Source organism: Scleromatobacter humisilvae (genome assembly GCF_023231945.1).
Lineage (GTDB): Bacteria > Pseudomonadota > Gammaproteobacteria > Burkholderiales > Burkholderiaceae_C > Scleromatobacter > Scleromatobacter humisilvae.
This window is the reverse complement of record NZ_JAJLJH010000003.1, coordinates 446167-501345: the sequence shown is the minus strand read 5'-3', so window position 1 is coordinate 501345 and position 55179 is coordinate 446167. Positions and strand designations below refer to the sequence as shown.

The 55179-nt window shown below is 70.0% G+C and carries 56 protein-coding genes and 1 pseudogene (2 of these 57 cut by a window edge); 36 read left to right on the top strand and 21 right to left on the bottom strand.

The window, feature by feature from the left end:
- Positions 1-226 carry the 5' end (the start) of an outer membrane protein OmpA gene (ompA, locus tag LPC04_RS15410; RefSeq protein ID WP_275683135.1) on the bottom strand. It extends 461 nt beyond the left edge of the window, so 226 of the gene's 687 nt are visible here — the first part of the coding sequence; its start codon is at positions 224-226; its stop codon lies beyond the left edge, outside the window.
- Between the two features lie 267 nt (positions 227-493).
- Between ompA and gyrA the strand changes: the two genes are divergently transcribed.
- Genes gyrA through pheA form a run of 3 tightly spaced genes read left to right on the top strand, consistent with a single transcriptional unit; the run spans position 494 to position 5349 of the window.
- Positions 494-3148, top strand: a complete 2655-nt coding sequence (gene gyrA / locus LPC04_RS15405; protein ID WP_275683134.1) for a DNA gyrase subunit A — start codon at positions 494-496, stop codon at positions 3146-3148.
- Positions 3149-3152: 4 nt separating this feature from the next.
- A complete protein-coding gene (gene serC / locus LPC04_RS15400; protein ID WP_275683133.1) occupies positions 3153-4253 on the top strand; it encodes a 3-phosphoserine/phosphohydroxythreonine transaminase in 1101 nt (366 codons plus the stop codon).
- A complete protein-coding gene (gene pheA / locus LPC04_RS15395; RefSeq protein WP_275683132.1) occupies positions 4246-5349 on the top strand; it encodes a prephenate dehydratase in 1104 nt (367 codons plus the stop codon). The genes serC and pheA overlap by 8 nt, the downstream gene beginning before the upstream one ends.
- Positions 5350-5409: 60 nt before the next feature.
- Here the strand turns inward: pheA and LPC04_RS15390 are convergent, their stop codons facing one another.
- Both LPC04_RS15390 and LPC04_RS15385 read right to left on the bottom strand, forming a co-directional pair.
- Positions 5410-5982: a hypothetical protein gene (locus tag LPC04_RS15390; protein WP_275683131.1), complete on the bottom strand. Its 573-nt coding sequence runs from the start codon at positions 5980-5982 to the stop codon at positions 5410-5412.
- A 55-nt stretch (positions 5983-6037) separates the two neighbouring features.
- Entirely contained in the window at positions 6038-6247 is a 210-nt protein-coding gene (locus tag LPC04_RS15385; protein ID WP_420854726.1) for an H-NS histone family protein, read from the bottom strand.
- A gap of 500 nt (positions 6248-6747) precedes the next feature.
- On the opposite strand from LPC04_RS15385, the gene LPC04_RS15380 reads away from it, so the two are divergent.
- The 4 genes from LPC04_RS15380 to LPC04_RS15365 all read left to right on the top strand — a co-directional run bounded on the left by LPC04_RS15380 (position 6748) and on the right by LPC04_RS15365 (position 12001).
- Positions 6748-7605 (top strand): prephenate dehydrogenase, encoded by an 858-nt coding sequence (locus LPC04_RS15380; RefSeq protein WP_275683130.1) that lies wholly within the window; start codon positions 6748-6750, stop codon positions 7603-7605.
- Positions 7606-7753: 148 nt separating this feature from the next.
- Entirely contained in the window at positions 7754-9781 is a 2028-nt protein-coding gene (locus LPC04_RS15375; protein ID WP_275683129.1) for a bifunctional 3-phosphoshikimate 1-carboxyvinyltransferase/cytidylate kinase, read from the top strand.
- A 195-nt stretch (positions 9782-9976) separates the two neighbouring features.
- Complete coding sequence (gene rpsA, locus LPC04_RS15370) at positions 9977-11692, top strand: 30S ribosomal protein S1 (protein WP_275683128.1); 1716 nt, start codon at positions 9977-9979, stop codon at positions 11690-11692.
- Between the two features lie 6 nt (positions 11693-11698).
- Complete coding sequence (locus LPC04_RS15365; protein ID WP_275683127.1) at positions 11699-12001, top strand: integration host factor subunit beta; 303 nt, start codon at positions 11699-11701, stop codon at positions 11999-12001.
- Positions 12002-12084: 83 nt separating this feature from the next.
- On the opposite strand, the gene LPC04_RS15360 is transcribed toward LPC04_RS15365, so the two are convergent.
- Positions 12085-12657: an alpha/beta hydrolase gene (locus LPC04_RS15360; protein WP_275683126.1), complete on the bottom strand. Its 573-nt coding sequence runs from the start codon at positions 12655-12657 to the stop codon at positions 12085-12087.
- Between the two features lie 124 nt (positions 12658-12781).
- Between LPC04_RS15360 and LPC04_RS15355 the strand changes: the two genes are divergently transcribed.
- The 7 genes from LPC04_RS15355 (at position 12782) to LPC04_RS15325 (ending at position 18298) form a co-directional block, all read left to right on the top strand.
- Complete coding sequence (locus LPC04_RS15355) at positions 12782-13204, top strand: SRPBCC family protein (RefSeq protein WP_275683125.1); 423 nt, start codon at positions 12782-12784, stop codon at positions 13202-13204.
- Entirely contained in the window at positions 13201-13461 is a 261-nt protein-coding gene (locus LPC04_RS15350) for a hypothetical protein (protein ID WP_275683124.1), read from the top strand. Before LPC04_RS15355 ends, LPC04_RS15350 begins: the two co-directional genes overlap by 4 nt.
- A gap of 7 nt (positions 13462-13468) precedes the next feature.
- Positions 13469-14557 (top strand): aromatic ring-hydroxylating oxygenase subunit alpha, encoded by a 1089-nt coding sequence (locus tag LPC04_RS15345; protein ID WP_275683123.1) that lies wholly within the window; start codon positions 13469-13471, stop codon positions 14555-14557.
- Between the two features lie 113 nt (positions 14558-14670).
- A complete protein-coding gene (locus LPC04_RS15340) occupies positions 14671-14976 on the top strand; it encodes a LapA family protein (RefSeq protein ID WP_275683122.1) in 306 nt (101 codons plus the stop codon).
- Positions 14966-16138, top strand: a complete 1173-nt coding sequence (gene lapB, locus LPC04_RS15335) for a lipopolysaccharide assembly protein LapB (protein ID WP_275683121.1) — start codon at positions 14966-14968, stop codon at positions 16136-16138. Before LPC04_RS15340 ends, lapB begins: the two co-directional genes overlap by 11 nt.
- Before the next feature lie 106 nt (positions 16139-16244).
- Positions 16245-17270, top strand: coding sequence for a glycosyltransferase family 9 protein (locus LPC04_RS15330; protein WP_275683120.1), 1026 nt, complete (start codon positions 16245-16247; stop codon positions 17268-17270).
- The gene (locus tag LPC04_RS15325; RefSeq protein ID WP_275683119.1) at positions 17267-18298 is read left to right on the top strand and encodes a glycosyltransferase family 9 protein; all 1032 of its coding nucleotides are present in this window, start codon (positions 17267-17269) and stop codon (positions 18296-18298) included. Before LPC04_RS15330 ends, LPC04_RS15325 begins: the two co-directional genes overlap by 4 nt.
- On the opposite strand, the gene LPC04_RS15320 is transcribed toward LPC04_RS15325, so the two are convergent.
- The 5 genes from LPC04_RS15320 to LPC04_RS15300 are packed head-to-tail and all read right to left on the bottom strand — an operon-like array spanning position 18295 to position 21947.
- Positions 18295-19392, bottom strand: coding sequence for a glycosyltransferase family 4 protein (locus LPC04_RS15320; RefSeq protein ID WP_275683118.1), 1098 nt, complete (start codon positions 19390-19392; stop codon positions 18295-18297). The two genes, LPC04_RS15325 and LPC04_RS15320, sit on opposite strands and share 4 nt — an antisense overlap.
- On the bottom strand, positions 19389-19940 hold the full coding sequence (locus LPC04_RS15315; RefSeq protein ID WP_275683117.1) for a D-glycero-alpha-D-manno-heptose-1,7-bisphosphate 7-phosphatase: 552 nt from the start codon (positions 19938-19940) through the stop codon (positions 19389-19391). The genes LPC04_RS15320 and LPC04_RS15315 overlap by 4 nt, the downstream gene beginning before the upstream one ends.
- Positions 19937-20425: an adenylyltransferase/cytidyltransferase family protein gene (locus tag LPC04_RS15310; RefSeq protein WP_275683206.1), complete on the bottom strand. Its 489-nt coding sequence runs from the start codon at positions 20423-20425 to the stop codon at positions 19937-19939. The genes LPC04_RS15315 and LPC04_RS15310 overlap by 4 nt, the downstream gene beginning before the upstream one ends.
- Positions 20426-20430: 5 nt before the next feature.
- On the bottom strand, positions 20431-21378 hold the full coding sequence (gene rfaE1, locus LPC04_RS15305) for a D-glycero-beta-D-manno-heptose-7-phosphate kinase (protein ID WP_275683116.1): 948 nt from the start codon (positions 21376-21378) through the stop codon (positions 20431-20433).
- A complete protein-coding gene (locus LPC04_RS15300) occupies positions 21375-21947 on the bottom strand; it encodes a D-sedoheptulose-7-phosphate isomerase (RefSeq protein ID WP_275683115.1) in 573 nt (190 codons plus the stop codon). The genes rfaE1 and LPC04_RS15300 overlap by 4 nt, the downstream gene beginning before the upstream one ends.
- A gap of 87 nt (positions 21948-22034) precedes the next feature.
- Between LPC04_RS15300 and LPC04_RS15295 the strand changes: the two genes are divergently transcribed.
- From LPC04_RS15295 to LPC04_RS15280, 4 genes are all read left to right on the top strand, one after another.
- On the top strand, positions 22035-22769 hold the full coding sequence (locus LPC04_RS15295) for a glycosyltransferase (RefSeq protein WP_275683114.1): 735 nt from the start codon (positions 22035-22037) through the stop codon (positions 22767-22769).
- Between the two features lie 157 nt (positions 22770-22926).
- Positions 22927-23847 carry a hypothetical protein gene (locus tag LPC04_RS15290; protein WP_275683113.1) on the top strand — a complete coding sequence of 307 codons (921 nt, stop codon included), beginning with the start codon at positions 22927-22929 and terminating at the stop codon, positions 23845-23847.
- Entirely contained in the window at positions 23844-24884 is a 1041-nt protein-coding gene (locus tag LPC04_RS15285; RefSeq protein ID WP_275683112.1) for a glycosyltransferase family 10 domain-containing protein, read from the top strand. The genes LPC04_RS15290 and LPC04_RS15285 overlap by 4 nt, the downstream gene beginning before the upstream one ends.
- Positions 24885-25038: 154 nt before the next feature.
- Positions 25039-25620 (top strand): ComEA family DNA-binding protein, encoded by a 582-nt coding sequence (locus tag LPC04_RS15280; RefSeq protein WP_275683111.1) that lies wholly within the window; start codon positions 25039-25041, stop codon positions 25618-25620.
- A gap of 349 nt (positions 25621-25969) precedes the next feature.
- On the opposite strand, the gene LPC04_RS15275 is transcribed toward LPC04_RS15280, so the two are convergent.
- The 3 genes from LPC04_RS15275 to dnaE all read right to left on the bottom strand — a co-directional run bounded on the left by LPC04_RS15275 (position 25970) and on the right by dnaE (position 31785).
- Positions 25970-27178 (bottom strand): patatin-like phospholipase family protein, encoded by a 1209-nt coding sequence (locus LPC04_RS15275; RefSeq protein WP_275683110.1) that lies wholly within the window; start codon positions 27176-27178, stop codon positions 25970-25972.
- 241 nt (positions 27179-27419) lie between these two features.
- Positions 27420-28103, bottom strand: coding sequence for a hypothetical protein (locus tag LPC04_RS15270; protein WP_275683109.1), 684 nt, complete (start codon positions 28101-28103; stop codon positions 27420-27422).
- Positions 28104-28236: 133 nt separating this feature from the next.
- Entirely contained in the window at positions 28237-31785 is a 3549-nt protein-coding gene (gene dnaE / locus LPC04_RS15265; protein WP_275683108.1) for a DNA polymerase III subunit alpha, read from the bottom strand.
- A 124-nt stretch (positions 31786-31909) separates the two neighbouring features.
- Here dnaE and LPC04_RS15260 point away from each other — a divergent pair, with 124 nt between their 5' ends.
- The 8 genes and pseudogenes from LPC04_RS15260 (at position 31910) to LPC04_RS15225 (ending at position 37604) form a co-directional block, all read left to right on the top strand.
- On the top strand, positions 31910-32692 hold the full coding sequence (locus LPC04_RS15260; RefSeq protein ID WP_275683107.1) for a sulfurtransferase: 783 nt from the start codon (positions 31910-31912) through the stop codon (positions 32690-32692).
- Positions 32692-33642, top strand: coding sequence for an alpha/beta fold hydrolase (locus LPC04_RS15255; RefSeq protein WP_275683106.1), 951 nt, complete (start codon positions 32692-32694; stop codon positions 33640-33642). Before LPC04_RS15260 ends, LPC04_RS15255 begins: the two co-directional genes overlap by 1 nt.
- A gap of 109 nt (positions 33643-33751) precedes the next feature.
- Entirely contained in the window at positions 33752-34753 is a 1002-nt protein-coding gene (locus tag LPC04_RS15250) for a LysR family transcriptional regulator (protein WP_275683105.1), read from the top strand.
- Positions 34750-35673 (top strand): annotated as a pseudogene (gluQRS, locus tag LPC04_RS15245) (tRNA glutamyl-Q(34) synthetase GluQRS); the annotation flags it as partial. The gene LPC04_RS15250 and the pseudogene gluQRS, both read left to right, overlap by 4 nt.
- 87 nt (positions 35674-35760) lie before the next feature.
- The gene (locus tag LPC04_RS15240; protein ID WP_275683205.1) at positions 35761-36120 is read left to right on the top strand and encodes an FKBP-type peptidyl-prolyl cis-trans isomerase; all 360 of its coding nucleotides are present in this window, start codon (positions 35761-35763) and stop codon (positions 36118-36120) included.
- A 69-nt stretch (positions 36121-36189) separates the two neighbouring features.
- Positions 36190-36576 (top strand): VOC family protein, encoded by a 387-nt coding sequence (locus tag LPC04_RS15235; RefSeq protein WP_275683104.1) that lies wholly within the window; start codon positions 36190-36192, stop codon positions 36574-36576.
- A 122-nt stretch (positions 36577-36698) separates the two neighbouring features.
- Complete coding sequence (locus LPC04_RS15230; protein ID WP_275683103.1) at positions 36699-37058, top strand: hypothetical protein; 360 nt, start codon at positions 36699-36701, stop codon at positions 37056-37058.
- A gap of 75 nt (positions 37059-37133) precedes the next feature.
- The gene (locus LPC04_RS15225; RefSeq protein ID WP_275683102.1) at positions 37134-37604 is read left to right on the top strand and encodes a hypothetical protein; all 471 of its coding nucleotides are present in this window, start codon (positions 37134-37136) and stop codon (positions 37602-37604) included.
- A gap of 289 nt (positions 37605-37893) precedes the next feature.
- Here LPC04_RS15225 and LPC04_RS15220 read toward each other — a convergent pair whose 3' ends face one another.
- Positions 37894-39921 carry a M13 family metallopeptidase gene (locus LPC04_RS15220; protein ID WP_275683101.1) on the bottom strand — a complete coding sequence of 676 codons (2028 nt, stop codon included), beginning with the start codon at positions 39919-39921 and terminating at the stop codon, positions 37894-37896.
- Between the two features lie 275 nt (positions 39922-40196).
- Between LPC04_RS15220 and LPC04_RS15215 the strand changes: the two genes are divergently transcribed.
- From LPC04_RS15215 to LPC04_RS15200, 4 genes are all read left to right on the top strand, one after another.
- Positions 40197-41963, top strand: coding sequence for an alpha/beta hydrolase family protein (locus LPC04_RS15215; protein WP_275683100.1), 1767 nt, complete (start codon positions 40197-40199; stop codon positions 41961-41963).
- A gap of 11 nt (positions 41964-41974) precedes the next feature.
- Complete coding sequence (locus tag LPC04_RS15210; RefSeq protein WP_275683099.1) at positions 41975-42679, top strand: OmpW/AlkL family protein; 705 nt, start codon at positions 41975-41977, stop codon at positions 42677-42679.
- 243 nt (positions 42680-42922) lie between these two features.
- The gene (locus tag LPC04_RS15205; RefSeq protein WP_275683098.1) at positions 42923-43621 is read left to right on the top strand and encodes a DUF2087 domain-containing protein; all 699 of its coding nucleotides are present in this window, start codon (positions 42923-42925) and stop codon (positions 43619-43621) included.
- A 93-nt stretch (positions 43622-43714) separates the two neighbouring features.
- Positions 43715-45088 (top strand): MATE family efflux transporter, encoded by a 1374-nt coding sequence (locus LPC04_RS15200; RefSeq protein ID WP_275683097.1) that lies wholly within the window; start codon positions 43715-43717, stop codon positions 45086-45088.
- Positions 45089-45103: 15 nt separating this feature from the next.
- On the opposite strand, the gene LPC04_RS15195 is transcribed toward LPC04_RS15200, so the two are convergent.
- Entirely contained in the window at positions 45104-45454 is a 351-nt protein-coding gene (locus LPC04_RS15195; RefSeq protein ID WP_275683096.1) for a hypothetical protein, read from the bottom strand.
- A 17-nt stretch (positions 45455-45471) separates the two neighbouring features.
- The gene (gene orn / locus LPC04_RS15190) at positions 45472-46032 is read right to left on the bottom strand and encodes an oligoribonuclease (RefSeq protein WP_275683095.1); all 561 of its coding nucleotides are present in this window, start codon (positions 46030-46032) and stop codon (positions 45472-45474) included.
- Between the two features lie 184 nt (positions 46033-46216).
- On the opposite strand from orn, the gene LPC04_RS15185 reads away from it, so the two are divergent.
- From LPC04_RS15185 to LPC04_RS15175, 3 genes are all read left to right on the top strand, one after another.
- Complete coding sequence (locus LPC04_RS15185) at positions 46217-46492, top strand: hypothetical protein (RefSeq protein WP_275683094.1); 276 nt, start codon at positions 46217-46219, stop codon at positions 46490-46492.
- Positions 46493-46621: 129 nt separating this feature from the next.
- Entirely contained in the window at positions 46622-47056 is a 435-nt protein-coding gene (locus tag LPC04_RS15180) for a hypothetical protein (RefSeq protein WP_275683093.1), read from the top strand.
- Between the two features lie 2 nt (positions 47057-47058).
- On the top strand, positions 47059-47481 hold the full coding sequence (locus tag LPC04_RS15175) for a nuclear transport factor 2 family protein (protein ID WP_275683092.1): 423 nt from the start codon (positions 47059-47061) through the stop codon (positions 47479-47481).
- On the opposite strand, the gene LPC04_RS15170 is transcribed toward LPC04_RS15175, so the two are convergent.
- Together LPC04_RS15170 and LPC04_RS15165 are read right to left on the bottom strand one after the other, a co-directional pair.
- Positions 47463-47822 carry a PRC-barrel domain-containing protein gene (locus LPC04_RS15170; RefSeq protein ID WP_275683091.1) on the bottom strand — a complete coding sequence of 120 codons (360 nt, stop codon included), beginning with the start codon at positions 47820-47822 and terminating at the stop codon, positions 47463-47465. The two genes, LPC04_RS15175 and LPC04_RS15170, sit on opposite strands and share 19 nt — an antisense overlap.
- 111 nt (positions 47823-47933) lie before the next feature.
- The gene (locus LPC04_RS15165) at positions 47934-49169 is read right to left on the bottom strand and encodes a hypothetical protein (protein ID WP_275683090.1); all 1236 of its coding nucleotides are present in this window, start codon (positions 49167-49169) and stop codon (positions 47934-47936) included.
- Between the two features lie 230 nt (positions 49170-49399).
- Here LPC04_RS15165 and LPC04_RS15160 point away from each other — a divergent pair, with 230 nt between their 5' ends.
- From LPC04_RS15160 to LPC04_RS15150, 3 genes are all read left to right on the top strand, one after another.
- Positions 49400-50692, top strand: a complete 1293-nt coding sequence (locus LPC04_RS15160) for a M48 family metallopeptidase (RefSeq protein WP_275683089.1) — start codon at positions 49400-49402, stop codon at positions 50690-50692.
- Positions 50693-50790: 98 nt separating this feature from the next.
- A complete protein-coding gene (gene rsgA / locus LPC04_RS15155) occupies positions 50791-51615 on the top strand; it encodes a ribosome small subunit-dependent GTPase A (protein ID WP_420854730.1) in 825 nt (274 codons plus the stop codon).
- A gap of 17 nt (positions 51616-51632) precedes the next feature.
- Positions 51633-52499: a hypothetical protein gene (locus tag LPC04_RS15150; protein WP_275683087.1), complete on the top strand. Its 867-nt coding sequence runs from the start codon at positions 51633-51635 to the stop codon at positions 52497-52499.
- 10 nt (positions 52500-52509) lie between these two features.
- On the opposite strand, the gene LPC04_RS15145 is transcribed toward LPC04_RS15150, so the two are convergent.
- The 4 genes from LPC04_RS15145 to LPC04_RS15130 form a co-directional block, all read right to left on the bottom strand.
- On the bottom strand, positions 52510-53091 hold the full coding sequence (locus LPC04_RS15145; RefSeq protein ID WP_275683086.1) for a protein-S-isoprenylcysteine O-methyltransferase: 582 nt from the start codon (positions 53089-53091) through the stop codon (positions 52510-52512).
- Between the two features lie 77 nt (positions 53092-53168).
- Positions 53169-54161, bottom strand: a complete 993-nt coding sequence (locus LPC04_RS15140; protein ID WP_275683085.1) for a CobD/CbiB family protein — start codon at positions 54159-54161, stop codon at positions 53169-53171.
- A gap of 52 nt (positions 54162-54213) precedes the next feature.
- Positions 54214-54960 (bottom strand): CoA pyrophosphatase, encoded by a 747-nt coding sequence (locus LPC04_RS15135; protein WP_275683084.1) that lies wholly within the window; start codon positions 54958-54960, stop codon positions 54214-54216.
- A gap of 107 nt (positions 54961-55067) precedes the next feature.
- Positions 55068-55179: the 3' portion of a DUF4166 domain-containing protein gene (locus tag LPC04_RS15130; protein ID WP_275683083.1), read on the bottom strand. It continues 437 nt past the right edge of the window; 112 of the gene's 549 nt are visible here — the last part of the coding sequence; its start codon lies off the right edge, out of view; its stop codon occupies positions 55068-55070.

Sequence of the window (55179 nt, the reverse complement as noted above, 5' to 3'; positions counted from 1 at the left end):
CCGGCTTCAGCGCGCCGTCGCAGTCGGCGATCGCGGTGGCCGGGGTCCAGAAGTTGTCGCGCCAGCAGAGTTCGCGCGTGCCGTTCTTCCAGACGTTGCCGTCCACGTTGCGCCAGTTGTCGATGCGGCCGGGAGCGGTCGTCGCGGGCTGCGCGAACACGCTGGACATCGGGGCAACCAACGCGACGGCGGCGACAAGCATCGCGACCTTGTTCAATTTCTTCATGATTCTCCTCTCGAGGAAAGCCGCAGTTGCCTGCGATACGTCCAAATCGGATCTGAGTAACGTTGGCGCGCACCCACCTGGGGCCAGCACGCACCAACGACAAAAATCATTGTGCCATCGGCGTATGACGCGGGTCGGATTTTGGCCATTGGCCCTCGAATGCGTCCCGCCAGTGTTGTGCGCCAGCGACAGGCGCCAGCCCGTAGAATCCCATATTCCGCCTGCGCCGGGATTCACCCGGGAACGCAGTGCGTCTGTCTGTAGGCCATGACCCAATTTGCCAAGGAAACCCTGCCCATCAGCCTCGAAGAGGAGATGCGGCGCTCGTATCTGGACTACGCGATGAGCGTGATCGTGGGTCGGGCCCTGCCCGACGCACGCGACGGCCTCAAGCCCGTCCACCGTCGCTGCCTGTTCGCGATGCACGAGCAGAACAACGACTGGAACCGCCAGCACAAGAAGTCGGCGCGCATCGTCGGCGACGTGATGGGTAAGTACCACCCGCACGGCGACTCCGCGATCTACGAGACCATCGTGCGCATGGCGCAGCCCTTCTCGCTGCGCCACATGCTGGTCGACGGCCAGGGCAACTTCGGCTCGGTCGACGGCGACAACGCCGCGGCGATGCGGTACACGGAAATCCGCCTCGCCAAGATCGCCCACGAGATGCTCGCCGACATCGACAAGGAGACCGTCGACTTCGGCCCCAACTACGACGGCACCGAGCAGGAGCCGCTGGTGCTGCCGACGCGCCTGCCCAACCTGCTGGTCAACGGCGGCACCGGCATCGCGGTGGGCATGGCCACCAACATCCCGCCGCACAACCTCAACGAGGTCGTCGACGGCTGCCTGCACCTGCTGCGCAATCCGGAGGCGACGATCGAGGAGCTGATGGAGATCATCCCGGCGCCCGACTTCCCCACCGGCGGCATCATCTACGGCGTCAACGGCGTGCGCGAAGGCTATCGCACGGGCCGCGGCAAGGTCGTGATGCGCGCCAAGGTGCACTTCGAGGACATCGACCGCGGCCAGCGCCAGTCGATCATCGTCGACGAGATCCCGTACCAGGTGAACAAGAAGACGCTGCTCGAACGCATCGCCGAACTCGTTCACGAGAAGAAGATCGAGGGCATCAGCCACATCCAGGACGAGTCCGACAAGTCGGGCATGCGCATCGTCATCGACCTGAAGCGCGGCGAAGTGCCCGAGGTCGTGCTGAACAACCTGTACAAGCAGACGCAGCTGCAGGACACGTTCGGCATGAACATGGTGGCGCTGATCGACGGCCAGCCCAAGGTGTGCAACCTGAAGCTGCTGATCGCGATCTTCCTCGAGCACCGCCGCGAAGTGGTGACGCGTCGCACCGTCTACGAGCTGAAGAAGGCGCGCGATCGCGGCCACGTGCTCGAAGGCCAGGCCGTCGCGCTCGCCAACATCGACGAGTTCATCAAGGTCATCAAGGAGTCGCCGACGCCGCCGGTGGCCAAGACCGCGCTGATGCAGCGCAGCTGGGACTCGCCGCTGGTGCGCGAGATGATCTCGCGCGCCGCGGCCGACAGCGCCACCGACAGCAGCGCCTTCCGTCCCGACGGCCTGCCGGACCACTACGGCCTGCAGCCCGACGGCGGCTACCGGCTGTCGGACGTCCAGGCGCAGGAAATCCTGCAGATGCGCCTGCAGCGCCTGACCGGTCTCGAACAGGACAAGGTCTTCGGCGAGTACAAGGACGTGATGACCGAGATCGCCGACCTGCTCGACATCCTCGCGAAGAAGGAACGCGTCACGACCATCATCGGCGACGAGCTGCTCGCGCTGAAGGCCGAGTTCGGCACGACCAAGCTGGCCATGCGCCGCAGCCACGTCGAGCACAACGTGCAGGAGCTCGGCACCGAGGACCTGATCACGCCGACCGACATGGTCGTCACGCTGAGCCACACCGGCTACTTCAAGAGCCAGCCGCTGGCCGAATACCGCGCGCAGCGCCGCGGCGGCCGCGGCAAGCAGGCCACGCAGACGAAGGAAGACGACTGGGTCGACCAGCTGTTCATCGCCAACACGCACGACTGGATCCTGTGCTTCAGCGATCGCGGCCGCGTGTACTGGCTCAAGGTCTGGGAAGTGCCGCAGGGCGGACGCGCGTCGCGCGGCAAGCCCATCGTCAACATGTTCCCGCTGCAGAAGGACGAGAAGATCACCGTCGTGCTGCCGCTGACCGGCCAGTTCCGCACGTTCCCGTCGGACCACTTCATCTTCATGTCGACGGCGCTCGGCACCGTCAAGAAGACCTCGCTCGACGAGTTCTCCAACCCGCGCAAGGCGGGCATCATCGCCGTCGACCTCGACGAGAGCGACTTCCTGATCGGCGCCGCGCTGACCGACGGCAAGCACGACGTGATGCTGTTCTCCGACGGCGGCAAGGCCGTGCGCTTCGACGAGGACGACGTCCGCCCGATGGGCCGCAACGCGCGCGGCGTCAAGGGCATGACGCTCGAGGCCGGCCAGTCGGTCATCGCGATGCTCGTCGCCGAGGACGAGACGCAGAGCGTGCTCACGGCCACCGAGAACGGCTTCGGCAAGCGCACCTCGATCATCGAGTACACGCGCCACGGCCGCGGCACCAAGGGCATGATCGCGATCCAGCAGAGCGAGCGCAACGGCAAGGTCGTCGCGGCCACGCTGGTACGGCCGAACGACGAGATCATGCTGATCACCGACAAGGGCGTGCTCGTGCGCACCCGCGTCAGCGAAGTGCGCGAGCTCGGACGCGCCACGCAGGGCGTCACGCTGATCGCGCTGGACGACGGCTCCAAGCTGTCAGGCCTGCAGCGCATCGTGGAAAACGACGCCAACGTCGAGAACGGCGACAACGGCGCGGATGGCGGCGAAGCGCCGGCCGCCGGCGGCGCCGAACCGCAGGCTTGAAGCGATGACGGATCGGACGCGTCCGTACAACTTCGCGCCCGGCCCCGCGGCGATACCCGATGAGGTATTGCGCGAGGCCGCCGCCGAGATGCTCGACTGGCACGGCTGCGGCGTCGGCGTGATGGAGATGAGCCATCGCGGCAAGGAGTTCATGCAGATCGCGGCCGAGGCCGAGGCCGACCTGCGCGAGCTGCTGGCCGTGCCGGCCGGCTTTCGCATCCTGTTCCTGCAGGGCGGCGGGCTCGGCGAGAACGCCATCGTGCCGATGAACCTGTCGCGCGGCGGGCAGGTCGACTTCGTGCAGACGGGCAGCTGGTCGAAGAAGTCGATCGCCGAGGCGCGCCGCTATGCGGACGTCGCCGTCGTCGCGACGAACTCGGGCAGCGCCGACAGCGCGATCCCCGATCCGTCGACATGGGCGCTGCGCAAGGGCGCGTCCTACCTGCACATCTGCTCCAACGAGACGATCGACGGCGTCGAGTTCCACGCGCTTCCCGACCTCGCCGCGCTCGGCACGGACGCGCCGCTGGTGATCGACTGCTCTTCGCACATCCTGTCGCGCCCGATCGACTGGTCGCGCGTGGGCCTGGCCTTCGCCGGCGCGCAGAAGAACGTCGGCCCCGCCGGCCTGACCATGGTCATCGTGCGCGACGACCTCCTGGGCCACGCGCTGCCGATCACGCCGTCCGCGTTCGACTACAGGATCGTCGCCGACAACGGCTCGATGTTCAACACGCCGCCGACGTGGGCGATCTACGTCGCCGGCCTCACCTTCAAGTGGATCAAGGCCAACGGCGGCGTCGCGGCGATGGATGCGCGCGCGGCCGAGAAGTCGGCGCTGCTGTACGAGGCGCTCGACGCCACCGGCTTCTACGTCAACCGCGTCGCGGCCGCGTCGCGTTCGCGGATGAACGTGCCGTTCTGGCTGCGCGACGAGTCGCTCAACGACGCCTTCCTCGCCGGCGCGAAGGAGCGCGGCCTGCTCGCGCTCAAGGGCCACAAGAGCGTGGGCGGCATGCGCGCCTCGATCTACAACGCGATGCCCGTCGCCGGCGTGCGCGCGCTGGTCGCCTGGCTGCAGGAATTCGAGAAGACCCATGGCTGAGAAAGACGCCCCGAATCCCGAGCTGCTCGCGCTGCGCGTGCAGATCGACGCGCTCGATCGCGAGCTGCTCGCCGCGCTGAACCGCCGCGCCACGCTGGCGCAGACGGTGGGCGAGGTCAAGAAGCGCGAGGGTTCGGTCGCCTTCCGGCCCGAGCGCGAGGCGCAGGTCATCGATGGATTGAAGGCCGAGAACACCGGCCCGCTGATGACCGAGAGCGTGGCGCCGATCTGGCGCGAGATCATGTCCGCGTGCCGCGCGCTGGAGACGCCCACGCGCGTCGCCTACCTCGGCCCGGCCGGCACGTTCAGCGAGGAAGCCGCGCTCGGCTTCTTCGGCTCGTCCATCGTGCGCGTGCCGTGCGCGAGCGTCGACGAGGTCTTCCGCACGACCACCGCCGGCGCAGCCGACTTCGGCGTCGTGCCGGTCGAGAACTCCACCGAAGGCATGGTCGCGCGCTCGCTCGACCAGTTCCTCGTGACGCCGCTGTTCATCATCGGCGAGACCAGCCTGTTCGTGCGCCACAACCTGCTGCGCAAGACGAACTCGCTGGCGGGCATCTCGGCCGTCTGCGCACATCCGCAGGCGCTCGCGCAATGCCACATGTGGCTCAACGACCACCTGCCGCACGCCGAGCGCCGGCCCGTCGCCAGCAACGCCGAAGGCGCGCGCCTCGCGTCGCTGGACCCGACGCTCGCGGCCGTCGCGAGCACGCGCGCGGGCAGCGAATACGGCTTGCACGTGGTCTCGCCCGCGATCCAGGACGACGCCAACAACCGCACGCGCTTCGCGATCATCACGCATCCCGAGCGCCATCCCGCGCCGAAGGCGTCCGGCCACGACTGCACCAGCCTCGTGGTCACCGTATCGAACCGCCCCGGCGCGCTGCACGACATGCTCGTGCCGCTGAAGGCCAACGGCGTGTCGATGACGAAGTTCGAATCGCGCCCCGCGCGGTCGGGCCAGTGGGAGTACTACTTCTACATCGACATCGAGGGCCACCCCGACACCGACAACGTCCGCCACGCCCTCGACAAACTGCGCAAGGCCTGCGGGTTCTTCAAGATCCTGGGCACCTACCCGGTCGACGTGCACTGACGCCGGCCAGGCCAGGACGCCGCCCGTCGCCGGGCGCCATCGTTGCGCCCCTCGGGCGCGTCAGTGCGAACCGGTGATCGAGTGCGACGTGGGGTCGTATCGGCTGAACGACGACGTCGTCACCGGCTGGCCGCCGCGCTTCGGGAAGTCCAGCCGCAGGAGGTAGGTCATCTTGCAGGGTTGGCCGTGGCACACCGCCGGCTTGTACGGCTCGAGCGACAGCGCCGCCGCGATGATGCGGGCCGTCTCCGCGTCCGGCGCGCGGTAGACGGTGACCTCGCCGGCACGCCCCTGCGAGTCGACAACGACGCCGGCGACCAGGGGACCGACCGGACCCGCCGTGTCCGCGTACCGCACCACGGACTTGATCATGTGGCGCAGCCCGTAGAGCGGATAGGGCGGCTCGTCGCCGGCGGGCAGGTTCTCGTAGTCGTCGGCGAGGGCGGCCTTCTGCTGCGGCGTCAGGTCGCCGTAGCGGCCGTCGAAAGGCGTGGCGGAGCGGATGATGTCCTGCGGCACCAGCGAGCCGGTGATGACGTCGCTGATCCGGTACGGCAATTCCTCCGCGCCGGCCGGGGCGCCTGCGAGGAGCGCGAAGGCGGCCAGCGCCAGGACGGCGATGCGATGGTTCATGTCGGACACTCCTTCGCTGCGAGGTTCGGAGAGACGAGCGATGGCGTCGCGGTGCTCAGACCGCGAAGTCTTCCAGCTTGCGGCCCGCGGCCAGCGCCGCGGTGAGCCAGCGCGGCTTGAGGCCGCGGCCCGTCCACTGGTTGCCCTGGTCGTCCTTGTACTTGGCGGCGACCGCCTTGCGCTCGGTGCCATCGAGCTTGGTGCCGGCCTTGCGTCCGCGCGCGGGGGCCGAGATGTCCTCGGACGTCAGACCGTGTTCGGTCATGATCCTGCGAATCTCGTCGATCGCGTCCTGGCGCCCTTTTGAATTCAGTTGAGCGATTTGTCTCTCGAGATCGGCCTTTTGCCGAATCAGCTGCTGCAGGTCTGCCATACCCATCCTTGAGATGTAGGCCGGGTCGAATATGCCCAGTTGCGACGGAGTTTAGCCGCCACGGGAAGTCCCGTGCGCATCGTTCATCCCCCTCGAATGACCTCTCGTCCCGCGTAGATTCGTGCGCGCGTGCCCGACGCCCGGCAGGGTCGAGGCCGGAAGCGTGCGCGGGATGTGCAAAAATTGACTGTTCGACCGTGAATGCGCGGTCATATCACCGCGTTCGTCGACCGCCTCGCCGAATTGGATGTTACTTTTGTAACGTCGTCGGCAACCGCCCCGACCGACGCCATGCCGGCCGTCTTCGGAAATGAAATCCCGCCTCGCGAAATATTCGCGTCGGGTTTGCAGCGGTTCGACATGCTTCGATCTTCAATAGAAAAGATTTCCAGATGTTCAGGCAGCTAGGGCTGATCGGTTGTGGCTTGATGGGCGGCTCGTTCGCCCTGGCGATGAAGCGCGCGGGGCTGGTCAAGCATGTCGTGGGCTATAGCAAGTCGCCTTCGACCGTGATCACCGCGCAGAAGATGGGCGTGATCGACCAGATGGCCGAGTCGGCGCTGATGGCCGTGTCGGGCGCGGACATCGTGCTGATCGCCGTGCCGGTAGCCGCCACCGAGGCGACGCTGCGCGCGATCCGCCACCTCGTGCATCCGAACACGCTGTTCATGGACGTGGGCAGCACCAAGGCCGACGTGGTCGCCGCCGCGCGCCGCGTGCTGCGCGAGCGCCTGCCCAGCTTCGTGCCCGCGCATCCGATCGCCGGCAAGGAAGTGGCCGGCATCACGCACGCCGACGCCACGCTCTACCAGGATTGCCAGGTCGTCCTCACGCCCACCGTCGAGACCGACATGACGCTGATCGAGCGCGCGCGCGCCGCCTGGACAGGCATCGGCGCGCAGGTGCGCGTGATGACGCCCGACGCCCACGACGCCGCGTTCGCCGCCGTCAGCCACCTGCCGCACCTGCTCGCGTTCGCGGCCTTCCTGTCGGTGCAGCACCAGCCCGAGGGCGCGCAGTTCCTCGAACTCGCGGGCCCGGGCTTCCGCGACTTCACGCGCATCGCCGCCGGCGACCCCGCGGTCTGGCGCGACGTGCTGCTCGCCAACAAGGCGCAGGTGCTCGCGCAGGCCGAGCTGTTCAAGACGACGCTCTACAAGTTCGAGTCGGCCATGCGCGACGGCAATGCCGACGTCATCGAGGGCCTGATCAAGCAGGCCGCCACAGGCCGCGCCAACTGGAAAAAGTAGAGATGACGGCCCCCGCGCTCCTCCCGTCGCTGCCCCCCGAGGGGGAGCCCGGATCGGCTCGGATGTGATCCTCGCTTCCCTCGTGCCTGGGCGGGCCTGCGGCCGGCTCACACAGTCAGTCCGACACTGAAACTTTCGCCGCTCCAGCATGTACGCGATCCCCTTCCTCGACATCCCGCCCCTTCGTTCGGCCGCCGGCCGCGTGCGCCTGCCCGGCTCCAAGAGCATCTCCAACCGCGTGCTGCTGCTCGCCGGACTGGCGGCCGGCACGACGGCGGTGCACGACCTGCTGGCCTCCGACGACACCCGCGTCATGCTGGCCGCGCTCGAGGCGCTCGGCTGCGGCCTGCGCCGCGACGGCCCGGTGCTGCACGTCACCGGCATCGGCGGCCAGCTGGCCGCGAAGAAGGCGAAGCTGTTCCTGGGCAACGCCGGCACGGCGATGCGTCCGCTCACCGCGGCGCTGGCGGTGCTCGCGGCGCTGCAAGGCGGCGAGTTCGAGCTGTCGGGCGTGCCGCGCATGCACGAGCGCCCGATCGGCGACCTGGTCGACGCGCTGCGCCAGCTCGGCTGCCCGATCCAGTACCTCGGCAACGCCGGCTATCCGCCGCTGCGCGTGGGCAACGGGCGCCTCGCGAACGTCTCCACGCGCGAGGCCGTGCGCGTGCGCGGCGACGTTTCCAGCCAGTTCCTCACCGCGCTGCTGCTGGCGCTGCCGCTGGCCACGTCGGAGCGCGCGATCACGATCGCCGTCGACGGCGAGCTGATCTCCAAGCCCTACATCGAGATCACGCTGAACCTGCTCGCGCGCTTCGGCATCGACGTCGAGCGCGACGCCGCCGACCCGTACGCCAGCTTCACGCTGCCGCGCGGCTCGCAATACCGCTCGCCGGGCGACATCCACGTCGAAGCCGACGCGTCGTCGGCGTCGTACTTCGTCGCGCTCGGCGCGCTGGCCGGCACCGACGCGCCGGTGCGCATCGAAGGCGTGGGCCTCGACTCGATCCAGGGCGACATCCGCTTCGTCGACGCCGCGCGCGCGATGGGCGCGCAGGTCGACGGTGGCGCCGGCTGGCTGGAGGTGCGCCGCGGCACGTGGCCGTTGAAGGCCATCAGCCTCGACTGCAACCACATCCCCGACGCCGCGATGACGCTGGCCGTGATGGCGCTCTACGCCGACGGCACCACGCGCCTGACCAACATCGCCAGCTGGCGCGTCAAGGAGACCGACCGCATCGCCGCGATGGCCGCCGAGCTGCGCAAGATGGGCGCGACCGTGGTCGAGGGCGCCGACTTCATCGAGGTGACGCCGCCGGCCTCGCCGTCGCACTGGCTGTCCGGCACGATCCGCACCTACGACGACCACCGCATGGCGATGTGCCTGTCGCTGGCCGCGTTCAACCCGCTGGCCGGCGCCAAGCCCGCGCGCGCGGTGCGCATCCTCGACCCGCAGTGCGTCGCCAAGACCTTCCCCGACTACTTCGAAGCTCTTTTCGGCCTGGCCCGGGTCGACGTCGCGGACGTCCCGGTGATCACGATCGACGGCCCCACCGCGTCCGGCAAGGGCACGCTGGCCTCCGAGGTGGCGCGCCGCCTCGGCTACGAGCTGCTGGACTCCGGCGCGCTGTACCGCGCGACCGCGCTGGCGGTGCAGCAGGCGGGCGCCGATCCCGCCGACGCCGCGGCCGTCGCGGCGCTGGCCGCGCAGCTCGACCTGCGCTTCGAGGCCGACCGCGCGTTCCTGGCCGGCCAGGACGTCACCGAGTCGCTGCGGCTCGAGGAGACGGGCAATCTGGCGTCGAAGGTGTCGGTGCATCCGGCCGTGCGCCAGGCGCTGCACGGCCTGCAGCTGGCGTTCCGCCGCCTGCCGGGCCTGGTCGCCGACGGCCGCGACATGGGCACCGTCGTGTTTCCCGCCGCGCCGCTGAAGGTCTTCCTGACGGCCAGCGTCGAGCAGAGGGCCGCCCGCCGGCATAGCCAATTGATTTCCCGGGGCATTCCTGCTAATATCGACAGTCTTCTCGCAGACCTCCGGATGCGGGACGAGCGCGACCAGAATCGCGCCGTCGCGCCCCTGAAGCCTGCCGAAGATGCGGTCTTGCTCGACAACTCCGGCATGTCCATCGACGAAGGCGTCGAGTTCGTGCTTGAAGCCTGGGACAAGCGCCGCATGTAAGCCGGTCGCCGCAAGGCGGCCAACAGCCCACCGTCTGCATCCTCCCCGGCTCGCGCCGCGGATGCGTCGAGCCCGGACTCCCCGTCCGGTTCGGGGCGGTGAATGTTCCACCCTAACCCTGCACCCTCTCCGGGTCGCACACGCCGGCAGCGCTCGCTTCATTCGTCGCCTCACGCCGGCCATCAGGAAAACTCAATGCCCAAGACCCAACCGATCACCGACTTCGCCCCCGATTCCTTCGCCGCGATGTTCGAAGAGTCGCTCAAGAGCAGCGAAATGCGCTCCGGCGAAGTCATCACCGCCGAGGTGGTGCGCATCGATCACAGCTTCGTCGTCGTCAACGCCGGCCTCAAGTCCGAAGCCTACGTGCCCATCGACGAGTTCAAGAACGACCAAGGCGAAGTCGAAGTCCAGGTCGGTGACTTCGTTTCCGTCGCGATCGACGCCGTGGAAAACGGCTACGGCGACACCATCCTGTCGCGCGACAAGGCCAAGCGCCTGGCCTCGTGGCTGTCGCTCGAGACCGCGCTGGAGTCCGGCGACTTCGTCACCGGCACGGTCAGCGGCAAGGTCAAGGGCGGCCTGACCGTCCTCGTCAACGGCATCCGCGCCTTCCTGCCGGGCTCCCTGCTGGACACGCGTCCTGTCAAGGACATGAGCCCGTTCGAGGGCAAGACCATGGAATTCAAGGTCATCAAGCTCGACCGCAAGCGCAACAACGTCGTGCTGTCGCGCCGTGCCGTGGTCGAGGCCTCGATGGGCGAAGAGCGCGCCAAGCTGCTCGAGACGCTGTCCGAAGGCGCGATCGTCAACGGCGTGGTCAAGAACATCACCGAATACGGTGCGTTCGTCGACCTCGGCGGCATCGACGGCCTGCTGCACATCACCGACATGGCCTGGCGCCGTGTCCGTCACCCGTCCGAAGTCGTGACGGTGGGTCAAGAGCTGACCGCCAAGGTCCTGAAGTTCGACGCCGAGAAGAACCGCGTCTCGCTGGGCCTGAAGCAGCTGGGCGACGATCCGTGGATGGGCGTTGCCCGCCGCTACCCGACCAGCACGCGCCTGTTCGGCAAGGTCACGAACATCGCCGACTACGGCGCGTTCGTCGAGATCGAACCGGGCATCGAAGGCCTGGTGCACGTCTCGGAAATGGACTGGACGAACAAGAACGTCGCCCCGTCCAAGACCGTCACGCTGGGCGAGGAAGTCGAAGTCATGGTCCTCGAGATCGACGAAGACAAGCGCCGCATCTCGCTGGGCATGAAGCAGTGCCGCGCCAACCCGTGGGAAGAGTTCGCCGCCAACGTCCATCGCGGCGACAAGGTGCACGGCCCGATCAAGTCGATCACCGACTTCGGCGTGTTCGTGGGCCTGGCGCAGGGCATCGACGGCCTGGTTCACCTGTCCGACCTCTCGTGGCACGAAGCCGGCGAAGCCGCCGTTCGCAACTACAAGAAGGGCCAGGAAGTCGAAGCCGTCGTCCTGGGCATCGACGTCGAGCGCGAGCGCATCTCGCTGGGCATCAAGCAGCTGGACGGCGACCCGTTCGCCAACTACACCTCGGTCAACGACCGTGGCGCGGTTGTCACCGGCAAGGTCAAGACGGTCGACCCGCGCGGCGCGGAAATCCAGCTGAATGACGATGTCACCGGCTACCTGCGCGCCTCGGAACTGACGCGTGACCGTGTCGAAGACGCGCGCTCGATCCTGAAGGAAGGCGACGAAGTCGAAGCCATGATCATCAACGTCGACCGCAAGACGCGTTCGATCCAGCTGTCGATCAAGGCCAAGGACAACGTCGACCAGCAGGAAGCCATGCAGCGCATCTCCTCGACGAACGAGCGTGAGAACGCCGGCACCACGAGCCTGGGCGCCCTGCTGCGCGCCAAGCTGGACGGCGGCAAGGAATAATTGCCGATGACACGGTCCGACCTCGTCAACCAGCTCGCTGAACGCTTCACGCAGATCACCGTGAAGGACACCGAGTACGCGGTCAAGACCGTGCTCGATGCGATGTCCGATGCGCTCGCGCGCGGACACCGCATCGAGATCCGCGGCTTCGGCAGTTTCTCGATCAGCCGGCGCCCGCCGCGCGTGGGCCGCAACCCGCGCTCGGGCGAGCAGGTCACCATCCCTGAAAAGCTGGTGCCCCACTTCAAGCCGGGCAAGGCCTTGCGAGAGGCGGTCGACAAGCAGCTTCCAGCCGTCGACAAGACGTAGTTCCAAAAGGCACCTTCGGGTGCCTTTTTCATTGCAGGGGCGCCGTCGAGGCGCCCTTGTCGTTCCTGGCCCGCGCCCGCGCGTCACGCGCGCGCGAGCGCCCGCACGTCGCGCGCGACGTGCGCCATCCAGCCTTCGAACTGATGGCCGCAGCCGGGCAGGCGATGGATCGTCGCGCCGGGGAACCGTCGCGCGTACAGGTCGGCGTGCGCCGGAGGCACCGTCGTGTCGGCCGAGCCGAAATAGAGCTGCAACGGCAGGCCGGCCAGCGTCTCGGGCTGGACGGGCTCGTCCAGGCGGAAGCCGTCCAGCTTCCAGCCGCCCGCGCCGACGAAGGGCGGGGCCAGCAGCAACACCCCGGGCAGCGCCGCCAGGGCGGCTGCATCCTCGCCCCCGCGCGCCAGCATGTCCGCCACGATGGCAGCGCCGGCCGAGTGCGCGACAAGAAAAGTTGCCGGCGTGCGGTGCAGCGCTGTCGAAATCGCGCGTCGCCAGACGTCGTTGTCAGGAGCCTCCTCGTGGGGCATGTGCGGGAAATGGACGCGAAAGCCGTCGCCCAAGGCGCTGCCCAGCGCATCGGCCAGGGCGCGATCCGCCGCGTGGGCACCGTCGCTGGCGCCCTGGATGAACAGCACGTCGATGCAAGGAGATCTCACGATGGCCTCATGTCTCGAAATCGCCTCGCCGGGGCAGCAATCCCGGCGCCTGCTGACAGAACGTTGTCAGCAGCCCTCTCGTCCAATGCATGCAACGACATCGAGAAGACCAGGAGAGAGACCCATGTGGACAGCCAGCACCAGCATCGACACCACCGCCTCGCCGCAGGCCCTGTGGCGCCTTTTCGAGGACGTCGCGGGCTGGACGGCCTGGAACTCCGGCATCGAGCGCATCACGCTGCACGGCCCGTTCGCCAGCGGCTCGACTTTCGACATGCAGCCGCCCGGCATGGACGCGTTCACCAGCACGCTGCGCGACGTCCGTCCTGATGCGGGCTTCGTCGACGAGACCGTCATCGACGGCACGCGCTTCCTCGTCTCGCACGAGTTGCAGGCGCTGCCATCGGGCGGCACGCGCGTCACCTACACGGCGCGGGTCGAGGGGCCCGAGGCCGCCACGCTGGGCCCGCTGGTCACGGCCGACTTCCCCGAAGTGCTGGCCGCGTTGAAGGCGCGGGCCGAGCGCGACGCCGGGAGCCAATCATGATCGCCCCCGCTCGTGCGCTCCGCGGCCTGGCCAGCGCGGGCTCGGCCCTGATCTGCGGCGCCGCCGCCGACATCGTCCACGAGATCCTGTTCCAGAGCATGTTGACGACCAGCGCCGTGGCGGGCGTGGCCATCGCGCTGGCAAACCTCGTCGTGCGGCAGGTCCGCGGCGGCTCGCTGCGCCGTCGCGCGCGGCGTGGCTGCGCGGCGCCACGGAGGGCAAGCGCCAGTGTCGGCGCGTGCCGGCCGATGGCATGATCGCCGCGTGAATGCCACGTACCACGTCCACCCCGACATCACCCTCGCCCACACGCTGCCCAGCGCGTTCTACCGCGACCTCGCCGCCTACGAGCGCGTGAAGGAACGCGTCTTCGCGCGCAGCTGGCAATGGATCGGCGACATCGAGGACGTCGCGCCGCCCGGCTCGCTGTCGCCGCGCGAGATGCTGCCCGGCGGCCTGGACGAGCCGCTGCTGCTCGCGCGCGACGGCGCGGGGGCGTTGCGCTGCCTGTCCAACGTCTGCACGCACCGCGGCAACCTGCTCGTGAAGGCGCCGTGCCGCGCCGAGCAGATCCGCTGCGGCTACCACTCGCGCCGCTTCGACATGGCCGGGCGCATGACCTTCATGCCCGAGTTCGCCGAGGCGAGGAACTTCCCGGCGCCGTCCGACCACCTGCCGCAGGTGCCGTTCGGGCTCCTGGGCACGCAGGCCTTCGCGGCGGTGAACCCAGCGGCGCCGCTGGACGACTTCCTCGGCGACATCCGCTCCCGGCTCGCATGGCTGCCGCTCGACGACTTCCGGCACGAGCGTTCGCGCGACCGCAACTTCGACATCGCCGCGCACTGGGCGCTCTACGTCGAGAACTACCTCGAGGGCCTGCACATCCCGTTCATCCACCCGGCGCTCAACCAGGTGCTCGAGGCCGACGGCTACGCCTACGAGCTGCAGCGCTACGCGAACCTGCAGTTCGCCCGCGCGCGCGACGGCGAGCAGGCGTTCGATCTGCCGCGCTCGTCGCCGGACTTCGGCGAGCGCGTCGCGGCGTACTACTACTGGGTGTTTCCGAACCTGATGCTCAACTTCTACCCATGGGGACTGTCGGTCAACGTCGTGCAGCCGCGGGGCGTGGATCGCACGCGGGTGATCTTTCGCTCGTACGTGTGGGACGCCGCCAGGCTGGGCGACGGCGCCGGCGGCGACCTCGACCAGGTGGAGATGGAGGACGAGGCCGTCGTGCAGCAGGTGCAGCGCGGGATCCAGTCGCGCTTCTACGACCGTGGGCGCTACTCGCCGAGCAAGGAACAGGGCGTGCATCACTTCCATCGCCTGCTGTGCGAGTTCATGGCGGATTGAGCGCTCGACGGGGCTGTGGCGCTGGGCAGCCACAAAGAATTGCTGCGCGACCATAAAAGGCCGCGGTCGTTCGTAGAATCCGCGGGGCAGCGTCCGAAAACGCGAAAGAGAGAATGCGCATCCTGACCTGGCTCGTCCGAGCCTTTCTGTTCCTGGCCCTGTTCGGCTTCGCGATCAACAACCAGCAGCCGGCGACGGTCAACTGGATGTTCTCGTACGCCTGGACGGCGCGCATGGTCATCATCGTGCTGGCCGCGTTCGTGGCCGGGACGGTCTTCGGGGTGCTGGCGATGACGCCCAGCTGGTGGCACCACCGCCGCCGCGCGCGCCGGCTCGAGACCCCGGTCGTGCCCGCGCCGCCCGCCCTGCCCGCCGCGCCCGTGGCTCCCGACGTGACGGTGGTGCGCGATGGACTTTGACTACCAGTGGCTGTTGCTGGGCCTGCCGCTGTTCTTCATCCTCGGCTGGCTGGGCTCGCGCTTCGACCTGCGCCAGCTCAAGCGCGAGACGCGCGAATCGCCCAAGGCCTACTACAAGGGCCTGTCGCTGCTGCTCAACGAACAGCAGGACAAGGCGATCGACGCCTTCATCGAGACGGTGCAGAACGACCCCGACACCACCGAGCTGCACTTCGCGCTCGGCAACCTGTTCCGCCGCCGCGGAGAGTTCGAGCGCTCGGTGCGCGTGCACCAGCACCTGCTCGTGCGTGCCGACCTGTCGCAGGCCGATCGCGAGCGCGCGCAGCACGCGCTGGCACAGGACTTCGTCAAGGCCGGCCTGTTCGACCGCGCCGAGGCGGCCTACAAGGTGCTCGAAGGCACGGCCTACCACACCGAGGCGCGCCTGGCCCTGCTCAATCTGTACGAGCGCTCGCGCGACTGGCGCGCCGCGGTCGACACCGCGCAGCAGCTGGAGTCGGCCGGCACCGGCTCGTTCGCGCGCCGCATCTCGCACTACTGGTGCGAGCTCGCGCAGATGGCCGAGGAGCAGCACCATCCCGACGAGGCCGAGCGCGCGCTGCAGCAGGCGCTCAAGGCCGATCCGTCGTCGGCGCGCCCGTGGGTGATGCAGGGCCAGCGCCTTGCGCGCGCGGGCCAGCCCGCCGAGGCCTTCGAGGCCTGGAACGAGCTGCGCCGGCGCGACCCGGCCAGCTTCACGCTGGTGGCCAACGACTACGCCGCCGCCGCGATCGCCGCCGGCCGCGCCGCCGACGCGAAGACGGCCCTCGAGAAGCTGCTCGCCGACGCGCCGCGGCTGGACTTCCTCAGCGCCTGGGCGAAGCTGGAGTCCGACCCCGAGGTCGCCGCCAATCGCTACCGCGACATGCTGCATGCGCACCCGACGCTGTCGGCCGCGCGCGAGGTGCTGCAGCAGCCGGCCATCGCGGCCTCGGCCAAGGCGGTCGGCCCGATGGCCGAGCAGTCGCTGGCCGATGTGCGCACCGCGGTGACGCGCGCCGCCAAGCCCTTGCAACGCTACCGCTGCGCCGCCTGCGGCTTCGAGGCGCAGCGCCATTTCTGGCAATGCCCGGGCTGCCTCAGCTGGGACAGCTACCCCGCGTTGCGGATCGAAGAACAGTGACGCGCCCAAAGGCAAGCCTTCTGCGGGCCGTGCGCCGGGCCGCCCCAAGGAGGCACGCAGTCCCCTCGGGGGCCGCAGCGCCCCACTCGGCGCGGGAGGGGCTCAAGTGACTGTCGATACCCGGCCTCGCACGGCGGTGCTGCACCAGTGGGTCGGGATGGGCGACCTGGTCTGGCACGCGCCCTACATCCGCCGCATCGCCGAGACCAGCCGCGACGGCCAGGTCACGGTCATCGCCTCGCCCACGACGTTCGCGCGCCAGCTGATCGGCCACGAGCCCTGCGTGCGCGAGATCATCGATTTCGACCGCCACCCGCGCCGCGAGGAGAAGCGCCGCGGCCGCCATCGCGGCACGCTGGGCCTGTGGCGCATGGGCGTCGAGCTGCGGCCCTACGGCTTCGACCGCATCATCCTGCTGACCAACCACACCAACCGCACGCTCGTCGCGGTCGCCGCGGGCATCCCGCAGCGCCTGGGCTACGGCACGAGCTGGCTGCAGCGGCGGCTGCTGACCTCGGGGCCGTGGATCAAGGCCTACTCGGGGCCGGCCGTCACGGCCTACAAGGACGTCACCGCCTTCGCGATCGCGCACGGCTTCGCCGACGCGCCCGTCGTGCCCAGCCTGGTCGTGCGGCAGGACGCGCTGGCCCACGCCGGCGCCCGCCTGGCCGGCCTGCCGCGGCCGCTGCACGCGCTGGCGATCGGCGCCTCCGAGCCGTACAAGCAATGGGGCGTCGACAACTTCGTCGCGCTGGCCACCCGGCTGGCGCGCGAGGGCCATGGCGTCGTGCTGGTCGCCGGTCCGGCCGAGCGCGAGATCGCCGACGCCACGCTGCATCGCATCGCCGCCGACCTGCGCGGCCACGTGCGCGCCATCACCGACGGCACCGTCGCCGAGACGGTCGCGACGATGTCGCTGGTGCAGACCTGCATCGGCAACGACACCGGCGCCGTGCAGATCGCCGCGGCGGTCGGCACGCCCTCCTGGGTCGTGCTGGGCCCGCGGCCGCCGCTCGAGCACGATCCCGGGACCTTGCACCTGATCGTTGCGAAGAGCCTGGCCGAGATCCGGCCGGAGGACGTCGCGCAGCGCGTGCTCGAATCACTGCCGGCAAGCGTCGCACGATCTTGAGCAGCGCCCCGCCTCGCGTCGACACGCGCCCGCGCACCGCCGTGCTGCTGCAGCAGAACGGCATGGGCGACCTCGTCTGGCATGCCGAGTACCTGCGGCTCATCGCCGGGACCAGCAGCGACGGGCAGGTCACGCTGATCGCCGCGCCGAGCGTGATGGCGCGCGAGCTGATCGGCCATGAGCCCTGGCTGCGCGAGGTGGTCGACTTCGACCGCCGGCCGCGCCGCAGCGAGCGCCGGCGCGGGCGCCACAGCGGCCTGGCAGGGCTGCTCCGCTTCGCGGCGCAGCTCGCCTCCGAGCGGTTCGAGCGGCTGGTGCTGTTCTCCGACCATCCGGCGCGCGCGCTGTTCGTGGCCTGGCGCGCGGGCATCCGCACGCGCCTGGGCTACGGCGCCACCTGGCTGCAGCGCTGGATGTTGACCCCGTCGCCGTGGATCCGCCTGTACGAGGGCCCGGCGGTGGCCAGCTACAAGGACGCCAGCGCCTTCGCGATCGCGCAGGGCTGGTGCGATGCCCCGGTCGTGCCGCGCCTGAGCGTGCGGCCCGACGCGCTGGCGCGCATGCAGGCGCGCCTCGCGCCGTTGCCGCGGCCGCTGCACGCGCTGGCGATCGGGGCGTCCGAGCCGTTCAAGCAGTGGGGCGAGGCGCAGTTCGTCGAGCTCGCGACCCTGTTCGCGGCCCGCGGCCACGGCGTGCTGCTGCTGGCCGGTCCCGCGGAAGCCGCGCTCGCACGATCCATCCTCGCGCGCATCCCGGCGCCGCTGCGTGCGCACGTCGCCACGATGACCGACGGCACGGTGGCCGACAGCGTCGCCGCGCTGTCGCTGGTTCAGTCGTGCATCGGCAACGACACCGGCGCCGTGCAGATCGCCGCCGCGGTCGGCACGCCGACCTTCGTGGTGCTGGGGCCGCGCCCGCCGCTGGAACACGATCCGCAGACGATGCGCCTCGTGCAGGCGGCGTCGCTGCACGACATCCGCGCCAGCGACGTGGCCGCGCAGGCGCTGCGCGAACTGGGCCTGGCCTAAGCCTCGGCCATCGCCTCGCGCCAGACCGCAAGCGTGCCGCGCGCCGTCTCGGCCCACGTGCGGGCGCGGGCATGCGCGAGCGCCGCGGCGCGGCGGTCGGCAGGCATCGCCAGCGTGGCCGCGATGCCCGCGGCCAGCGCGTCGACGTCGGTCGGGTCGACGATGACGGCCTGCCCCGCCGCCACCTCGGGGCAGCTGCCACGGTCGCTCGCAAGGACGGGCGTGCCGCTGGCCATGGCTTCGAGGATCGGCAGGCCGTAGCCTTCGTAGAGCGACGGGAACAGGTAGGCCGCCGCGCCGGCGTAGAGCGCGGGCAGGTCCGCATCGCCCACGTGGCCGGCCAGGTGCACGCGCGACGCGAGGCCCAGCGTGGCCAGGCGGGACGTCAACGACGCCAGCACCTCGGCCGATTGCTGGCCCGCGACGACGAGCGAGAAGTCGCGCGTGAAGCGCCCCGCCGCGAACGCCTCGACCACGCGCGCCAGGTTCTTGTTGGCCGTGGCGCCGACGAACAGCAGGTAAGGGCCATCAAGGCGAAGGCGCGCGCGCAGGGCGTCGATCTCCGCCGCCGAGTGCGGCCGGAAGATGGGCGACACGCCCAGCGGCACGACCTTCAGGCGCGCCGGATCGCCGCCGACGAGCCGCAGGAAATCCTGCCGCGTGTTCTCGCTGACGCACACCAGCCGCGTGCAGCGATCGCGCAGGTGTTCGTAGAAGCGCAGCTTGCGCTGGCGCTTGCTCTCGTCGACGTAGTTGATATTGAGCGCCGCGTACAGGTCATGCACCGTGGCGACCACCGGCACGTTCCACGGCGGCTCGCGTTCGTCGGGCACGTGGAGCACCTTGCACGCGGGCCGGGGCAGCGGCCAGATCGCGCCGTACCAGGACTGCGCGCGCAGCCGCGGCCCCTGCGCCAGCCGATCGCGCAGCTTCCAGCGCGAGCGCTTGCACAGCTGCAGCAGCTCGAACTCGTCTGGCGCGGGGACGTCCAGCGTCGACAGCGCCTCGACGAGCTGGCGCGTGTAGCGGCCGACGCCCGTGGCGCGGTCGTCCGTCAGGTTGGTGGCCTCGATGGCGACGAGGGGCCAGGTCAAGCGGCGGGCACCGACAGCGCGTCCAGCGCCTCGGGCAGGTTCAGGTAGTCGACCGGCTGCGGGCCCGGCTTGGCGTCGGCCGCGAGCAGCACGCAGCGGCCGACGCCGGCGCGGCGTCCGGCCTCGAGGTCGGTCGCGCGATCGCCGAACAGCAGCGAGCGCGCGAGATCGAGATCGTGCGCGCGCGCGGCCCGCAGGATCATGCCCGGCGCGGGCTTGCGGCAGTCGCAATCGATCGCGTAGCGCGCGAGCTCGGCATGCGGCGGCGGCAGGTGCGGGCAATACTCGATGGACGTCAGCGTCACGCCCTTCGCGGCGAGGTCGGCGCGCAGCGCGTCGTGCAGACGGCCCAGCGCGTCCTCGTCGTAGAAGCCGCGCGCGATGCCGGACTGGTTGGTCACGATCACCAGCGCGTAGCCCGCGGCCTGCAGGCGCCGCAGGCCGTCGACGACGCCGGGCACGAACTCGAAGTCCTCCCAGCGATGCACGTAGCCGTGGTCGACGTTGATGACGCCGTCGCGATCGAGGAACGCCGCGGGCCGGCTCACGCGCCCTGCCCGCGGATGCGCCGCACCAGCGATGTCGTGGAGTAGCCGTCGACGAACGGGATCGCCTTCGCCTCGCCGCCCCAGGATCGCACGAGGCGCGTCTCCTCGAGCGCTTCCATGTCGTAGTCGCCGCCCTTGACGTAGAGCTCGGGCCGCACGCGCGCGAGCAGCGCGCAGGGCGTGGGTTCGTCGAAGAAGGTGACCGCGTCGACGGAGGCCAGCCCCGCGAGCACGAGCGCGCGGTCGATGTCGCGATTGAGCGGGCGATCCGGGCCCTTGCCCAGGCCGCGCGCCGATGCGTCCGAGTTGACGGCCACGATCAGGCTCGCGCCGCATTGCCGCGCGGCGTGCAGGTAGGCGACGTGGCCGCGATGCAGCACGTCGAAGACGCCGTTCGTGAACACGAGTGGCCGCGGCAGCGAGGACAGTCGGCGCGCCAGCGCGGCGGCGTCCAACGCCACGGCGTCGAAGACCTTGTCCTCCAGCGCGCTCACGCCACCAGTTCCTCGTAGCTCGCGGTGGCCGTGCCGAACTTGCCGACCACGATGCCGGCCGCCTTGTTGGCCAGCCGCGTCGCGGCCTCCAGCGGCAGCCCCGCGGCCGTCAGCGTGGCGAGCGCGGCGATGACGGTGTCGCCGGCGCCGGTGACGTCGAAGACCTCGCGCGCCTTGGACTGCTCGTGCACGATGCCGCCGGGCTGGAACAGCGTCATGCCCTCTTCCGAGCGCGTCAGCAGCACCGACTCGACGCCGATGTCCTTGCGCAGCGCCGCGACGCGTGCGTTCAGGTCGTCCTCGTCGCGCCAGCTGCCCACCACCTGCGCCAGCTCGGCCCGGTTGGGCGTGATGACGGTGGCGCCGGCGTAGCGCCGGTAGTCGCGCCCCTTCGGGTCGACGAACACCGGCTTGCCCGCGGCGCGCGCGAGCTCGATCATGCGGGAGATGTGCGTCAGGCCGCCCTTGCCGTAGTCGGAGAACAGCACGACGTCGTGGTCGGCCACCTTCTCGGCGAAGCTGTCGACCATCTGCGCCAGCACCTCGTGGTTCGGGTCGTTCTCGAAGTCGATGCGGATCAGCTGCTGGGCGCGGCCGATCACGCGCAGCTTGAGGATGGTCGCGAACTGCGCGTCGGCGCGCAGCTCGGCCTCGATGCCGTGCGCCGCGAGCAGGCCGCGTAGCGATTCGGCGGCCTGGTCCTCGCCGACCACGGTCAGCAGCGTGACGCGCGCGCCCAGGCTCTTGACGTTGAGCGCCACGTTGGCGGCGCCGCCCAGGCGCTCCTCGACGCGCTCGACGCGCACGACGGGCACGGGCGCCTCGGGCGAGATGCGGTCCACCGCGCCGTGCCAGTAGCGGTCCAGCATCACGTCGCCCACGACCAGGATGCGCCGCCGCGCCAGCTCGGCCAGCGGCGGGATGGAGACGGTGCCCACGCTCATCCCGCGACGCCCAGCTCGCGTTCGATCAGCCCGCACAGCGTGTGGCCGACGAGGATGTGCGCCTCCTGGATGCGCGCCGTCACGCCGTGCGGCACGACGATCGCGGCGTCGCACTCGCGCAGCAGGGCGCCGCCGTCGCGTCCGAGCAGGCCCAGCGTGAACACGCCCGCCTCGCGGGCCGCGGCCACGGCGCGCAGCACGTTGCGCGAGTTGCCGGAGGTCGAGATCGCGACCAGCCCGTCGCCGGCGCGCCCGAGGCCGCTCACCTGGCGGGCGAAGACGTCGTCGAACGAGTAATCGTTGCCGATGCAGGTGAGCGCGGAGCTGTCGGTGTTGAGCGCGAGCCCGGCGAGCGGCTTGCGGTCGTTGATGAAGCGGCCGGTCAGCTCGGAGGCGAGATGCTGGGCGTCCGCGGCGGAGCCGCCGTTGCCGCAGAACATCAGCTTGCCGCCGCCGCGAAGCACGTCGGCGAGCTTGCGGCCGGCGTCGGCGATGGTGTCGTCGAGCGTGCCCAGCGTCGCCATCAACGCCTGGTGTTCGGCAAGATTCTGGAGAAAGAGTGAAGCCATAGAATGGAGTCGCGTCGCATGCAGGCGCATGCCGCAGGGACGCTCAGTTACGATAGCCGTCCAATGATCATGGATACGACGTCAGCGATGGGAACTTCGAACCGGGTGGTGCTCTGCATGAAGTGGGGTACGAAGTACGGTCCGGAATACGTCAACAGACTCTACGCGATGGTACACCGCCATCTGCGCGGCCCGTTCCGCTTCGTCTGCCTGACCGATTCGTCCGAGGGCGTGCGCCCGGAGGTCGAGTGCCTGCCCATCCCCGACCTCGCGCTGCCTGACGGCCTGCCCGAGCGCGGCTGGAAGAAGCTCACGACCTTCGAGGCCGACCTGCACGGCCTGCGCGGCACGGCGCTGTTCCTCGACATCGACATCGTGATCGTCGACGACATCACGCCGTTCTTCGAGATGCCCGGCGAGTTCCTGATCATCCACGACTGGAAGCGGCCGTGGCGCATCACCGGCAATTCGTCGGTCTACCGCTTCCAGCTCGGCGCGCACGCCGACGTGCTGGCCAAGTTCCGCGCCGAGTCGGCGGCGATGCGCAAGCTCTATCGCAACGAGCAGGCCTATTTGTCCGGCGTGCTGCACGAGCAGGGCAAGCTGCAGTACTGGCCCGCCGAGTGGTGCGCCAGTTTCAAGTACCACAGCATCGCGCGATTTCCGCTCAACTATTTCCTCGCCCCGTCGATTCCCAAGGGGGCGCGCATCATCGTCTTCCATGGCGTGATGAACCCGCCCGACGCCCTGGCCGGCCGCAGCAATGGCAACTGGCGCCATGCGAAGGCGTCGCCGTGGATCTCCGACCACTGGAAGGAATAGTGCCGTCCGGCGGCGCCAGGCCGCCGTCCGTCGTTCTTGCCCCGCCCGCGCGCGCGTGACGCGCACGGGCGCCGGCTATCCTGCGCATCGCCGTCGACCGCTTGCTCGCCGCCAATGACCACCGCCTGCCGATGAAGACTTTCGACCGGGTCCGCTGATGGCGCCCAACCCCGCTACCGTCACCTTCTTCGGCTACTGGGCGGGCCGGCTGCCGGCCGTCACCGACCTGCACTTCCGCAGCTTCCTGCGCCAGCATCCCGAGTCGCGCTACGAGCTGTGGCTGGACGAGGACGATGCCAGCGCCATCGAGGCGCCCGAGCTGCAGTGGATCAAGACGCATCCGCGCATCGCGCTGCGCTCGTTCTCGCTGAACGCGCTGATCGGCAAGCACGTCAGCGCGCGGCCGGTCGCCAGCTACGACCGCTCGCCGAAGCTGCGCCAGATCGCCCGCGCCATCCATCGCAAGATCGCCCCGCAATGGGCGCGCCGCAACGCGTGGGAGCACCCGCAGTTCGGCCTGACCTACAAGCACTCGTCGAAGCTGTTCGCCGGCTTCACGCGCAACAAGGCCTACCGCGGCGACCTCGCGCGCTGCCTGGTGCCGCTGGAGCACTATCCCGACGCCTGCCTCTACGTCGACCTCGACATCTGCTTCACGAGCGACCTGACCGCCCAGTGCGGGGACAAGGCCTGGGCCTACCGCTGGGAGGAACTGCCGTTCGCCAACTCGGCGATCCTGTACCTGCCCAACCGTAGCTGGAGCACCGCGCTGACGCGCAAGGGCAACGAGCTCGAGAACTTCCTGCCGTGGATCCTGTTCGCCGACCACGTCTGCGCCGAGCTGGGCGTGGTGGTGCATCCGGCGCGGCTGTTCGACCCGCTGTGGACGCCCGGCTCGGTGCTGTACGGCGATCCGGCGAAATTCTTCGAGGCGCGCGACAACCTCGCGCTCGACATGCACGCGCTGTCGACCGACCGCTTCCTGGCCATCCACTGGCACAACAACTGGGAGACGGTGCCGGCGCCCAACTCGATCTACGCCGGGCTGCTGAAGGCCTGCGAGGGCGCCGTCGAATGAGTGGTCCGGAGACGGCCATCCTCGCGCCCATGCGCTACGCGACGCTGGTGGTCGACCGCCTGCGCGCCAACGCGCCGTTCCGCGCCGACGGGCGCGACGTCCTCCTGCCGTGGCGCCAGCTGCGCGACCGCTTCGCCGTCGAGGGCGTCGAGCTCAACACGCGCGACGTCAACGCCGACCGCGAGGTGGAGTTCGAGCTGCACCTGGACGCGCAGCGCCGTGTCGGCCACCCGCTCAGCTACGCCTACCTGCACGAGGATGCCATCGTGCGGCCGATCAACGGCAACCTCGTGGAGCTGGCGCGCTACCGCAAGCTGTTCACGAGCAACGAGGCGCTGATCGACCACGACCACGTCGTCGCGCTGGATCATCCGAACGACCTCGCGCCGCGCGACGTCCCCGACTTCAAGGAGCGCGACCTGTTCTGCGTGCTGGTCGCGTCCAACGACGCGCTGCCGCGTCCCGATCCGCGCAGCCTGCAGCAGCGGCGCATCGAGGCGATCCGCTACTTCGAGGTGCAGGCGCCCGACCGCTTCGCGCTGTTCGGCGCGGGCTGGGACGTCCCCGCCGCCGAGCCGGGCCCGCTGGGCCGCGTCACCCGGCGCGTCAACGAGTGGCGCCGCCGCCTGGCGCCCGATGCGCCCGCGGCCTTCCCGAGCTGGCGCGGCAAGGTCGACCACAAGCACGAGGTGCTGGACCGCGCGCGCTTTTCCATCTGCTACGAAGACTCACGCGGCAGCCCCGGCTACCTGAGCGGGAAGATCTTCGACTGCCTGACCAGCGGCTGCGTGCCCGTCTACATCGGCACGGCGCACTCGCGGCCGCCGATCCCGGAGGACTGCTTCATCGACGGCGACCAGTTCAGGACGCCCAACGAGATGCTCGCCTTCATCGAGCGCATCGATGCCGGCCATTTCGCGATGTACCAGCAGGGCATCCGCGAGTTCCTGGCCAGCGCCGAGGCGCAGCGCTTCACCAACGCGCACTGGTGCGAGACCTTGGTCACGCGCATATTGGCGGACGTGCAACAGGCGTGAGGCGCCGTTCACGCCATGTGAACGAAACGTGAAGAGCGGGTCAACCTGCGGTCACGCCCCGCGTTGACACTGCATGCGGCGCTCGATTCCGGGCCCGCAACGGGCCGCAGCGCCCCTGAAGCGCGCACAACGCTCTCCCACCCAAGGACGCACCATGATCAAACGCATTCTCGTGGCCCTGATGGCCTTCCTCGCCTTCTCGGTGTTCGCGGCGGACGCCAACAACGCCTCGCAGGCCGACCTGGAGGCCATCAAGGGCATCGGCCCGGCCATCTCCGCCAAGATCATCGCCGAGCGCGCCAACGGCCCGTTCAAGGACTGGCCGGACCTGGTCACGCGCGTCAAGGGCATCGGCGACAAGAACGCGGCCAAGATGTCTGCCGCCGGCCTGACCGTCAACGGCGCCGCCATGGCCGGCGCGCCCGCGGCGCCCGCCGCGCCGGCGAAGCCGACGGCCCCGGCCGCGGTGCCCGCCAAGGCCACGACGCCCGCGCCGGCTCCGCTGCCGACCCCGGCCGCCAACGCCAAGCCGACCGCCACGACGACTCCGGCGACGCCCGCCGTCGTCGCCAAGCCCGCCACCGCCGCCGCTCCGGCCGCGCCGGCCAGCAGCGCCAAGGAAATGAAGAAGGCCGCCGCGGCTCAAGCCAAGGCCGACAAGGCCTCCGCCGCCGCGCAGAAGAAGGCCGACAAGGCTGCTGCCAAGGCGTCGGCGGCCTCGGCTGCCAAGAAGTGAGCTGACGCGGGCCTCGTGCCCGCCGAGCCCGACGATGACGCCCCGTTCGCGGGGCGTTTCCATTTGAGTTGTCGCCGGTTTGCCGAGGCGGCTTCTTGCCCGCGCCGCGCGCGGGCGGTTCCTGGCTCGCGGATCGTCAGCGGCAGGGGAAGCTGGGGTCTGTTTCTCCGGCACCTCGAGCATCTGACTCCGGCCTGTCGCCGCCAGGACGCTCGCCCACACCCCTGCCCGCGCCACAGCGCGGGCGCCGACATCGCCTACTGGTCGGGTTGCGCGTGGAGCCGATGGATCTCGCCGGCATCCCCCGCCCGCGCGCGGCGGACGGCGAACGACGGCTCCGCGGAGATCGTCATCCGTTCGTGGATCCCGGCGGCTCGAGATCGAAGAAATCGAGCACCTCGCCGCGCCGCGCGTGGGTGTCCCTCTCGCCGAGGGCCATGAGTTCGCGCGTGTAGGCCTGCTCGAACAGCAGGTAGCTGGCCAGCGCCGAGCCATTGCTGCCGGGGCCGCCGCCCGACACGCCGATGCCGCCCAGCAGCGCGCGGATCGAGCTGGGCAGCGCGTCGAGATGGCGCGCGGCGATGTCGTCCAGGCGTTCCGACGGCGAGATCAGCAGCAGGCGCACCGGCTTGAGCGCGGCCTGGGCGCGTACCTCCTCGGGTATCAGCGACAGCGTGGCGTTGATGCGCTGCAGGCGCTCGGCGTCCACGGCGAGCGCGTCCAGGAAGATGCTGGACAGCGCGTGGCCGCCAATCTGGGCGATCGACGGGTACGCCGACGGCCCCATGATGCGCGGCCCCGCCGGCTCGCGCATGCGGCCGGCGCCGATCACCAGGATGCGGTCGGCGCCCAGGTGGATCGCCGGCGAGATCGGCGCCGTCTGGCGCATCGAGCCGTCGCCGAACCACTCGTACGAGCCCTGCAGCGGCAGCGTCACGGCGGGAAACATGAACGGGATCGCCGCCGACGCGAGCAGGTGCGCCATGGTCAGCTCGCCCTGCACCGCGAGGCGGTTCGAGCGGATCCACGGCTCGTGCTCGGCCGCGGACTGGTAGAACGTCACGTGCGTGCCCGAGGTGTAGCTCGACGCACTCACCGCCAGCGCCTTCAGGTGGCCGTCGGCGACCAGGTGGCCGATGCGGTCGAGGTCGATCATCTCGGCGAGCAGCCGGTGCAGCGGCGCGTTGTCCAGCATCGATCGCGGACGCAGCTTGCGCATGCGCGCGATCGCCCAGCCCATCGACATCATCGTGAGCCACTTCGCGCCGGTGCGGATCACGCCGAACGAGTCGGTGCGATAGACCTGCGCCACATGCATGTTCTCCCACACGCGCACCAGCTTGGCGATGCCGGCGTCGGCATCGTCGGCATCGGTGGCGAGCGCCGCGGCGTTGAGCGCGCCGGCCGAGGTGCCGGCCAGCACCGGATACGGATTGCCGGGAGGCGCGCCGGCCTCGCGGCGGATGCGGTGGATGGCGTGCAGCACGCCCACCTGGTAGGCGGCGCGGGCGCCGCCGCCCGTGAGGATCAAGCCGGTAGTGGATGCTGCTGCGTGCATGGCGCGCAGTATCGGCGAGGCGGCGGGCGCCGGGTAGCCGAGACAACGCGGGGTTGGCGGGGCCGCAACGAGGGCGCGGACGCGTCGTCGATCCGACGCGACGCGGCTCGGGCTTCAGCGGGCGTCGGCAGCGACCGGACGAGGACGTGCAGCGCGCCGTCGACTGCGATGCCATCCGGCGACGTCGCAAGCTGCGCGCCCCGCGCGCGTCACGCGTGGGCGGGCGCGGCGCGCGAAGGGCTCAATGGTCGCGGCCTCCGCCGCCGCCGCCGTGGCCGTGTTCGAAGCCGCCCGGCGCGCGACGAGCGGCACGCTCCTCGGCACGGCTGTCGGCCCGGCGGTTGTCGACCAGGCCCAGTTCGCCGCGCGCGCCCTCGCGCGGCTGCGAGGCTGCCGCGGTCTGCTGCGGCTGCCGCCCGTACCATGCGCGCTGGTTGTTCCAGCGCTGCTGTTGCTCGGCGCGCTGCTGCTCGAAACGCTGGCGCTCGAGGCGGTCGCGGGCAAGGCGATCCTGCTCCGCCCATTGCTGCGGCGTCCACGCGCGCTGCTCCGGCGTCCAGTTGCGGCCCAGGACGTTGGCGCGATACCAGCGGTCGTCCACGAAGTAGACCGGCACGCCGTACGCCCCGTACTCGCGGCTGTACTGTGCCCAATGCGTGCGCTGGTATTCGGGCACCCACAGATAGACCGGCGGCTGGTCGGTGGCATAGGCCGGATCGACCACCTCTTCCACCACCTGGCCATAGCCGTTGTCGACGGCCATGACCGGCTGCGGCGCAACGACCTGCGGCGGCTCCGCATAGCCGCCGATGGCCACGCGGCCGTACACGCCGGGCTGCACGATCACCGTCCACGGCGCCGCACTCGCCAGCCCGCAAGCAGAGGCAAGCGTGAATCCAGCAGCGGCGATCAGGCGGCGTTTCATGTCGGCTCTATGTTAGACGGGAGCCCTTGAGCAACGCTTTCAGGTTGGTGACAGTTGTCCGTCTGGCGCGTAAAGCGCAGCAACACAACGGGAAGGAATTGCAGGTTGCCGCGGTTTCATCCCTAACTCCCGATCAGTCGTAGACCACCTGCGGCGACTGGGTCGGCATGATCTGCTTCCAGCGGGCGAGCGCGTCGTCGCTGGGCCAGAAGCGGCCCTGGTCACCCAGGTCGAGTTCGGCCGCCGCCCCCTGCGTGCGCACCTTCACGCGCACGCCCAGGCCGTGCACGGACTCGCCGTGCTCGGTGCTGGATCGCCGCGCCGGCCATTGCTTGACGAGCTCGGTCAGCGGGCCGATGTTGCCGTCGGCCTGCACCGACAGGTAGCGGCCGAAGCGCGCGCGCGCCGCCGCGAGATCCCAGATCTGCGTGACGTTGAGCCGCAGGCCGCCGGAGAAGCGATCCGGCTGCACCTTGCCCTGCACCACCAGCAGTTCGTCGTCGCGCAGCGCGTCGCGGTTGGCGTCCAGCAATTCCTCGTTGGCCACGGCCTCGATCGCCTCGCTGCGGTCGTCCACCTTGAAGATGGCCACGCGCCCGCGCTGGCCGTTGATGATGCGCAGGTCGCTGACGATGCCGCACAGCACCTGCGGTTCGCGCGAGTCGATCAGGTCGGCGATGCGGCGCTTGCAGAACTTGCGCACCTCGGGCTCGTACTGGTCGAACATGTGACCCGACAGGTAGAAGCCGATGGCGGTCTTCTCCAGCGTGAGCTTCTCGCGGATGCTCCAGGGCTCGGCCTGCACGAGCGCCGGCTCCTGCGTGGACGCGCCGTGCTCGTCGGCGCCGCCGAAGTCGAACAGCCCCGACTGCTGCGCGTGCGCGGCCTGGGCGTCGGCCCATTCGAAGGCCAGGCCCACGCTGGCGAGCGTGCAGGCGCGGTCGGGATGCAGCGGGTCGAAGGCCCCGGCCTTGACCAGCGCGTCGACCACGCGCTTGTTGACACGCGAGCGGTCGACCCGCTTGGCAAAGTCGAAGATGCTGCTGAACGGACGCGCGACATCGCTTTGCTCGGTGCGGCCCTCGCGGGCGGCCACGATCGCCTCGACCGCGCCCTGCCCCGTGCCCTTGACGGCGCCCAGGCCGTAGTGGATCAGCTTGTCGCCGGCGCGCCCCGGCGCCGGCTCGAAGCGGTGCACGCAGACGTTGACGTCGGGCGAGACGAACGAGATGCCGAACTGCTTGGCATCGGCGAGAAGTACCTTGAGCTTCTCGCTGTCGCCCATTTCGATGGTCATGTTGGCCGCGTAGAACTCCGCGGGGCAATGCGCCTTCAGCCAGGCCGTGTGGTACGACAGCAGCGCGTAGGCGGCGGCGTGCGACTTGTTGAAGCCGTAGCCCGCGAACTTCTCCATCAGGTCGAAGATCTTGTCGGCCTCGTCCGCGTCGATCTTGTTCTTGGCGGCGCCCTCGCGGAAGATCTCGCGATGCTTGGCCATCTCCTCGGCCTTCTTCTTGCCCATTGCGCGGCGCAGCATGTCGGCGCCGCCCAGCGAGTAACCGCCCAGCACCTGGGCGGTCTGCATCACCTGCTCCTGGTAGACCATGATGCCGTAGGTCTCGGACAGCACCGGCTCGACCAGCGGATGCGGGTACTCCACCGTCTCCTTGCCGTGCTTGCGCGCGACGAAGGTGGGAATCAGGTCCATCGGGCCCGGTCGGTACAGCGCCACCAGCGCGATCAGGTCGCCGAAGCGGCTGGGCTTGGCATCGCGCAACATGCCCTGCATGCCGCGCGATTCGAACTGGAACACCGACTCGGTCAGGCCGTCCGAGAACAGGCGGTAGACCTTCGGGTCGTCCAGCGTCAGCGATTCGAAGTTGAAGCCGGCGCGGTCGGGGCGACGCGCCAGGATGAAGTCCTTCGCGAGCTCGAGGATGGTCAGCGTGGCCAGGCCCAGGAAGTCGAACTTGACCAGGCCGATGGCCTCGACGTCGTCCTTGTCGAACTGGCTCACCGCCGACTCGCTGCCCGGTTGCTGGTACAGCGGGCAGAAGTCGGTGATCTTGCCGGGCGCGATCAGCACGCCGCCGGCGTGCATGCCGATGTTGCGCACGATGCCCTCGACGCGCGTGGCCAGCGCCAGCAGCTCGGCGACTTCTTCTTCGGCGGCCTCGCGCTGGTCGATCTCGGGGGCCTCCTTGCGCGCGTACACGATGCCCGGATCCGGATCCGCGGGCACCTTGGCCAGCGTCACCGTCTTGCCCGGGGGCGCGACGATCAGCTTGGCGATCGAGTCGACGTGGCCGTAGCCCATGCCCAGCACCCGCCCGATGTCGCGCAGCGCCGCCTTGGCCGCCATGGTGCCGAAGGTGGCGATCTGGCTGACGGCGTCGCGGCCGTACTTGTCCTTGACGTAGTCGATGACGCGGTCGCGGTTGCCCTGGCAGAAGTCGATGTCGAAGTCGGGCATCGAAACGCGTTCCGGATTGAGGAAGCGTTCGAACAGCAGCTTGTACTCGAGCGGGTCGAGGTCGGTGATCTTGAGCGCGTAGGCGACCAGCGAGCCGGCGCCCGATCCCCGCCCCGGGCCCACCGGGCAGCCATGCGTCTTCGCCCACAGGATGAAGTCCGACACGATCAGGAAGTAGCCCGGGAAGCCCATGTTCAGGATCGTCTTGATCTCGAACTCGAGGCGCTCGACGTACTCGGGTCGCTTCGCGTCGCGCTTCGCGACATCGGGGAACAGCTGCAGCAGGCGTTCCTCCAGCCCGTCGAAGCTCAGCTGGCGGAAGTAGTCGCCCATGGGCATCGCGCTGCCGTCGGCCAAGATCGGCGTGGGGAAGTTGGGCAGGTAGTTCTTGCCCATCGCCAGCGTGAGGTTGCAGCGGCGCGCGATCTCCACCGAATTGGCGATGGCCGACGGGATGTCGGCGAACAGCGCCTCCATCTGCGCCTGCGACTTGAAGTACTGCTCGCGCGTGAAGCGCTTGACGCGGCGCGGGTTGGCCAGCGTCTCGCCTTCGGCGATGCACACGCGCGCCTCGTGGGCGTCGAAGTCGTCCGGCTCGAGGAACTGCACCGGGTGCGTGGCCACGACCGGGATCTGCAGCCGGGCGGCGAGCGGCACCGTGGCGCGCACGTGGGCCTCGTGCGTGGGCAGGCCGGCGCGTTGCAGCTCGAGATAGAAGCGGCCCGGGAAGATGCGAGCAAGTTCCTGCGCCGCGGCCTCGGCGCGCGCCGTGTCGCCGCCCAGCAGCGCCTGGCCGACCACGCCGAGATCGGCGCCGGACAGCGCGATCATCCCGCCGCCGAGTTCCTCCAGCCAGTCCCAGCGCACCCAGGCCTGCGCGCGCTGGACGTTCTTCGTCCAGCTGCGGCCCAGCAGCTCGCACAGGTTGAGGTAGCCCTGCCTGTCCTGCACCAGCAGGGCCAGGCGGGTCGGCACGCGGTCGGCGGCGTCGGGCAGCGGATCCATCCACACGTCGACGCCGATGATGGGCTTGACGCCCTTGCCGCGGCAGGCCTTGTAGAACTTGATGGCGCCGAACAGGTTGGACAAGTCGGTGATGCCGAGCGCCACCTGCCCGTCCGCCTTGGCCGCCGGCGCCACGTCGTCGATGCGTAGCGTGCCGTCGACGACGGAGAACTCGGAATGGGTGCGCAGGTGAACGAAGGCCATGCACCGATTGTAGGGAGCCGGGCGCAGGGCGCCCGGCGCGGAATGGGCAGTTTTCGCCCGAAAAGCTGTGCTAGGCGCACAGGCCGGCCGAGCAGGCGAAAATGCATCCTCGACTGCCGTTCCCATGCCGTTCCTCAACATCTCCACCTACCGCTTCGTCGAGCTCGACGACCTGCCCGCGCTGCGCGACCGCCTCCAGGCCAGCGCCGAGGCCGCCGGCCTCAAGGGCACCGTGCTGATCGCCCACGAGGGCATCAACCTGTTCATGGCCGGCGAGGAGCCGGCGCTGCGCGGCTGGATCGCGCACGCGCTGCACGCGGAGCCGCCGTTCGCGGGCCTGCCGACGAAGGACAGCTTCAGCGACACGATGCCGTTCAGGCGCCTGAAGGTGAAGATCAAGAACGAGCTGATCCGCATGAACCACCCGACGATCCAGCCGCAGCAGGGCCGCGCGGCGTCGGTGGAACCGGCCACGCTCGCGCGCTGGCTCGCGCAGGGCCGCGACGACGACGGCCGCGAGGTCGCCCTGCTCGACACCCGCAACGCGTTCGAGGTCGACGCCGGCACCTTCGAGGGCGCGCACGACTGGCGCATCGACAAGTTCTCCGATTTCCCCGCCGCCTTCGACGCCCATCGCGCCGAGTTGGCCGGCAAGACCGTGGTGAGCTTCTGCACCGGCGGCATCCGCTGCGAGAAGGCCGCGCTCTACATGCGCGAACGCGCGCTGCCCGACGTCCTGCAGCTGGAAGGCGGCATCCTCGGCTACTTCGCGGCCACCGGCGGCACGGCGCCCGGGTGGCGCGGCGAATGCTTCGTCTTCGACGAGCGCCGCACCGTCGCCGCCGACCTCGAGCCGGGCGAGCCGCCGCCGTGCGAGCGGGTGGCCGCCGAAGCGGAGCCGCGCTGATGCAGGCCCTCGTCCGCGCCCTCGGCGTGCTGCTGATGCTGACGGCGCTGGCCGTCACGCTGACGCACGCGCCCGATCGCAGCGTCGACAGCCTCGTCACGCTGTGGGCGCCGCCGCCGTCGGACTTCATGTACGTCAAGGGCCAGTTCGTGCACTTCCGCGACGAGGGCCCGAAGACGGATCCGGTGCCCCTGGTGCTGGTGCACGGCACGGCCGCGAGCCTGCACACCTGGCAGGGCTGGGTGGGCGAGTTGCGCGGGCATCGGCGCGTCATCACCTTCGACCTGCCCGGCTTCGGCCTCACCGGCCCGTTCACCGGCGAGTACCCGCGCGACGACTACCACGTCGACAACCTCGCCCGCTTCACCCTCGACTTCCTCGACGCGCTGCACGTCGAGCGCTTCGCCATCGGCGGCAACTCGCTCGGCGGCGAGGTGGCCTGGCGCGTCGCGGCGCGGGCGCCCGCACGGGTCGACCGGCTGATCCTGGTCGACGCCACCGGCTACGCCTTCGTGCCCGAGCGCATCCCGCCGGGCTTCCAGCTGGCGCGCGTGCCGGTGGTCAACCGCATCGGCGAGTACCTCACGCCCAAGCCCGTGATCGAGGCGAGCGTGCGCGATGTCTACGCCGACCCGTCGCGCGTCAGCGGCGCGCTGGTCGACCGCTACTTCGAGATGCTCACGCGCGAGGGCAACCGCCACGCGCTCAACAAGCGCATGGAGATCGTCGCCACCGACCTCGCGCCCGAGCGCATCGCCACGCTCAGGCTGCCCACGCTGATCCTGTGGGGCGCGCAGGATCACCTGGTGCCGCCGGCCAACGCGCAGCACTTCCAGCGCGACATCGCCGGCAGCCAGTTGGTGATCCTGCCTGGCCTCGGCCACGTGCCGCAGGAAGAGGATCCGCATGCCAGCGTCGCACCGGTGCGCGCCTTCCTCGGCATGACATGACGACCCGGCTCGCTTCGCTCCCCGCCCCCAAGGGGCTCACGCCGGCTCGCTCCGGAGCGGCCGCGCGCTCGCCGGCGCCAACGCCGCGTCGTCCCTCAAGGCCAACAGAATGACCCTCGACCGCCGATTCGCCCTCACGCCCGAGGCGCTGACGATGATGGACACCATCGCCCGCACCGGCAGCTTCGCGGCCGCGGCGCGCGAGCTCGGCAAGGTGCCCTCCGCGCTCACCTACAGCGTGCGCCAGCTGGAGGACGCGCTCGACGTGCTGCTGTTCGACCGCAGCTCGCGCCAGGCACGGCTCACGGCCGCCGGCACCGAGCTGCTCAATGAAGGCCGGCGCCTGCTGGCCGAGATGGACGCCGTCGCCAACCGCGTGCACCGCGTGTCCACTGGCTGGGAGACGCAGCTGACCATTGCCGCCGACGCCGTCGTCTCGCGCCAGACGCTGTTCGAGCTGTGCGAGGCCTTCTACGCGTTGCGGCCGCCCGAGCTGCACGACGGCGCCGGCCCCGGCACGCGGCTGCGCCTGCGCACCGAGGTGCTGGCCGGCACCACCGAGGCGCTGATGCTGGGCTCGGCCGACCTGGCCATCGGCCTGCCTGCCGATACCCTGGCGCCCGCGGGCATCGAGATCCGCCCCCTGGGCGAGGCGCCGTTCGTCTACGTCGTCGCGCCGCACCACCCGCTCGCCAACGCGGAGGAGCCGCTGACCGACGCGGTGATGAAGCAGCACCGCAGCATCGCCGTCGCCGACTCGGCGCAGCGCATGTCGCCGATCACCGTCAACATCCAGCCGGGCCAGGACGTGCTGACCGTCAGCAGCATGCAGGCCAAGCTGGAGGCGCAGATGATCGGCCTGGGCGTCGGCTTCCTGCCCGAGGTGTTGGTGCGGGAGCACGTCGCGGCCGGGCGGCTGGTCGTCAAGCAGGTGGCGCGCCAGCGCATGACGGCCCCGCTGTCCTACGGCTGGCGCAGCGCCGCCGCGCCGCAGCCGCAGAAGGCGCCACAGGGGCTGGCGCTGCAGTGGTGGCTGCAGCAGCTCGAGAGCCCGACGACGCGCTCGGCGCTGCTTCTGCGCGGCGGCCCGTGCCCGCCCTCGGAAAAGTGACGTACGTCGGCCGTTTCGCGCCCTCGCCCACCGGCCTGCTGCACGCCGGCTCGCTGGTGGCCGCGCTGGCGAGCTGGCTCGACGCGCGCGTGCACGGCGGGCGCTGGCTGGTGCGCATCGAGAACGTCGACACGCCGCGCTGCATTCCCGACGCCGACACCGGCATCTTCGCGCAGCTCGACGCCCTCGGGCTCGTGCCCGACGCGCCGCCCGTGTGGCAGTCGCGGCGCGGCGACCGCTACGAGGCCGCGCTGACGCAACTCAAGCGCAGCGGCTGGGCCTATCCCTGCACCTGCTCGCGCTCGGACATCGCCGCCGCGCTCGCGCGCGCCGGCGTGCCGCACGTCGCGCACGTGGAGCGCGTCTATCCGGGCACGTGCTGCCCGCCAACGTTCGAATCGACCGATGGCGAGCCCGACGTCCCATTCAAGCGGACACCCGCGTGGCGCCTGCGCACGCGCACGCCGGCGGGCGAGGACGTCGTGATCGACTGGCACGACCGCCTGCTCGGCGAGCAGCGCCAGGACGTCACGCGCACTGTCGGTGACTTCGTGCTGAAGCGCGCCGACGGCCTGTGGGCCTATCAGCTGGCGGTGGTCGTCGACGACGCCGCACAAGGCATCACCGACGTCGTGCGCGGCGAGGACCTCGCCGACAACACCGCGCGCCAGATCCACCTGCAGCGCGTGCTCGGCCTGCCCACCCCGCGCACCCTGCACACCCCGCTGGTCTACGCCGACGACGGCCAGAAGCTGTCCAAGCAGACCGGCGCGCGGCCGCTCGCGCTGCGCAGCGACGTCGACGCCGTCGTCGCGCTGCGCCGCGCCGCCCGCGTGCTGGGCCTGCCCGCCGCGCTGCACGACGGCAGCGACCATTGCGAGACGCCGTCCGCCTGGCTCGCCAAGGCCGTGCCGGCCTGGGCCGACAAACTGCGCGCGGTCGGTGGCATCATCCCTTCCTTCGCGGCGCCAACAGCGTCCTTTCACCTCAACCAGAGCGAGCACGACATGACCACCACCCCCTCCGGCCTGCAGTACGAAGACACCAAGATCGGCGACGGCCCCGTTGCCAAGTCCGGCCAGTCGGTCACCGTGCACTACACGGGCTGGCTGTCCGATCCCACCGCGCCCAACGGCCGCGGCAAGAAGTTCGATTCCAGCAAGGATCGCGGCCAACCCTTCGTGTTCGGCCTCGACCAGGGCATGGTCATCAAGGGCTGGGACGAAGGCGTGCAGGGCATGGCCGCCGGGGGCACGCGCGTGCTGACGATCCCGGCCGACCTCGGCTACGGCGCGCGCGGCGCGGGCGGCGTGATTCCGCCGAACGCGACGCTGGTGTTCGAGGTCGACCTGATCTCGTCGAAGTAATCGCCGATCGCGGCCGGACGGCGGACGTCCGGCCGACGACGCGAGCCACACACCCACCCGGAGAGTCACATGAAGCGAGTCACTGGCATCGGCGGCATCTTCTTCAAGGCGAAGGATCCCAAGGCGCTGCAGGCCTGGTACCGGGATCACCTCGGCGTCGACGTCAAGCCCTGGGGCGGCGCGGCCTTCGACTGGACGGACGCCGACGGCAAGCCCACCGGCGGGACGACGGCATGGTCCATCGCCTCCGAAAGCAGCGACCAGTTCGCGCCGAGCACGGCCCCGTTCATGGTGAACTACCGCGTCGCCGACCTCCACGGCCTCATCGCGGCGCTCAAGGCCGAAGGCTGCAACGTCGTCGACAAGACCGACGATTCCGAGTTCGGCAAGTTCGGCTGGGTCATCGATCCGGAGGGCAACAAGGTCGAATTGTGGGAGCCGCCTGCGGGGCAGTGAAGAGAAGGGTACGCGCGCACACGCCCTCTGAGCGCCTTGGACGACGGTCGCGCCTCCGCCAGGATCTGTCGATTTCCACCGGCCGTTTCGAGTTGCACGGCAATCGGAGGGAGCGCCAACGCATGAGTGAATTTCAGAAGATCACCAAACGGGATCGACCTGACGCACTGCGGGCGCCCGCCGCGCGACACGCTGAGCATCTTCAATGGGCCCTCAGGATCGCGGCCGTGCGTGCGCGTCGCAGCAAGCCACTTGTTCGCGAACTGCTGGCTACAGCGAGCATCGAAGGGCTTGCTGACGGGCTGGATGCAAAGGTTGCCGCGGTTGGCTTCAAGGTGCCGCACATCGGACAGACATGGCATCAGCTTCTTCCTTGGGAAGCACTGCAAGGCGAGCGTCCTGCCGCAACCGCTGCGATCATTGCTGGGCCTCTCCGCGAGAGCATCCGAAGATGCGCTGCCAATCGACCTTCGGCCGCCTGAGCGAGCCCGCTGGCGGCCAGAAGCGGTCTTCGCCGAAGCTCGGCTCATGATTGCGAAACTACTGAGTTCCCCCCCGTGAAAACCACGATCAACCCCGCCCTCGATGCGCTGATCTTGCTGATGTCGGGAGCTGGGATTGCGGTCAGCACAGCGTTGGCTGCGTGGGGCATCGCAGTTGCGCCCAACGCGCTCCAAGCGCCGGCATTGGGGTTCGGAGTCGCGACGTTGGTTGGCGTGCTGCCGGTTGGCGCACTCTTCGTACTGCGGCAGCAGGCCAAAGGAATTCTGGCGCCACCGGACTACAGCGGCTGTCCTGCCTGGCTGCGCCTGCTTTGCAATGTCTTGATGATTGCCGGGGTGGCCCTCTTCTTCCTCCCAGCCGTCCTGCAGTTCTGCGGCATCGGCCCGGCATTCAATGGGTCTGAACTACCGTCAACGCTACCCGGGGGATTTGGACTCGCCATCTACACGGGCATCTTCGGCCAAGCCTATTCGTCAGCGGCCCGGCGCGAGCGATCACAATCCGAAGTCCCGCCGGCAACGTAGGCGTCCACAATCGGCCAAGGCCGTGCGAGAACCCCGGAATCGCCGGATCGAAGCAGCGTTGGGCGAGGTGATCCACTGCGGCGAATCGATCTCCAGTATTCACGGCTTCTGCGCAGACGCGCCGGCTCGCAGAAGCGGGTTGCTCGGCCCTCAGACCCCCATCGAACTGACCGCCTTCATCGTTCCGGCCATGCCCAGGATGCGCATCACCCGCTTCAAGATATGAGCCGGCACGCGCAGGCTCATTTCGGTGGCGACGGCCATCCGCTGGGCGCTTGGCAACCGCCCGTCACCACACCCGCACGCGCTCCTGCGGCGACAAATACATGGCTTGGCCCGGCTGCACGTCGAAGGCGTCGTACCAGGCATCGATGTTGCGCACCGTGAACGCGCGGTACTTGGACGGCGAATGGCCGTCGCCGATGATCTGTTGGCGCAGCTTGGCGTCGCGCGTCTTGCGGCACCAGCCGCGTGCGAACGCGAGGAAAAACTCGCGGTCGGAGTCGGGCGTTGCCTTGTTGCCTTGCGACGCGCGATAGGCGTCGAACGACGCGCCGATGCCGGCGAGGTCGGCCAGGTTCTCGCTGAGCGTCTGCTGGCCGTTGATGGCGAGGTCGGGGAACGGGCGGTACGCCGAATACTGCGCGACGAGCGCGGCGGTCGCGGCCTTGAAGTGGGCGCTGTCCTCGGGCGTCCACCAGTTGCGCAGGCGGCCCTTGGAGTCGAACTGGGCGCCCTGGTCGTCGAAGCTGTGGCTGATCTCGTGGCCGATGACCGCGCCGATGGCGCCGTAGTTGGCGGCGTCCGGGGCCTGCGCGTCGAAGAACGGCGGCTGCAGCGTGGCGGCGGGGAAGTTGATCGCGTTCTGGATCGGCATGTTGACGGCATTGACCAGTTGCGGCGGCATCGACCACTCGCCACGATCCACCGGCTGGTGCAGCTTGGCGAGTTGCTGCGCAAGATGGAAGCGCTCGCCTCGCAGCACGTTGCCGAACGCGTCGCCGGGCACGACCTTCAAGCCGGCCCACGAGCGCCATCGGTCGGGATAGCCGACGCCCACGTAGAGCACCTGCAGCTTGGCCTTGGCCTCGGCGCGCGTGGCGGGCGCCATCCAGTCGAGCTTGTCGATGCGCTGGCGGAACGCGTCGACGATGTGGCCGACCATCTCGCGCACGCGCTGCTTGTTCTCGGGCGGGAAGTAGCGGTCGACGTAGAGATGGCCGACGGGCTCCTCCAGCGCGGCGCTGGTCGCGTCCAGCGCCCGCTTCCAGCGCACGGGCAACTGCGGCGTGCCCTGCAGCGCCGTGCCGTAGAACGCGAAGTGCTCGTCGACGAAGGCCTTGGGCAGTTCGTCGGAGAAATGGTTGGCCAGGTGGAAGGCGAGCCAGTCCTTCCAGGTCGCCAGGTCGACGCTGCCGACGAGCGCCGCCGCACCCGCGATGCCGCCGGGCTGCCACACGATGAAGCGCTGCTGGTCGCCCAGGCCCGCGGCCTTGAAGAACACGGGCCAGTCCATGCCCGGCGCCTTGGCCTTGAAGTCGCGCAGCGTCCAGACGTTGTCGGCCTTGAGCACGTCCTCCGAATCCTCGCGCGACACGTGGGCCGCGGCGAGCTTCATCTCGAGCGCCATCACGCGCGCGGCGCGCGCGGGCGCGTCGTCGAAGCCCGTGAGCTCGAGCGTCGCGGCCACGTGCGCCTGGTACTTCTCGCGCAGCGCGGCCATGTGCGGGCTGGCGTCCAGGTAGTACGCGCGGTCGGGCATGCCCAGGCCGCCTTGCAGCAGGTAGGGCCGGTAGTGCGCGGGGTCGTTCATGTCCGGCGTGATCCACAGGCCGAACAGGTTCTCGGTCTCGAACGTGGTGGCGTTGAGCGCATCGACGTCGGCGCGCAGCGTGCCGGCGATGGCGCGGGCCAGCGCGGCCTTGTCGCGGATCGCGGCGATGCGCGCGAGCGCGGGCCGCAGCGGCGCGGTGCCACGCGCCTCGATGCCGGCCTCGTCCATCCAGGCCTTGTAGAACGCGGCGACCTGGCGTGCGTCGGCACGGGCGTCGGCATCGCCGTCGACGGCTTCGATCAGCTTGACGATGCGCTGGTTGGTATCCTCGGCGACGATGGAGAACGGGCCCCACGACGACTTGTCGGCCGGGATCTCGTTGTGCGCGAGCCAGTCGCCGTTGACGTACTGGAAGAAGTCGTCGCCGGGCCGCGCGGGCGTGGGCGCGGCGTCGTCGGCGAAGACGGGCGTCGCGCCGCACACGGCCAGGCCGAGAGCGGCATTGAGCAAGGTGCGGCGCAGCGAAGAGGTCGAGATGGGCATGTCGATGAGTTCCTGGAGCAGGCACGCATCTTATGTCGTGCGCCGTCCGGTACCGCGCGCAAAACGGCCCGCTAACTGGCCGTTCGAGCGCGGGCGACATGCTCGACCATGTGCGATCCTATACATTGCTTTACTCGCGCCGGAGTCGGTTCCCAGGGAAACACCCCATCGAGTAAACGACTAGTCAAGACTATCGTTTTGTGCGATGGACGCCGGCATTCCGGCGCTGAAGAGCTGACGCCACCAAGGCGCAGAAGAACACCTCAGGAGACAACATGCGATCGAAGATTGCAATGGGCGCGGTGGCCATGGCCGCCGCCGTATTGACGGGCTGCGGCGGCGGCAGTTCCGGCGGCACGACCAACAACAGCACGGCTGCCGGCACCTTGATCGAGTCGCCGCCGTTGCGCATCGCCTCGCTCAACGCGGCCGACCTCACCGCGCAGCTGGCGGCCACCTCGCAGGGCCAGCAACTCGTCGCGCTGGCCGGCGCGCCGACCTGCGGCGTCGACTTCCACTACTTCCACTACCAGACCGTGGGCGGCAAGAACGAGCAGACCACCGCGTCGGGCGCGATCATGGCGCCCACCGGCGGCACCGGCTGCTCGGGCGCGCGGCCGATCCTGGTCTACACGCACGGCACCGCGGTCACCAAGACCTACAACATCGCCAACATCACCGATGCGACCAACGAAGGCTGGCAGGAAGGCGCGCTCATCGCCGCGTTCTTCGCCGCGCACGGCTACATCGTGGTCGCGTCGAACTATGCCGGCTACGACTCGTCGCCGCTGCCGTACCACCCGTACCTCAACGCCGACCAGCAGTCGCAGGACGTCATGAACGCGCTGACGGCCGCGCGCACCGCACTCACCAACGGCTTGCCGTCGGGCGACACCGACAACGGCAAGCTGTTCATCACCGGGTACTCGCAAGGCGGCCACGTCGCGATGGCCACGCATCGCGCGATGGAGGCCAAGGGCCTGACCGTCACGGCAGCGGCGCCGATGTCGGGCCCCTATGCGCTGGTCGCGTTCGGCGACGCGGCGATCGCGTACAGCTCGCCGGGCCTGGGCGGCACGATCTACTACCCCATGATCGCCAACAGCTACCAGCAGTCCTACGGCAACGTCTACAACGCGACGACCGACATCTTCAGCTCGACCTACGCGACCGGCATCGACACGCTGATCCCCGGCCAGTACACGTACACCACGCTGGTGAGCTCGGGCAAGCTGCCGCAGTTCGCGGTGTTCGACATCGCCACGCCCGGCACCGGCACCGAGCCGAGCAGCGGCAACGCGATGCTGGACGCGATCCTGGCGCAGCCGAGCGCGGCCAGCAACCCGATCGGCAACCTCGGCTTCGGCGATCCCTACCTGTTCACCAACGCGCTGCGCATCAAGTACGCGCAGGACGCGCTCGCCGACCCCGACGGCTTCTTCCCGTCGCCGACCACGCTGCTGCCGCCGGCCGCCACGCCGACGCTGGGCATCCGCGCCGACCTGGCGAAGAACGACCTGCGCGGCTGGACGCCGAAGGCGCCGGTCATGCTGTGCGGTGGCATGAACGACCCCGAGGTCTTCTACAAGATCAACACGCTCGCGATGAAGGCGCTGTGGACGCCTCTGATCGCCACCGGCCAGGTCAGCGTGGTCGACATCGACCCGTCGACCAATGGCGACCCGAGCAAGGCCGGCCAGCTGCCGACGCTGGTGGGCACGATCGCCGCCGGCGTCTTCGCGTCGGAGCCGACCGCGGGCGTGGCCAAGATCAGCGCCGACGTGCAGACGGCGGTGCTGACCAACGCCGCGTTCTCCGGCTACTTCAGCTCGCCGGGCGTGCCGAACTCGCCGCAGGGCGTGATGGCGCTCGAGGTCGCCAGCGTCGCCTCGCAGGCAACCGCGCTGTACCTCGGCCAGGGCGTCACCGACCCGACGACGCTCGCCACCGATGTCGGCAACGGCCTGGTCGCCAACTACCACTTCCCGTTGACGCAGACCGCGTGCGAGACCGCCGCGCAAGCCTACTTCGCCCACTTCTGACGAGGGCCAGCATGACGCAACGCACGATCACCCACGCCCTCCGCCTCGCGGCCTTCCTGCTCGCGGCCTGCGCCGCCGGCGCCCACGCCGAGGACTTCGGCCCCGCCAACGAAATACGCGTCGGCGCCTATTTCGTCCACAACAACACCAAGGCCGACGACCTGAGCGGCCCCTTCACGCCGGCCGGCATCAACATCCGCGTGGGCGACAGCACCACGCCCTACCTCGCCTACCTGCGCAACCTCGACACCCACTGGACGCTCGAGCTGGCCGGCGGCGTGCCGCCCACGGTGAAGACCTACGGCAAGGGCCCGGACAAGGTCGGCTCGGTGCCGTTCAACGGCCAGGAGGTCGCCACCGCCAAGTGGTTCTCGCCCACGCTGCTGATCGACTACAAGTTCATGGAGCCGACGAGCGCGCTGCGCCCCTACGTGGGCATCGGCGTGAACTACACGCGCTTCTACGACCTGCGCTCCACGCCGGCCGGCGACGGGGCGAATGGCGGGCCGACGCGGGTGTCCCTGAGGCGATCCATCGGCCCCGCGGGCACGATCGGCCTGTCGTACCAGCTCACGCGCGAGATCGACATCGTCGCCTCGTACTCGCTGGCGCGCGTCAACAGCCGCTACCGTTCCGACACGGCCGGCGACATCCGCACCACCTCGATCCGCTTCAACCCCCAGGCGGCGATCGTTGCGGTCGGCTATTCGTTCTGAACCTTCCGGCCGCGGACGCTGCTAGACTGGCGTCCTCGGTCGGCAGTTCACCCAGGCGTTGCCGCGCTGGCATCCCCAGCGTCGCTAAACCTGCCGCGTTCCGGTTCCTCGCGAACCGCCAGACGCTCCGTTTCGTTCAGGCCTGTCTCACCACCGCGTGAGCTCGATTCTGGCAAGGGCAACCCCCGGTGCCGCGTCCCTGCGCGGCGTCTCGAGCACACGCTGTCTTCGTGAGGCTTTGCCATGACCCGAACCGTCGTGCCCTATGCGGCACCCGACCTTTCCGCCCTCGCCCGCTCGCTCGAACGCGCGCTCGCCGACCACCAGATCACGCACGGCCGGCTGCCCGGCCATGTCGAGATGATGAACCTGCTCGCGCGCGGCGCGGGCAAGCGCAACCTGCAGGCGCTGCAGGCCGAGGCCGCACGCCTCCCGGCCGCCGAGGCGGCGCCGCCGCCGGTCTCGAGCGACTTCTGGTTCGATGCGCCCGAGCTGCTCGACCCGTCGACCACGCCCGACCCCGGACTCGCGACGCCGCGCCTGAGCGAGCGCGCCGCCAAGACGCTCAAGTGCTTCGACTTCAGCGGCCGGCTCGTGCGCTGGCCGCCCAAGCTGTCGCAGCAGCGGCTCGCGATGTGGGTGCTGTGGACGCGCTTCGACACCCGCCGCGTCTACACCGAGGCCGAGGTCAACCAGGTGCTCAAGGCCTGGCACACCTGGGGCGACCACGCGACGCTGCGGCGCGAGCTGATCAACCACCAGTTCATGACGCGCAAGAGCGACTGCAGCGAGTACCGCAAGATGCCGCAGTGGCCCGACGACGAGGCGCAGGGCCTGCTGCGCGCGCTGCGCAGGCGCCAGGCGCCGTACCGGCTGTCGAACCGGCCGCCGCGCGTGCTGCCGCCCGTCGCGCAGCCGCCGTCGCAGGCCGACGCGAATTGAGCGGCGCGTCCGCCGACGATCGAACAAGCGCGCGCGACGCCGCGGCGTGGCCGCGGCGTCGCGCCGAATTCGGCATCCAGGGAGAAACAAGAAATGCGTGACCTGACCCAGGGTTCCATCCGGGGCCACCTCATCGCCATGGCGATGCCCATCACGATCGGCATGCTGGTGCAGACGCTGTACCTGATGGTCGACCTCTACTTCGTCTCCAGCATCGGCAAGGAGGCTGTCGCCGGCGTCGCCGCGGCCGGCAACGTCACGATGCTGGTGATGGCGCTGACGCAGATGCTGGCCGTCGCCACCGTGTCGCTGGTGGCGCGCGCGCTGGGCGCCAAGGACAAGGCGGCCGCGAGCCGCGTCTTCGGCCAGGCCATGCTGCTGGGCATGGCCTGCGTCGTCGCGACGATCGCACTCGGCGTGGGCCTCGGGCCGAGCTACATGCGCGGCCTGGCCGCCGACGCCGGCGTCGCCAGCGCCGGCGTCACGTTCATCCTGTGGTCGCTGCCCGGCCTCGCGCTGCAGTTCGTGCTGGCGGTCGCGGGCTCGGTGCTGCGCGGTGCGGGCATCGCGAGGCCGGGCATGGTGGTGCAGCTCGCGACCGTGGGGATGAACATCGTCCTCGCGCCGATCCTGATCGCCGGCTGGGGCACGCATCACCCGCTGGGCGTGGCCGGCGCGGGGCTGGCCACCAGCCTGTCGGTGGCGGTCGGCGTGCTGCTGCTCGCGCGCTACTTGCGCCAGCTCGGCGACATCGTCGCCATGTCGGGCGGCCTGCCGCGGCCCGCCTTCGCGCTCCTCGGCCAGATGCTTCGCATCGGCCTGCCCGCCGGCGGCGAGTTCGTCATCATGGTGGTGCTGAACTCGATCAACTACGCGCTCATCCGCGACTTCGGCGCCGACGCCCAGGCCGGCTTCGGCATCGCCGCTCGCGTGATGCAGGCGCTGGTGATGCCGGCGATGGCGGTCTCGTTCGCGATCCCTGCCATCGCGGGCCAGAACTTCGGCGGACGCCGGCCGGATCGCGTCATGGACACGCTCAAGCAAGGCCTCGCGATCGAGCTGGTGCTGATGGCGTCGATCGTCGCCGTGTGCCAGCTTTGGGCGCCGGTGCCGGTCGCGTGGTTCACCGCCGACCCGCGCGCCGCGGAGGTCGCCGTCACCATCCTGCACGTCGTCTCGTGGAACTTCTTCGGCGCCGGCATCGTGTTCGCGTGCTCGGGCATGTTCCAGGCGATGGGCAACACGCTGCCCGCGCTGCTCAGCTCGTTCACGCGCCTGCTGACCTTCGTGCTGCCGGCGCTGTGGATCAGCCGCCGCGCCGGCTTCGCGTTGATCGACGTATGGCACCTGTCGGTCGCCAGCGTGTTCCTGCAGGCGATCGTGAGCCTGGTGTTGGTGCGGCGGCAGATGGGGACGCGGCTGGCGCCGATGCGGCTGCCGGCGAGCGAGGCTGCGACCGTCGGCTGAGCGCCTCCCGCGCGTTCAGTGCGGCGAACTGGCCGCGGGCGCGCCGCTCGGCGCGTAGTGGTAGTGCCGTTGGTTGTCGGTGGCGACGATGCACAGCCCGGCATCGTCCACGCCGGTGACCTGCACCGTCACCGTGATGTCGCCCGCCGCCGCGGTCTCGATGCGATAGCTGCACTGCGCGTCCGGCTGCCGGCAGACCGACTCCCGCTGCCACGCGTCCTTCAACGCGACGGCCTGGGCCCAGCTGCGCGGCCAGTCGCTGCCCGGCCCGCACTTCGGCCCGGAGGCCAGCAGCCACGTCGCCAGCGCCGCGACGGCGATGCCCGCGCCAATCGTCGCGGTGGACCAGCGCAGCCGAAGCGTCATGTCCGGCCTGCCGTCGATCAGACGTTGAGCAAGGTCGCCCGGTAGTGCACCAGTTCGTCGATCGACTCCTGGATGTCGGCCAGCGCCGTGTGCTTGCCGGCCTTCTTCAAACCCTCGAGCGCCGACGGCTTCCAGCGCTTGGCGAGTTCCTTGAGCGTGCTGACGTCGAGGTTGCGGTAGTGGAAGAACTCCTCCAGCCTGGGCATCGTGCGCGCCATGAAGCGGCGATCCTGGCAGATCGAGTTGCCGCACATCGGGCTCTTGCCCTTGGTCACGTACTGGCTCATCCATTCGATCAGCGCCGCCTCGGCCTGCGCCTCGTCGACCGTGGAGGCCTTCACGCGGTCGATCAGCCCGCTGCGGCCGTGCGTGCCCTTGTTCCAGGCGTCCATCGCGTCCAGCGTGGCGTCGCTCTGGTGGATCGCGAAGACCGGGCCCTCGACGCGAACCGTCAGGTGGGGGTCGGTGATGACGACGGCCACCTCGATGATGCGGTCGGTGTCGGGGAACAGGCCCGTCATCTCCATGTCGACCCAGATCAGGTTGTTGTCGGACTTCTTCAGCAGCGTGTCGGTCATCGGTGTTCCCGGCGGATGAGTTCAGGCGCCGTCGGCGCGGATGGTCCCATTCTCGCGCAGGCCGCGGATCCGGCCCGTCGGCTCTGGATTCGCTTCGTCACGGCGTTGCGTACGCCCGTCGCGTGGCGCTGGAGCGACGGCGTGGCGCGGCCTATCGTGCAGCCATCGCCTCAAGGAGACCGCCATGAACCCCGTCGCCAGCCCCCGCCATCCCTGGAAAGCCCTCGGCGCCGTGATCGCGGCCTTCGCGCTCGTGCACGGCGCGGGCGCCCACGTGTTCTCGCACGACCACGAGCACCACGCCAGCCGCGTCGTCATCCAGCACGGCTCCTCGTTCGACGTCGACGGCGACGACGACTGCCCGGACGTCGACGTCCACTTCGGCCCCAACTTCCCGTTCGACGACGACGGCTGGGACGCGCCTTCGAAGGCCGATCCCTTCGACCACGACTTCGACTGAGGCGACGGCCCGTCGCGCGCAGCGGCAGTTCATCGCAGCCATCCGGACGATCGTCGACAGGCCCTTGGGCCGATCCCCGCCGCTGCCTATCGTGGCCTCGCGTCCTCAACCTGCCCTCCAGGAGTCGCCATGAACCCGATCACCCCGTCCCCTCGCCCGTGGAGGTCCGTCGCGGCCGCCGCGGCCCTGCTCGCCGTCGCGCTCGGCGCCTCGGCGGCCGACATCTCGCGCGTCGACGTCGTCGGCCAGATGCCGCTGAGCGACGCCTGCCCGGCGGCGAGCGCCGAGCTGGCCGACGCGCTCGCCGGCGCCTGGGACGACGCCGCCAAGCCGTCCAGCGTGGCGGTGACCTTCAGGCTGCGCGGCCATGCGGTCTACGACGTCGCGCCGCAGTCGGACTCGGCGCGCACCCTGCACCAGATCCGCCGCGCCGTCCACGGCCTGCGCTGCGACGGCGGCAACGACGGCGCGCGCAGTGTCCGCTTCGTGGTGCGCTTCGTCGATGGCGAGGACGGCCGGCGCGTCGCGCTCCTCGGCGACGACGCTCTTGCGTCAGGACGTTGACCATGGCGTGGGACGCGGAGATCCGCGCCCGCGAGGAGGCGCTGCGTGTCGCGTTCCTGCACGCCGACATGCGCGCGCTCGACGAACTGATCGCCGACGACTACATCGTCAACTCGCCGCTGCACAAGGTGCTCGCCAAGCCGCTGCTGCTGCAATTGCTGGAGACCGGCCGGCTGTGCCACCTGTCGTTCGAGAGCCGCATCGAGACGATGCAGCGCCACGGCGACACGGTGGTGGTGATGGGCGGCGACCGCGTCGTCGACGGTCCGGACCGCGTCTGCTCGACGCGGCGCTTCACCAACCTGTGGCAGCTGACGGACGGCCGCTGGCGCGCGACCGCGCGTCACGCGCACGTGGTCACGCGCGAGGGCGGCGCGCCCGCGCTCGCGGACGCGCCGGCCGGGACTTACCAGCCCACGCCGTAGTAGTCGTAGACCGTGCGACCGTACTCGTCGTCGTAGTCCGGGCGGCGGCCTTCCTCGTAGCGGGGCGCGCCGTCCAGCGTTTCCTTGTCGATGGGCACGACGTAGCCGCCGCGCTCGGTGTTGTACTCGAGCAGGCTCCACGGCACCGGGTAGCGGTTCGTGCCCATGCCCAGGAAGCCGCCGAACTCGAGCGCGGCGTAGCGCACGCGGCCGGAGCGCTTGTCGATCACGAGGTAATCGATCGAGCCGAGCTTGTCGCCGGCATCGTTGTAGACCGTCGTGCCTTCGACGCGGTCGGACGAGATGACGTCATGGCTGAGGGTTTCGTTGAGCGTGTCCATCGTGGACTCCTTTGCACTTGAGAACGAGGGGATAGGCCTGCGCGAGGCAAGGGCCCGCCGTCGATCTCGTGGCAAATCGCGCGCCGTCCGCCCGGCGCGCGGGACGCCCGCTCAACCGGCGCCGCACGTGAACGGATAGGCCTTGTCGTAGGCCCGGCACTCCTCGGAGTTGTGGTTGGCCGCGCTGCTGCAGCAGCTGCGCTTCATGCACGCCGTCATGTTGGCGCGGTGCATCGTGGCCTTGCCCGCCAGGTCCCGCATGCAGCTTTCGGTGACGCGGCCCGCGGGCAGCACCGGCGTCAGCGCGTCGACGGCGGCGACGGCCACGGCGGTCGTCGTCGCCTTGCGATGCTCCGGGCGCGCCGGCTCGGCGCGTGGCGCGGGAGTCGACGTGTCGGCGGCCGCAATGGTCTCGTGCGCGCGCATCGGCGACAGCCAGCGATGCTCGATCTGCGGCTCGGGCAGGCTGGCGCCGGCGTAGACCGCGCGGACGACCATGTCGGTGCGCTGGCGCAGCGCGTCGTCGTTCTGGGCGTCGGACACGCGCACGTGGCCGGTCGCGGCGTCGACGTCCACCGACGACGCGATGCCCTCGCCGTCGAGCGCCTTGCGCAGCCGCGCAGGCAGGCCGGACGCGTCCGCGGGCGCGGCCGGCCCCGCCGCGGTCGGCGCCGCGGCCAGCTGGGCCTCGGGCGCCAGCGGTGGCAACGGGACGGCGCCGGAGGACGGCGCCGCCGTCGCCACGGCCGCCGAGGGCGAGGGCGTCGTCGCTGCCACGGGCTGCGGGGACGCCGCAGTCTGGCTGCTCGCGACATCGACGGGCGACGTGGCGGCGGGCGTGGCCGCGACCTGCGCGTCCCGGCCGCCCGGCAGCGTGCCCTTGTACCAGGCCGCGCCCGCGACGGCCACGGCCAGCACGCTCAGCATGGCCAGCGCCGCCCACGGGCCCTTGCGGGCGGCGCGCGTCGGCGGCTTCAGCGGCCGGTCGGCGGCGTGCGGCGGCGGGACGGCGCTCATCGTCGGCGTGTAGAGCGGCTCGGTCACGCGCGACGGCGCGGGCTTGGGCTTGATCACGCTCTCGCCCGACGCGGCGGCGGAGGGCGCGCCCGAGGCCGCTTCCGCACGCAGGCGATCGCGATCGGCCGTCACGCGCTCGAGCTCCTCGGCCATGCGCGCCCGCAGCGCGTGCGACTCGGCGGCCAGCGCCTCGGTGTTGCGCAGGCGGTCGCGCATCAGCGCGCGGGCCTCGCGTTCCTTCTCGAGTTGTTGTTCGAGCGAGTCGGGCGCGGCGGGTGGGGTCGCGGGCGCCTCGGGGGGCACGTTGCCGTCGATGTCCTGGTTGTTCACGGTAGCTACTCCATCACATGGTCGCCCCGCCCTCCGGGTCATGGTAGTCGGGCGGCGTGCTGTCGAGGATGTCCGGCATGCGTGCACCCGTAACAAGCTGTCAAGTTCGCGCCTCTTGTGTTCTGCGGGCGATGGACTCACCTGCAAACCGGGGTCCCGCGCCATTTCGGGGCGAAACGCCGGCGTGCGCGCCGCGTGGCCGCCACCCCGACCCCCTACACTCGAGGCTTATGAATCCCGTCGTCCTGTCCATCGCCTTCGCCGTCGCCATCCTGGCGTCGCTGCTCGTCAAGTTCTGGCTGGCCACGCGCCAGATGCGGCACGTCGCCGCGCACCGGGGCGCCGTGCCCGCGGCGTTCGCCGGCACCGTGCCGCTGGACGCGCACCAGAAGGCCGCCGACTACACGCTGGCCAAGCTGCGCTTCGGCATCGTCAACGACGCCTTCGGCAGCGCGGTGCTGATCGCCTGGACGCTGCTGGGCGGCCTCGGTGCGCTCAACGACGCGTTGCTGGGCTGGGTCGCGCCGCATTGGGGCGCCATGGCCTACCAGCTGCTGCTCGTCGGGGCGTTCGTCCTCATCGGCGCGCTGATCGAGTTGCCGTTCGATCTCTACAGCACGTTCCGCCTCGAACAGCGCTTCGGCTTCAACAAGACGACGGTGGCGCTGTTCTTCAGCGACCTGGTCAAGTCCCTGTTGCTGGGCGTCGCGATCGGCGGCCCGCTGCTCGCGCTGGTGCTGTGGATCATGCAGGCCGCCGGCGGTCTGTGGTGGCTGTGGGCCTGGGGCGCGCTGACGGCCTTCCAGCTGCTCGCGATGGTGGTCTACCCGACGCTGATCGCGCCGCTGTTCAACAAGTTCGAGCCGCTGGCGGACGACGCGCTCATCGCGCGCGTGCAGTCGCTGATGCAGCGCTGCGGCTTCCGCGCCAAGGGATTCTTCGTGATGGATGGCAGCCGCCGCTCGGCGCACGCCAACGCCTATTTCACCGGCTTCGGCGCCGGCAAGCGCGTGGTCTTCTTCGACACGCTGCTCAAGCGCCTCAACGGCGACGAGGTCGAGGCCGTGCTGGCACACGAGCTGGGCCACTTCGCGCATCGCCACATCGTCAAGCGCATGGTGCTGACGCTCGCGTTCAGCCTCGCCGGCTTCGCGCTGCTGGGCTGGCTGGCGTCGCAGTGGGGCTTTTATGCGGGCCTGGGGGTCACGCCCAACGCGGTGTTCTCCGACAACGCGCTCGCGCTGCTGCTGTTCATGATGGCGCTGCCGCCCTTCCTGTTCTTCGTCTCGCCCCTCTTCGCGAGCCTGTCGCGCCGCGACGAGTACGAGGCCGACGCCTACGCGCGCAGCAACGCGAACGCCACCGACCTCGTGCGCGCGCTGCTCAAGCTGTACGAGGACAACGCCGCCACGCTCACGCCCGATCCGGTCTACGTGCGCTTCTACTACTCGCACCCGCCCGCGTCGTCGCGCATCGCGGCGCTCGGGCTGTCCCACGTCAGTCTCGCCGGAGCGGCGGCTTGAGCGCCCGCGGCGCCCCGGCCTCGTCGCCGCACGCGCTGGCGCGCGTCGTGGGCGTGCACGGACGCCACTCCGTCATCGAGACGGCCGACGGCACGCGCATGCTGGCGCACGGCCGCGGCAAGAAGAGCGAGGTCATCGTCGGCGACCACGTGCGCTGGCAGGTCTCCGGCGACGAGGGCGTGATCGAGTCGTTCGAGCCGCGCACCAGCCTGCTCAAGCGCCAGGACGAATGGCGCAGCAAGAACTTCGCGGCCAACATCGACCTGCTGCTGATCATGGTGGCCACCGATCCGCCGTACAGCGAATCGCAGCTGGCGCGCGCGCTGATCGCCGCGGAGGACGGGCGCATCGCGGTCAAGATCGTCCTCAACAAGATCGACCTGCCCGAGGCCGCCGCAGCGCGCGAACGCCTGGCGCCGTATCGCCGAATGGGCTACGACGTGCTGGAGGTCGCGGTCAAGACCGATCCCGCCGGCACCAGGGCGGTGTTCGACCCGCTGCTCGAAGGCAAGACGACGCTGGTGCTGGGCCCCAGCGGCATGGGCAAGAGCACGCTGGTCAACCTGCTCGTACCGCACGCCGATGCGCAGGTGGGCGAGATCTCCAAGGCGCTGAAGTCCGGCAAGCACACGACCACCACCACCACCTGGTATTGGCTGGACGACGATCGCCGCAGCGCGCTGATCGACTCGCCCGGCTTCCAGGAGTTCGGCATCCACCACATCAAGTCGGCCGAGCTCGGCTCGCTGATGCTGGACTACGGCATGTACCTCGGCGACTGCAAGTTCGCCAACTGCACGCACCGCCACGAGCCGTCGTGCGGCGTGCGCGCGGCCATCGCCCGCGGCGACATCTCGCCATCGCGCGAGCGCATCTACGAAGAACTGATGGGCGAGTTGGAGCGGGCTGCGTCGCGGCATTGAGCCGGCGAGGTGAAGCGATGCCTCTGCTGCGATCGATGACCGCGCTCGCACGATGGCTCTCGGCGCCCTGCCTGTCGCTGGCCTGCGCGGCCGGCAACGCCGGCACGTCCGTCACCCCGCCACCGCCCAGGCTGCACTACACGATGGCGAGCCACACGTTCGCGGTCGCCGACGCCGGCCGCAGTCCGGACGAGCGAAGCATGGCGCGCGACGTCGAATGGACCTATCCGATCTTCACCGACACGCGCGATCCCGCGGTGCGCGCATTGAACGCCTGGCTGCGCCAGCAGTCGCTGGAGCTGCTGCTCGGCGACAAGGCCGGCGCGGTCCCGCCGTCGGACGCGCAGGTCGTCGCCCAGGCAGCCGCCGACCAGGACTTCATCGACGGCGGCATCGACCAGGCCGTCATCACGCCCGAGGGCGCGTTCGGTCGCTATCGAAGCTTCCGCTACAACAGCGAGATGATCGGCGGCACGCATCCGTCGCATGCGTTGTCGAGCCCGCTCTACAGCCTGGACCGGCGCGCCGAGATTTCCGTCGCCGACCTGTTCAAGCCTGACGACGAAGGCGTCCTGCCGGCGCTCTACGACGCCCAGGTGCATTCGCCCACGCAGTCGTGTCCCGATCAGGAGTTCAGCTGGCGCTGGACGAGCCTGGTGGCCGAGGACACCCTTGGCTTCGAATATCCGTTCGCACCGGGCCGCGGGCGTGAAGGCGTCGACTGTCTGGTCGTCGTGATCCAGAGTCCTGCGATCGCCCGCCTGCTGAAGTCGCCACGCAGTCTGCGGCCGCGATTCGAGCTGGTCGACGACACGGCGCGGCCGGCCGTGCACCACGCCGCGAAAGCAAGCGCGGCTGCGGCCAGCGCGGCCTCCGCGCCTTGACGCCAGCCGCTCAGGACAGCCTGGGCACGATCCCTCCGGTGCACCGCATGTAGTCGCGGTACTCGTCGCCGAACTCCCCGATCATCATCGCCTCCTCGTTGGGCACGCGCACGATCAGCATCACCGCGACGGCCACCAGCGCCGCCGGCCCGGCGATCCAGTTGGCCAGCAGGAGCGCCTGGCCCAGGCCCGAGACGAAGAACGACGTGTACATCGGATGCCGCACGAGGCGATAGACGCCCCGCGTGACGAGCGCGTGCTTCGCATCGATCTCCAGCGTCACCGACCAGTTGTCGCCGAGGTCGACGTGCGAACGCCAGAACAGGCACAGGCCGGCCGCCATCGCGACGACGCCCAACGGCACGCATGCAGACGGCTGCGCGCGATCGGCGAAATCCAGGGCTCGCGTCCAGACGAACAGCAGCGGCAGCACGATCTGGCCGATGCCCACCAGCGCGATCAGCAGGCGGTCGCGCAGGTCGCCCCTGTCGGTCTTCTGCTGGCGCCGCGCGCGGCGGATGAACACGCCGCGGATTGCGAGATAGGCGGCCGTGAAGGCCATGAAGACGAACGAGGAAATCGATGGCGTCATGCGCGCAGTATCGACGCCGACTCGACCGCGACGTTCCCCGCTTCGGGGGGCTTGACGCGCCGCGTCCGGCCAGCGGATCAGGACAGCAGGTTCGCGAGCTTGAGCAGCGCCACCAGCAGCATCCACAGCACCACCGAGCGCCAGACCAGGCCGACGACGATGCCCAGATGGGCCAGCTGAGGCGGCATGCCCTGCGTCGTGCTGCCGCCGGACTCGAACGTGGCCGTGCCGTCGCCGCTGCTGAACGTCTTCGACCGATCGGGCGTGATGCCCGGTGCCGTGCCGCCGCCCAGTTGCACGCCGACAGCACCGGCCGCGGCGGCCAGGATGATGCCCTCGTTGGCGTGCTTCCACAGGCCCGCGTCGCGCTTCCAGCCGTCGATCGCGTCCTGGAAGTTGCCCACCACCGCGAAGCCGAACGCGGTCAGGCGCGCGGGGATGTGGTCGATCAGGCTGAACAGGCGCTGCGACAGCGCCATCAGGTTCTCGTTGATCGGCATGTCCAGCGACTTGCTACGGAACGCCCAGTAGCGCGACGCGAACTCGGCCATCCGGTACAGCACCGCGCCGGCCGGTCCGAGACCCACCGCCGAGAACACGACGAAGCTGAAGAACACGCCGAACACGTGGCGGTGCGCGGCCAGCAGCGAGTGCTCGATCATGTGGCGCAGCAGCTCGGTGCGTGGCAGCTCGGAGGCGTCGAGGTGGCGCCACTCGGCCAGCAGCCGGCGCGCCTCGGGCTCGTCGCCGCTCTCGAGTGCGGTGCGGATGTCGGTGAAGTAGTGGCTGAACTGGCGAAAGCCCAGCGTGAGGTACAGGATCGCGATGTCGAAGACGAGCGCCGCGATCGTGTTGTAGTGCGCGATCGCGATGTAGACGAGCGCCGCCGCCAGTGCCGGCGCGATCACGGTGACGACCCACACGACCTTCGCGTGCTGCGGCTTGCCGGCGTCGAAGTTGCGGCCCGTCCAGCCGACCCATGACGCGAGCGAGTAGTGCACGACGTTGTTGCGCGGCAGCGGCTTGATCTGCTCGAGCAACAAGGCGAAGAGGACGGCGACGAAACTCATTGGGACGAATCATAGCCGCAGCGCGACGGCACGCGGCTCGCGCGACGGTCGATCAGCGCGCGAGGAATGCGTACAGGTTGCGCAGCATCGCGGCCGTGGCGCCCCAGACGAAGTACGGCTCGCCGCTGGCGTCGGCGCCCCACGGCATCGAGATGAACTGGCGCTTGAGTCCCTGGAACTCCGCCGCGTGGCGCCGGTGGTTGGACGGATCCATCAGGAACGCGAGCGGCACCTCGAACACCTCGGCCACCTCGAAGGCGTCGAGCGCCAGCGCGCGCGGCGGGTCGAGCAGCGCGACCACCGGCGTGACCTCGTAGGCCGTCACCGTCGTGTAGGTGGGCAGCACGCCGATGACCTCGATCTCGTCGGCCGCCAGACCCACCTCCTCGTGCGCCTCACGCAACGCCGTGGCGACGGCATCGGCGTCCTCCGGATCGGTGCGTCCGCCCGGGAAGCTCACCTGGCCCGCGTGGTCGTTCAGGTGGTCGGTGCGCTTGGTGAGCAGCACCGTCAGGCCCTCGGGCCGGCGCACCAGCGGCACCAGCACCGCGGCCTCGCGCATCGGGCGTTCGGCGAAGCGCTGGCCGTCTCCGGTGAACTCCGGCGTCCACGCGACCGCGTCGCTCCCGGGCGCGCGCAGCGTGGGCGCGAAACGCGCGCGCAACGCGTCGGGCGTCAGGCGCTCCGGCGGAACCGCCGGCAGGTGCGAATCGAGGCCGACGACCGGCGCGAGACGCGGCTCGCGGATGACGCCGCGCGGCGGGGCGGCGGGCGTGGACGGGGCGTCGGAAGAAGGCATTCGGTCAGCGTGGCGGTCGAGAGTCGATGGACGATTGTCCGGCCGCCTGCCCCGCGATGCACGCCGCATCGTCAATCACCCCCACGGGCCCTCTGGATCGACGGGCGTCACGCAGCTGTCTCATCCGGCACGACCAGATGGCCGCGATAGCCGACGACGCGCCCGATCCCCGGCACCGCGGCCTCGATGCGAAAGCACAGGCGATCGCCATCGCCCGTC

Excerpts from the sequence above, each read along its gene's own strand:
- rpsA (WP_275683128.1), top strand. The coding sequence starts at position 9,977 with ATGCCCAAGACCCAACCGATCACCGACTTCGCCCCCGATTCCTTCGCC.
- LPC04_RS15230 (WP_275683103.1), top strand. The coding sequence starts at position 36,699 with ATGAGTGAATTTCAGAAGATCACCAAACGGGATCGACCTGACGCACTG.
- LPC04_RS15290 (WP_275683113.1), top strand. The coding sequence starts at position 22,927 with ATGGCGCCCAACCCCGCTACCGTCACCTTCTTCGGCTACTGGGCGGGC.
- dnaE (WP_275683108.1), bottom strand. The coding sequence starts at position 31,785 with ATGGCCTTCGTTCACCTGCGCACCCATTCCGAGTTCTCCGTCGTCGAC.
- LPC04_RS15195 (WP_275683096.1), bottom strand. The coding sequence starts at position 45,454 with ATGACGCTTCGGCTGCGCTGGTCCACCGCGACGATTGGCGCGGGCATC.
- LPC04_RS15380 (WP_275683130.1), top strand. The coding sequence starts at position 6,748 with ATGTTCAGGCAGCTAGGGCTGATCGGTTGTGGCTTGATGGGCGGCTCG.
- LPC04_RS15250 (WP_275683105.1), top strand. The coding sequence starts at position 33,752 with ATGACCCTCGACCGCCGATTCGCCCTCACGCCCGAGGCGCTGACGATG.
- LPC04_RS15300 (WP_275683115.1), bottom strand. The coding sequence starts at position 21,947 with ATGGCTTCACTCTTTCTCCAGAATCTTGCCGAACACCAGGCGTTGATG.
- LPC04_RS15185 (WP_275683094.1), top strand. The coding sequence starts at position 46,217 with ATGAACCCCGTCGCCAGCCCCCGCCATCCCTGGAAAGCCCTCGGCGCC.
- LPC04_RS15200 (WP_275683097.1), top strand. The coding sequence starts at position 43,715 with ATGCGTGACCTGACCCAGGGTTCCATCCGGGGCCACCTCATCGCCATG.
- LPC04_RS15135 (WP_275683084.1), bottom strand. The coding sequence starts at position 54,960 with ATGCCTTCTTCCGACGCCCCGTCCACGCCCGCCGCCCCGCCGCGCGGC.
- LPC04_RS15280 (WP_275683111.1), top strand. The coding sequence starts at position 25,039 with ATGATCAAACGCATTCTCGTGGCCCTGATGGCCTTCCTCGCCTTCTCG.
- LPC04_RS15150 (WP_275683087.1), top strand. The coding sequence starts at position 51,633 with ATGCCTCTGCTGCGATCGATGACCGCGCTCGCACGATGGCTCTCGGCG.
- LPC04_RS15350 (WP_275683124.1), top strand. The coding sequence starts at position 13,201 with ATGATCGCCCCCGCTCGTGCGCTCCGCGGCCTGGCCAGCGCGGGCTCG.
- LPC04_RS15340 (WP_275683122.1), top strand. The coding sequence starts at position 14,671 with ATGCGCATCCTGACCTGGCTCGTCCGAGCCTTTCTGTTCCTGGCCCTG.
- LPC04_RS15255 (WP_275683106.1), top strand. The coding sequence starts at position 32,692 with ATGCAGGCCCTCGTCCGCGCCCTCGGCGTGCTGCTGATGCTGACGGCG.
- gyrA (WP_275683134.1), top strand. The coding sequence starts at position 494 with ATGACCCAATTTGCCAAGGAAACCCTGCCCATCAGCCTCGAAGAGGAG.
- lapB (WP_275683121.1), top strand. The coding sequence starts at position 14,966 with ATGGACTTTGACTACCAGTGGCTGTTGCTGGGCCTGCCGCTGTTCTTC.
- LPC04_RS15235 (WP_275683104.1), top strand. The coding sequence starts at position 36,190 with ATGAAGCGAGTCACTGGCATCGGCGGCATCTTCTTCAAGGCGAAGGAT.
- pheA (WP_275683132.1), top strand. The coding sequence starts at position 4,246 with ATGGCTGAGAAAGACGCCCCGAATCCCGAGCTGCTCGCGCTGCGCGTG.
- orn (WP_275683095.1), bottom strand. The coding sequence starts at position 46,032 with ATGACCGACACGCTGCTGAAGAAGTCCGACAACAACCTGATCTGGGTC.
- LPC04_RS15275 (WP_275683110.1), bottom strand. The coding sequence starts at position 27,178 with ATGCACGCAGCAGCATCCACTACCGGCTTGATCCTCACGGGCGGCGGC.
- serC (WP_275683133.1), top strand. The coding sequence starts at position 3,153 with ATGACGGATCGGACGCGTCCGTACAACTTCGCGCCCGGCCCCGCGGCG.
- LPC04_RS15175 (WP_275683092.1), top strand. The coding sequence starts at position 47,059 with ATGGCGTGGGACGCGGAGATCCGCGCCCGCGAGGAGGCGCTGCGTGTC.
- LPC04_RS15385 (WP_420854726.1), bottom strand. The coding sequence starts at position 6,247 with ATGACCGAACACGGTCTGACGTCCGAGGACATCTCGGCCCCCGCGCGC.
- LPC04_RS15270 (WP_275683109.1), bottom strand. The coding sequence starts at position 28,103 with ATGAAACGCCGCCTGATCGCCGCTGCTGGATTCACGCTTGCCTCTGCT.
- LPC04_RS15375 (WP_275683129.1), top strand. The coding sequence starts at position 7,754 with ATGTACGCGATCCCCTTCCTCGACATCCCGCCCCTTCGTTCGGCCGCC.
- LPC04_RS15160 (WP_275683089.1), top strand. The coding sequence starts at position 49,400 with ATGAATCCCGTCGTCCTGTCCATCGCCTTCGCCGTCGCCATCCTGGCG.
- LPC04_RS15145 (WP_275683086.1), bottom strand. The coding sequence starts at position 53,091 with ATGACGCCATCGATTTCCTCGTTCGTCTTCATGGCCTTCACGGCCGCC.
- LPC04_RS15240 (WP_275683205.1), top strand. The coding sequence starts at position 35,761 with ATGACCACCACCCCCTCCGGCCTGCAGTACGAAGACACCAAGATCGGC.
- LPC04_RS15285 (WP_275683112.1), top strand. The coding sequence starts at position 23,844 with ATGAGTGGTCCGGAGACGGCCATCCTCGCGCCCATGCGCTACGCGACG.
- LPC04_RS15295 (WP_275683114.1), top strand. The coding sequence starts at position 22,035 with ATGGGAACTTCGAACCGGGTGGTGCTCTGCATGAAGTGGGGTACGAAG.
- LPC04_RS15210 (WP_275683099.1), top strand. The coding sequence starts at position 41,975 with ATGACGCAACGCACGATCACCCACGCCCTCCGCCTCGCGGCCTTCCTG.
- LPC04_RS15260 (WP_275683107.1), top strand. The coding sequence starts at position 31,910 with ATGCCGTTCCTCAACATCTCCACCTACCGCTTCGTCGAGCTCGACGAC.
- LPC04_RS15170 (WP_275683091.1), bottom strand. The coding sequence starts at position 47,822 with ATGGACACGCTCAACGAAACCCTCAGCCATGACGTCATCTCGTCCGAC.
- LPC04_RS15140 (WP_275683085.1), bottom strand. The coding sequence starts at position 54,161 with ATGAGTTTCGTCGCCGTCCTCTTCGCCTTGTTGCTCGAGCAGATCAAG.
- LPC04_RS15365 (WP_275683127.1), top strand. The coding sequence starts at position 11,699 with ATGACACGGTCCGACCTCGTCAACCAGCTCGCTGAACGCTTCACGCAG.
- LPC04_RS15390 (WP_275683131.1), bottom strand. The coding sequence starts at position 5,982 with ATGAACCATCGCATCGCCGTCCTGGCGCTGGCCGCCTTCGCGCTCCTC.
- LPC04_RS15355 (WP_275683125.1), top strand. The coding sequence starts at position 12,782 with ATGTGGACAGCCAGCACCAGCATCGACACCACCGCCTCGCCGCAGGCC.
- LPC04_RS15220 (WP_275683101.1), bottom strand. The coding sequence starts at position 39,921 with ATGCCCATCTCGACCTCTTCGCTGCGCCGCACCTTGCTCAATGCCGCT.
- LPC04_RS15205 (WP_275683098.1), top strand. The coding sequence starts at position 42,923 with ATGACCCGAACCGTCGTGCCCTATGCGGCACCCGACCTTTCCGCCCTC.
- rsgA (WP_420854730.1), top strand. The coding sequence starts at position 50,791 with ATGCTGGCGCACGGCCGCGGCAAGAAGAGCGAGGTCATCGTCGGCGAC.
- LPC04_RS15180 (WP_275683093.1), top strand. The coding sequence starts at position 46,622 with ATGAACCCGATCACCCCGTCCCCTCGCCCGTGGAGGTCCGTCGCGGCC.
- LPC04_RS15215 (WP_275683100.1), top strand. The coding sequence starts at position 40,197 with ATGCGATCGAAGATTGCAATGGGCGCGGTGGCCATGGCCGCCGCCGTA.
- rfaE1 (WP_275683116.1), bottom strand. The coding sequence starts at position 21,378 with ATGAGCGTGGGCACCGTCTCCATCCCGCCGCTGGCCGAGCTGGCGCGG.